The organism is Actinoplanes palleronii, from assembly GCF_016862315.1.
Taxonomy (GTDB): domain Bacteria; phylum Actinomycetota; class Actinomycetes; order Mycobacteriales; family Micromonosporaceae; genus Actinoplanes; species Actinoplanes palleronii.
In genome coordinates this window covers 113576-168669 of the sequence record NZ_BOMS01000057.1, presented here as the reverse complement: position 1 = coordinate 168669, position 55094 = coordinate 113576, and the positions used below count along the sequence as shown (strand labels likewise).

The window sequence follows — 55094 nt, the reverse complement described above, 5'->3', positions numbered from 1 at the left end:
TGGCCTGCTGATCCAGCGGCTCGCCCCGCACCTGGTCCGCCCGGTCTCGTTCCTCTACCCGCTGCAGCACCGGGCCTGGGAACGGCTCTACATCGGCGCCGGCATCGCCCTCTACGACGCCCTCGCGCTCACCGGCAGCTTCGGCGCCGGCCTGCCCCGGCACCGGCACCTGAGCCGCACCGAAGCGCTGCGCGCGTTCCCGTCGCTGCGGCCGGAGTCGCTGGTCGGCGCGATCCGCTACTCCGACGCGCAGGTCGACGACGCGCGGCACACCATGTTCCTGGCCCGCACGGCCGCGGCCTACGGCGCGAAGGTCGCCGCCCGCACCGAGGTGATCGGCTTCCTGCGCGAGGGCCGCCGGGTGGTCGGGGTCCGCGCCCGGGACGCCGAGACCGGCGCCGAGCTGGAGATCCGCGCCCGCACGGTGATCAACGCGACCGGGGTGTGGACCGGCGAGAGCCAGGCGATGCTGACCGGCGAGCCGAACCAGTTCCGGATCACCGCGAGCAAGGGTATCCACATCGTGGTGCCCCGGGAGCGGATCGCCGGCAACACCGGGATGATCCTGCGCACCGAGAAGAGCGTGCTGTTCGTCATCCCCTGGGAACGGCATTGGATCATCGGCACCACCGACACCGAGTGGACCCTGGACAAGGGGCACCCGGCCGCGTCCCGCGCCGACGTCGACTACCTGCTCGACGAGGTCAACCAGACCCTGGCCACCCCGCTGACCCACGACGACGTGCAGGGTGTCTACGCCGGGCTGCGGCCGCTGCTCTCCGCGCAGTCGGACACCACGGCCAAGCTGTCCCGCGAGCACGCGGTCGGCACCCCGGTGCCCGGCATGGTGGTGGTGGCCGGTGGCAAGTACACGACGTACCGGGTGATGGCCAAGGACGCCGTCGACGCGGCGGTCAAGGAGCTGCACAGCCGGGTGCCGGCGTCGTGCACCGAGCAGATCCCGCTGCTCGGCGCGAACGGCTACCGGGCCGCGTGGAACCGGCGGGCGCTGCTGGCCCGTACGTCCGGGCTGCCGGTGGCGCGGATCGAGCACCTGCTGCAGCGTTACGGCACGCTCACCGAGGAGCTGCTCGACCTGGTCTCCGAGGACCCGTCACTGGGTGAGCCGTTGGAGGGTGCCGCGGATTATCTGCGGGCCGAGGCGGTCTATGCGGTGACCCATGAGGGGGCGCGGCACCTCGAGGACGTGCTGACCCGTCGTACCAGGATCTCGATTGAAACAGCGGACCGCGGCGTGGCCGCGGCCCGGACCACCGCGAGGTTGATCTCGGGCCCGCTGGGCTGGGGCGCCGACGACATCGAGCGGGAGATTTCGCTGTACGAGGCGCGCGTCGTCGCCGAGCTCGCCGCGCAGGAACAGCCGGACGACGCGACCGCGGACGCGACCCGCCGCGCCGCCGTCGACGTGGCCCCGCTGGCCGCCGCGGTGTGAGACCGATCCGGCGCGGTTCCGGGGGCGGGGCCGCGCCGGATCACACCCGCTCGACCACCGGACGACGGCCCGGGCGGGTGGACTTGACCGCGTACATCGACTCGTCGGCGCGGCGCAGCAGCGCGTCCACGCTGAGGTCGCCCTCCTCGCGCAGGCCGACGCCGACGCTCGCGCCGATCCGCACGGTGTGCCCGAGGATGCCGAACGGCTGGGTGAGCCGCTCGGTCAGCCGCCGGGCCAGGTCCTCGGCCTCGGACCGGCCGCTCACCCCGGGCATCAGCACCGCGAACTCGTCGCCGCCGAGCCGGGCGACCAGGTCGTCGGCCCGGGTGTGCGCCCGCAGCAGCCGGCCCACCTCGATCAGCAGCGCGTCACCGGCGGCGTGCCCGTGCACGTCGTTGACCGGTTTGAACCCGTCCAGGTCGAGGTAGAGCACCGCCAGGGTCTCGTCGTCGCGGGCCGCCTCGGCGGCCGACACGAACAGGGCGCGGTTCGCCAGCCCGGTCAGCGGGTCGTGGTAGGCCAGGTGATGCAACTCGTTCTCCCGCTCGCGCAGCTCGGCGACCACCCGGTGCAGGTCGCGGCTGAGCGCGGTGTTGTCCCGCAGCGCCACCAGCTGACGGGCCAGCACCAGCAGCAGCACCGTGCCGAGCAGCACGGACAGGAAGGCGCTGAGCCGGTCCCCGCTCGCCAGCAGGTCCACCGCCGCCAGCACCGCGAGCGCCAGCGGCAGGTACGGCAGCCACAGCAGGATCGGCACGCTCTGCTCGGCGTCGTCACCCGGGCGGGCCGCCGGGGCCCGGTGCGCGGCCAGCGCCATCAGCACGAACCCGGCCACCCAGCCGGTGTCGATCGGATCGCCACAGGTGTACGTGCTGTGCTGGTTGAGGTAGGCGAACCCGAGATCACCGACGCTGAGCGCGAGCGCCGCGGCCAGGATCAGCGCCGCCGTCGCCCGGTGCCCGGGTGCGGCCCGGTGCAGCAGGATCAGCGCGACCGCGGCCAGCAGCACGTCGCTGAGCGGATAGGCCAGCGACATCGCCTTGGCGCCGGCCGTCAGGTTGCCCGCCTGGTAGACCGGTTCGAGGATGAACGCCCAGCTCAGGAACAGCAGCGAACCGGCGATGACCAGGCCGTCCAGCATCACCCGCAGCAGGCCGCGCCGGACGCCGAGCACCGCCACCATCCCGGCGACCGCACCCGGCACCATCAGCAGGAAGCCGAAGTCGCCGACGTTCGGGAACGGGGCGTGGCCCTCGCGGAACGTCACGTAGAACGCCCACACCGACTCGCCGAACGCCCAGCCGACCATGCCGAGGGCGAGGACGGCCCAGCCGTACCGGGCCCGGCCGGTGTTGCGCCGGGCCGCGGCGCCGGCGCTGGCCGCGGCGATCAGCGCGGACAGGATCAGCACCCCGACGCTGAGGTTCGTCGCCGCCTGCGAGCCGGGCGGCAGCACCCGCAACGCAGTGAAGTGCCCGACGACCAGTCCGGCGCCGAGAAGGCCGGCTCGCAAGCTCGGAGACATCCGTTCACCTTCGCGGCGACCGGTTGCGGTCCGGGTGCGGCGACGGGTGCCGGCCGGGTGCGGATCCGGCGCGGGTCAGCGCTTCTCGAGGCGGTCCGTCTCGGCGCGGATCGCCTCCTCGGACGGCTCGGATCCGACGAACACGTCCCAGATGTGGAAGGCGACGCCGATACCCCACCCGAACAGCGGGAACATCGGCCAGAAGAATCCGTCCGGGGTGGTCAGCCACCACGTGACCGCGATGGCCGGGCACAGGGCCGGACGTCACCTGCCGCCCGGGCCGACCGGGCAGCGCCGATCGGACACGCCGTCCACGATCCGCACCGCGCTGTGCGCCAGACGGGCCAGTGCGGCGACCATGGCCGCGGACCGGGGATCCGTTCCGGCCGCCACCACGAGCAGGTCCGCCTGGCGGCTCGCGGCAGCCAGCGTGATCACCGCGTCCACACTGCGCCGGACCGTGACGGTCGCGTCGACGGCCGGGTACTTGTCGGCCCACCGGCGGGCCACGTCGCGGACGAACCGGTCGTCGGCCGTGGACGCCGGTCCGGTGGCCACCACGGTCACCGCCGCGCCGTACCGCTCGGCCTCGCCGAACGCATACCGCAGGACGGTCTCGGCCGGGACCGCGCCGATCAGGCCCGCCACGATCCGGCCGCCGGGCTGCGGTGACCGGGACGGGCGAGCGGGCGAAGTCCTCATACCCCCAGGGTGTACCGGCCCCAGGTGCCGGACAGCGGCCGGAAGGCCTGCCGGTGCGGGACTTCCCGCGCTGCCGCCGGCCCGCGCGCCCGCGCGAGGGTGGGAACATGGCCACCATCGAGGTACGCGACCTGGTCCGGGCGTACGGGCCGGTGCGGGCGGTGGACGGGATCAGCTTCTCGGTCGGCGACGGCGAGACGTTCGCACTGCTCGGACCGAACGGAGCCGGCAAGACCACCACTGTGGAGATTCTGGAGGGGTACCGCACCCGGGACGCCGGTACGGTCCGGGTACTGGACTGTGACCCGGCGACCGGCGGCCCGGCCTACCGGTCGAGGATCGGGGTGGTGCTGCAGTCGGCCGGGTTCGAGGAGGAGTTCACCGTCCGGGAGCTGGTCCGGCTGCAGGCCGCACTGTACCCGCGCGGGCACGACCCGGACGAGCTGATCACACTGGTCGGGCTGGCCGGCAAACGCGACACCCGGGTGAAGGGGCTCTCCGGCGGTCAGCGGCGGCGGCTGGACCTGGCGCTGGGTCTGGCCGGGGCACCCGAGATGCTCTTCCTCGACGAGCCGACCACCGGCTTCGACCCGGCCGCCCGGCACCGCGCCTGGGATCTCGTCGGGAACCTGCGGGCGCTCGGCACGACGATCCTGCTGACCACCCACTACCTCGAGGAGGCGCAGCGACTCGCCGATCGGGTCGCGGTGATGCGGGCGGGACGCATCCTGGCGATCGGCTCCCCCGAGGACCTGCGGGCCGCCAGCAAACTGCCGACGGTCATCACGTTCGAGCTGCCCGCGGCGGTCCGGGTCGCCGACCTGCCGGCGCTCAGCGCGCCGCCGGAGGTGGCCGGGGCGACGGTACGGGTCACTTCCCGGGAGCCGGTCGCGGACTCCTGGCGGCTCACCGGATGGGCGGTGCAGCACCAGGTCACGCTGCTGGACTTCGCCGTCAGCCCACCGGCGTTGGAGGACGTCTACCTGGCGCTCACCGCGGAGGATTCCGATGACCGGCCCGGCTGACGTCGCGACCCGGCACCGGTCCGCGCTGCGGCCGCTGACCGGCCACGCGGTGCGGAGTTTCGCGCGTAACCCGATCGGCGCGTTCTTCACCCTCGCGTTCCCGCTCGCCTTCCTGGTCATCGTGGCGTCGATCGTCGGCGGCCAGACCACCCCGGACGGTGTGCCGATCGCCCAGTACCTGGTCTCGCCGTTCGCCGTGTTCGGCGTGGCGCAGGCGTCCTTCGTGCTGGTCGCGGTGGACCTGGCCGGGCTGCGGGAGACCGGGGTGCTGCTGCGGCTGCGCGCCACCCCGGTCCGGGCGCGGACCGTGCTCGCGTCCCGGATCGCCGCCGCGGTGGTCGCCTCCGGGATCGCGGTGCTGCTGCTGACCACGGTGGGTGTGGCCGGGTACGACGTCCAGCTCGTCTGGCGCAAGGTCCCGGCGATGCTGGTGACCCTGCTGCTCGGCATCGCCTGCTGCGCCGCCCTGGGACTGGCGCTGGCCTCGCTGACCCGGACCGTGCTGGTCGCCCAGTCGCTGGCCCAGGGCCTGCTGATCACTCTGGCCTTCGTCTCCGACGTCTTCATCGTCGGCGCGGCCCTGCCCCGCTGGCTCGACGTGCTCGGCTCGGTGCTGCCGCTCAAGCATCTGGCCCGCGCCATGGCCGAGACCTTCGACCCCACCCCCGGGTACGGCTTCTCACCCGGTCATCTCACCGTCATCGTGGCCTGGACCGTGGCCGGCGCGCTGGCCGCCCGGCTGCGGTTCGGGTGGCAACCGCGTGGTTCCACGGCACCGCGGGTGACGACGGAGCCGGACGTCGTCGCCCGGCCGCACCTCTCGCGGCCGAGGGCGCGGCGACGGTCACCACTGGCCGGACAGATCGGTTATGCGCTGCTCGGCCTGCGCCGCAACCTGCTCTCGGTCTTCTTCTCGCTGGTCTTCCCCGCCCTGCTGCTGGCCCTGTTCCCGACCGTCTTCGGCGACGGGCGGGTGCACGGGATGCCCCTGGCCCAGTACCTGTTCGCCGGCATGATCACGTACACCGCCGCCCTCACCGCCTACGTCGACATGCCGGAGTCGGTGGTCGTCGCCCGGTCCGCCGGGGTGCTCAAGCGGCTGCGCGGTACACCGCTGCGGTTCCGCTGGTACTTCACCGGCCGGGCGAGCGCGGCGCTGCTCGTCTCGCTGCTCGCCGCCGTGCTGCTCACCGCGGTCGGCACCGGGCTCCTCGGGGTCCGGCTGGACCCGGTCCGGCTGCCGGCCCTGCTGCTCACCATCGTCGCCGGATCGCTGTGCTTCGCGGCGCTGGGCCTGGCGGTGGCCGCGCTGCTGCCCTCCGCGCGGTCGATCGTCGCCGTCACGCTCGGGACACTGCTGCCGCTCTGCTTCGCGTCGGAGATCTTCGTCGTCGGTGACCGGCCGCTGCCCGGCTGGCTCACCACCGTGGCGGACCTCTTCCCGCTGCGCCACCTGCTGCAGGCGGTCCTCGCGGCGACCCGCCCGGACGCCTCCGGCGCCGGTGTCGCCGCCGGTCACCTGGCCGTACTCGCCGGATGGGCCGCGCTCGGGCTGCTGGTGGCAGGACGCCGCCGGTCCGCGTTGTCCTGACCGAGTCCGGGCCGAACGGCTCTGCCCCGGCCGGCCAGGCCGAGATCAGGCTGGGAAGGGGGTTCATGGAACGTGAGGAGGCATCATGGCATCCACCACGATCGACGTGTTCGACCACGCCGTGCACACCGCACAGAACTGGCTCGCCGGCATCACCAGGCGCTTCGGCGACGGCGACCGGCACGCCGCGCACCGGATCCTGCGGGCCTGGTTGCACACCCTGCGCGACCGGCTGCCGGCCGCCGTGGCCGCGGACTTCGCCGCCCAGCTCCCGGAACTCTTCCGTGGCGCCTTCTACGACGGCTGGCAACCCGGCCGGGCTCCGGTCAAATACGGGCCGGAGCAGTACCGGCGGCGCTTCGCCCTCGAGGCGCAGATCCCGGTCGACGAGGTCGACACCGCGGCCGCGGTGGTGACCGCCGAGCTGCGCGACCGGATGTCGCCGGGTCAGGTCGACCAGGTCCTGGAGGTGCTACCGGATCCGATCCGCCGGATCCTGCGGGGCCCGGCCGAGACCGGTGAGCGGGCAGAACCGCCGGTGCACCGGGAGCCGGACGTCGCCGAGCTGGACCCGGACCAGCTGGCGCGGGCGGCCCGCCGGAACACCGAACTGCTCATTGCCGCGTCGCTGCACGACCCATGGTGACCGCGTCCGCGGACCTTCGGCCCTTACCGGCCGGAACGGCCCGGCCCAAGCTGGAGTCGGGAGGTGGCGAGATGACGAACATCCTCGTGGCCTATGCCACCAAGAACGGCACCACCCGGGAGGTCGCCGAAGCGGTGGCGACCGCCGCCACCGCCGAAGGCGCCCAGGTGCGGGTCGAGCCGGCCCGGACGGTCAGCGGACCACTGACCGGCTGGGACCTGATCGTCGTCGGCGCTCCGCTCTATTCCGGGCGCTGGCACCGGGACGCACACCGCTTCCTCGCCCGGCACCGGGACGACCTGGATGCGGTCCCCGTGGCCGTGTTCGGGATGGGCCCGCGCCGCGACGAGCAGGAGGCCTGGCTGCGCAGCTCGGAGCAACTGGACCGGGCGCTGGACCGGCAGCCCTGGCTGACACCGGTCGCCGTGGGCCTGTTCGGCGGCGCGGACCGGCCGCGGCGCCGCGGTATCCGGGCCGACCTGCGCGACTGGGCCGCCATCGGCGAGTGGACCCGCAAGGTTCTGGCGATCAGCGGCACCGTCTGAAGCACATCGGACCGGCCACCGCGCCCGGCCCGGCATCGAGGAGGCCGCCGTGACGACCAGCCTGGCCGGAACCACCGGTCCCACCGTCGGGGGCCTCTCCGCGGCCGAGGTCGCGGCGCGACTCGCCGCCGACGGCCCGAACGTCGTGGCCGCTCCCCCGCGCCGCGGTGTCGCGCGCCGGGTCGGCCGCCAGCTGGCCGACCCGCTGGTCGCGCTGCTGCTGGCCGCGGGGGCGGTGACCACTGCCCTCGGCGACCTGCCGGACACCGTCATCATCGTGCTGGTGGTGGCCGTGAACACGGTGATCGGCGTGGTCCAGGAGATCCGGGCGGACGCGGCCATCGCCGCACTCGACCGGCTGGCCGCACCGGTCGCCCGGGTGGTCCGCGACGGCCGGGACCAGCTGGTGCCGGCCGCCGGGCTGGTCCGTGGTGACCACGTCCGGCTGGAGGCCGGTGACGTCGTCCCCGCCGACCTGGACCTCACCGAGGCGCAGCGGGCCACCTTCGACGAGTCGGCGCTGACCGGGGAATCGGTACCGGTGCACCGCGACGTGACCGAGGCGGCCGGCGCCGGGACCGTGCTGGCCGGCGGCCGGGCGGCCGGCACCGTGCTGCGCACCGGCGCGGCCAGCGCGCTCGGCCGGATCTCCGCCCTGGTGGCCGGCACCCGGCCGGGGCCGACCCCCTTGCAGCGGCGCCTCGCCGCGCTGGGCCGGATCCTCGGCCTGACCGCGGTCGCGGTGTCGGCGCTGGTTTTCACGCTCGGTCTGCTCGCCGGGGAACCGTTCGTCCGGATGGCGATCACCGCGGTGAGCCTGGTCGTCGCGGCGGTGCCGGAGAGCCTGCCCGCCGTGGTCACCCTGGCGCTGGCGCTCGGTGCCCGGCGGATGGCCCGGACCCGGGCCATCCCGCGCCGGTTGCACGCGGTCGAGACGCTCGGCTCGGTCACCGTGATCGCCTCCGACAAGACCGGGACCCTCACCGAGAACAAGATGACGGTGCAGCGCGCGGTCACCGCGGACGGCGTGCGGCACACGGTCACCGGCGCCGGGTACGACCCCGCCGGGCGGGTGCGGCGCCGCGACGGCGGCACGGTCCCGGACGGCGGCCCGCTCCGGGCGCTCGCCCGGGCCGGGGCGCTGTGCAACGACGCGGGCCTGCTGGCGCCGGACGGCGACCGTACCGGATGGGCGGCCGCCGGCGACCCGATGGAGGCCGCCCTGCTGACCTTCGCCGCCCGGTGCGGCCTGGATCCGGAGGCCGAGCGCGCCGCCGCGCCCCGCGTCGCGGAACTGCCGTTCGAGCAGGCCCGGCGTCGGATGACCACGGTGCACCGCCGGGCCGACGGCTACCTGGTGGTCCGCAAGGGCGCGCCGGAGGCGGTGCTCGACCCCGGGCGCGACGCGGCGTTGCTGGCCGCGGCCGCGGAGCTGGCCGCCGACGGGTTGCGGGTGCTGGCGGTGTCCACCGCGGAGACCACCGGCCGCCCGGACCCGGCTGGGCCGTTACCGCTGCGGGCGGCCGGGCTGGTCGGCATCGGTGACCCGCTGCGAGACACCGCGCGAGACACCGCGCAGGCGTTCGAGCGGGCCGGCGTACGTCTGCTTCTGATCACCGGTGACCACCCGGGAACCGCGGCCGCCATCGGCCGGCAGCTCGGGATCCTGCCCGCCGGCGAGGCGGTCGCCGAGGGTGACCGGGGCCGGCTGACCGGCGACGACGTGGCGAAGACCCGGGTGTACGCCCGGACCCAGCCGGAACAGAAGCTGGACATCATCGCCGCGCTGCAACAGCGCGGCGAGGTGGTGGCGATGACCGGCGACGGGGTGAACGACGCGCCCGCGCTGCGCCGCGCCGACATCGGCGTGGCGATGGGAAGTGGCACCGAAGTGGCCCGGCAGGCGGCCGAGCTGGTCCTGGTCGACGACAACCTGGGCACCGTGACCGATGCGATCGGCGAGGGCCGGCGTATCTACGACAACATCCGCCGCTTCCTGCGCTACGCGCTCTCCGGTGGCCTGGCCGAGCTGCTGGTGATGCTGGCCGGTCCGCTGCTGGGCATGCCGCTGGCGCTGCTGCCGGCCCAGCTGCTCTGGATCAACCTGCTCACCCACGGGGTGCCCGGTGTCGCGCTCGGTGCCGAACCCGCCGAGGCCGACGTACTGCGCCGGCCGCCGCGCTCGCCGCAGGAGTCGGTGCTCGGCGCCGGCCTGCTGCGCGGTGTGCTGATCGGCGGGGGCCTGCTCGCGGCGGTGACCCTGGCCGCCGGTGTCACCGCGCACCGGCTGGAACTGCCGTGGCAGACGGTGATGTACCTGGTCCTCGGCCTGGCCCAGCTCGGTGTCGCGCTGGCGGTCCGGGCCACGGCGGCGCCCGGGACGCCGCGCGGTCTCGCCCTGCCGGCCGCGGTCGCCGGGTGCCTGCTGCTGCAGGTCGCCGGGGTGCTGATCGGACCGTTGCGGACGCTGCTGGGCACCGAACCGCTGACCGCGGCGACGATCCTGGCCTGTGTCGCGGTCGCCGCCGCGCCCGGCACCCTGCTGCGGCTCACCGGGCGGCGGCACTGAGCCACCCGGCCGCCGCGGACGGGCCCTGTTCCTCTTCCGCCGACCGGCCGGGCAGCCGGACGATCGGTACAGGGAAGGTCAGCACGGCCACCCACGCCACGGATCGGAGGCCGGCCATGCAGGCTCGGATCAACGACCACATCGTGGTCGAGGGCACCCACCTCGGCCTGGAACGACGGATCGGCATCATCGTCGGCATCGACCATCCGGACGGCAGCCCGCCGTATCGGGTGCATTGGCTGGACAACGGGCGCACCACGCTCTTCTTCCCCGGCCCGGAGGCGCACATCGCCCCCGCGCACGGCAGCCCGGTCGGCCCGGGGCGGTAACACCGTGCGGCAGACCGTACGCCTCGGGAGCGTCCGCGGTATCCCGGTGCCCACTGATCTGTGCTGACCGCCCTGTTGATGGCGGGCGTGGCGCGGCTCGGGGCACACCCGGCCGGTCGCGCCGCGCGGTGACCGTGGCCCGCGGACCGGATGGCGCAGGTCACCGGGTGAGCGGGACCCGCCAGATGACGGCCGTGCCCGCGCCGCCCTCGCCGGGCCCGATCTCGAAGCTGCCGCCGAGGTCCTCCGCCCGCCCGCGCAGATTCACCAGGCCGCCACGGGCCCGGTCCGGGTCGGCGCCCACCCCGTCGTCCTCCACGCAGACCACGACGTGATCACCGGTGGCGGAGACAACGACCCGGACGCGGGTCGCCTGCGCGTGCCGGGCGACGTTGGACAGCGCCTCGCGCAGCACGGCCAGCAGCTCGGGCACGATGTCGTCGGGGATCGCGCTGTCGACCGGTCCGCTGGTGTCCAGGGTCGGGCGGAAACCGAGGCCCGCGGTGGCCTCCTCGGCCAGCTCGCGGATCTCGCCGCGCAGCGACGGCCCGGTGGGTGCACGCAACTCGAAGATCGAACGCCGGATGTCGCGGATCGTGGCGTCGAGGTCGTCGACAGCGGCGTTGATCCGCTTGGCCACCTCGGGCTTACCGGCCTGGTGCACGGTGCCCTGCAGCTGCATGCCGGTGGCGAACAGCCGCTGGATCACCACGTCGTGCAGGTCGCGGGCGATCCGCTCACGGTCCTCCAGCACTGCCAGCTGCCGGCGTTCCTCCTGGGCCCGGGCCCGTTCCAGGGCGAGCGCGGCCTGCCCGGCGAAGGTGGACAGCAGCACGGCGTCCTGGTCCTCGGCCGGCTGGCCGGGGGCCTGCGTCACGATCAGCACACCTTGCAGGGAGTCCGCGACGGCGAGCGGGGCGGCCAGGGCCGGCACGGCCGGGACCTCGCCCGGCCATTCGGTCACCGTGCGCAGGTTGTCCAGGGGGCGGAATCGTTCCTGCCCGAAGGCCGCTGCGGCGTCCTTGTCCACCGGCACGAGCTGCCCGGCCAGCGCCGCGTACGCCGGGTCGGCGCCGTCGGCCACCTCGATGGTGTACCGGCTGTTCGGTTCGTCGTAGAGCATCACCAGGACCAGCTCGGCGCCGGCCACCTCCCGGGCCCGGCGAGCGATCAGCCGCAGCGCCTCGGTGCGCCGCACGGTGCCGAGCAGCACCCCGGTGATCTCGGCGGTGGCCGCCAGCCAGCGCCCGCGCCGCTGGGCGAGCTCGTAGAGCCGGGCGTTGTCGATCGCGATGCCCGCGGCGGCGGCCAGGGCCACCACGAGCTCCTCGTCGTCGTCGGTGAACTCCGCGGCGCCCCGTTTCTCGGCGAGGTAGAGATTGCCGAAGATCTGGTCCCGGGTGCGCACCGGAACACCGAGGAAGCTGTGCATCGGCGGGTGGTTCGGCGGAAATCCGAACGAATGCGGGTGTTTGCGGATGTCGGGGAGACGGACCGGTTGCGGGTCGGTGATCAGCAGGCCGAGGACGCCCCGGCCGTGCGGGAGGTCACCGATCCGGGCGTGGGTCGCCGGGTCGATGCCGTGGGTGATGAAGTCGGAGAGGCTGCCGTGGTCGGGCGCGAGCACGCCGAGCGCGCCGTACCGGGCGCCGCCCAGCGCGCACGCGGCTTCCACGATGCGTTGCAGCGTGCTGCGCAGGTCAAGGTCGGTGCCGATGCCGACGACCGCGTCGAGCAGGGACCGCAGCCGCTCCCGGCTGGCCACCACGTCGCCGACCCGATCCAGCATCTCCTGCAGCAGCTCGTCCAGACGCACCCGGGACAGCGGGGGGAGCCCCAACGTGGGTAGCTCAGCCATGCGGTCAGCCTAGAGCGCGGGACCGGGCGGCGGAATCGTCCTGACGAATCGACCTACTTCACCGGGACCAAGCGGTGCGCGCCGATCAGTCGCGCCCACCACGGCCGGTGTTCTGCGGAGCGCAGCGGCGGGCACCCGGTGCGTTTGATGCTGACCCAGCCACCCGGGCCCATGGTGACCGCGCCGATCGCCGGGCGGGACCGCGCCGCGGCGCCGGCCGCCACCGCGATCGCCACCGCGCCGGCGGCGGCCAGGGCCGCTCCTGCCAGCCGGGTGACGTCGACGACCGGGCGGTAGACGGCGGTGTCCGGGCCGACGATCCAGGCCCCGACCGGGCGATCGCCGTCGGTCACCGGCAGGACCGTGACCGAGCCCGTGCTGACCGGGCCCGCCGGGGCGGCCGTGGCCGGCCGCCCGTCGAGTGCGATGGTCATCTCTCTGCTCTCCTATCGGCTGTCCGAGCCGGCCGTCCCGGCCACCGCGGCCCGGCCCGCCTCCAGCCGGGCGATCGGCACCCGGAACGGCGAGCAGGACACGTAGTCGAGGCCGGCGTCGTGGAAGAACCGGACCGAGGCGGGGTCGCCGCCGTGCTCGCCGCAGACGCCCACGGTCAGGTCCGGCCGGGCCGCGCGACCGCGGTCGACCGCGATCCGCACCAGCTCGCCGACGCCGGACCGGTCGAGGCTCTCGAACGGCGAGACGGCGAAGACGCCCAGCTCCAGGTAGCGGCCGAAGAACGCGCCCTCCACGTCGTCACGGGAGAAACCCCAGGTCATCTGGGTGAGATCGTTGGTGCCGAAGGAGAAGAACTCGGCGGCACCGGCGATCTCCCCGGCGGTCAGCGCCGCCCGCGGCACCTCGATCATGGTGCCGATCCGGATCGGCGGTGCGCCGGGCACGGCGGCGAGCACCCGCTCGGCCTCCGCCCGTACGATCTCCAGCTCCTGGATCGTGCCGACCAGCGGCACCATGATCTCCGGCCGCGGGTCGCCGCCGGCGGCGGCCCGTGCCGCCGCGGCCTCGGCGACCGCGCGGACCTGCATCTCGAACAGACCGGGAACGACCAGACCCAGGCGTACGCCGCGCAGCCCGAGCATCGGGTTGGACTCGTGCATCCGGCGGACCGCGTTCAGCAGCACCCCGGCGTGCCCGGCGTCCTCGTTCAGTGCCTCGGCGCGCGCGACCCGGGCGGTCAGCTCTTCCAGTGGGGGCAGGAACTCGTGCAGCGGCGGGTCGATCAGCCGCACGGTGACCGGCAGCCCGTCCATCGCGGTCAGCAGTTCCTCGAAGTCGGCGCGCTGCAACGGCAGCAGCGCGGCCAGCGCCGCCTCCCGTTCGGTGGCGTCCTCGGCCAGGATCAGCCGCTCGACGAGCACCCGCCGGTCGCCGAGGAACATGTGCTCGGTGCGGCACAGGCCGACCCCGGTCGCACCGAACCGCCGGGCCCGGGCCGCGTCCGCGCCGGTGTCCGCGTTGGCGTGCACGCCCAGCCGGGCGACCTGCCCGGCATGGTCCATCAGCCGCTCGATCGCAGTGAGCAGCGGGTCGCCGTCCGCGGCCACCTCGCCCTCGAAGTACCGCACCACCCTCGACGGGTGCACCGGGACCGGTCCGGGGTAGACCCGGCCGTTGCCACCGTCGATCGAGATCACGTCCCCGGCGCGCACGGTCCGGCCGCCGACGGTGCACGTGTCGCCCTCGATCCGCAGGTCCTCGGCTCCGCAGACGCAGGTCTTGCCCATGCCGCGGGCGACGACGGCGGCGTGCGAGGTCTTGCCGCCGCGTGCGGTCAGGATGCCCTGCGCGGCGATCATGCCGGGCAGGTCGTCCGGGTTGGTCTCCCGGCGCACCAGGATGACCGGCCCGGTCGCGGCCGCGGCGGCCGCCGAGTCGAACACCACCGCGCCCACCGCGGCGCCGGGTGAGGCCGGCACTCCGGTGGTCAGCGGCGGCGGGGCGGCCGCCTCGTCGAAGCTGGGGAACATCAGGTGGGCCAGCTGCTCGCCGGTGACCCGGCGCAGCGCCTCGTCGAGGGTGATCACCCCTTCCTCGACCAGCTGGGCGGCGATCACGAACGCGGCCGCCGGGGTCCGCTTGCCCACCCGGGTCTGCAGCATCCACAGCTTGCCGCCCTCGATGGTGAACTCGATGTCGCACAGGTCGCGGTAGTGGTCCTCGAGCCGCTGCATGACGGCGAGCAGTTGCTCGTACGAGGCGGCGTCGACGGTGGCCAGCTCGTGCAGGGGGACGGTGTTGCGGATGCCGGCCACCACGTCCTCGCCCTGGGCGTTGCCCAGATAGTCGCCGTAGCTGCCCCGCCGGCCGGTCGCCGGATCGCGGGTGAACGCCACCCCGGTCCCGGAGTCGTCGCCCCGGTTGCCGAAGACCATCGCCATCACGGTGACCGCGGTGCCCAGATCCTGCGGGATGCGCTCCTGCCGGCGGTAGAGCACGGCCCGCTCGGCGTTCCAGGAACGGAACACCGCGCCGATGGCGAGGAACAACTGCTCGTGCGGCGCCTGCGGGAAGGCGCGCCCGGTGTGGGTTTCGAAGACTTTCTGGTACGCCCGGACCAGGTCGCGCAGCTCTCCCGCGTCCAGCTCGGTCGCACCGAAGCCGGCCAGTTCGGCCTCGAACGCCTCGGCGGGCACGTCGAACACGGTCCGGCCGAACATCTGGATCAGCCGCCGGTAGGAGTCCCAGGCGAACCGCTCGTCGGCGCTGACCCGGGCCAGGCCGGTCACGCTGGTGTCGTTCAGGCCGATGTCCAGGATGGTCTCCATCATCCCGGGCATCGAGAACTTCCCGCCGGACCGCACCGACAGCAGCAGCGGGTCGTCCGGGTCGCCGAACGTCTTGCCCAGCGCGGCCTGCACGCCGCGCAGGTGGTCCTCGACCTCGTCGAGCAGCCCGGCCGGCAGCGTGCCGGTACGCAGGTAGGCGCGGCAGGCCTCGGTGGTGATGGTGAACCCGGGCGGGACCGGCAGGCCCATCCGCGTCATCTCGGCAAGGTTGGCCCCCTTGCCGCCGAGCAGGTCCTTGAGGTCCTTGTTGCCGTCGACGAAGTCGTACACGTATCCAGACACCTGAATCCCACCCTCGTTCCCTGACGATTCGTGCTCCTCCTTCGTTGGTAGCCCCGGGCGGGGCCCGCGGAGTAGGGCCGTCGGCCCGGTCCGGCGGGACCTGAAGCCCTGCCGGTCCGCGCCCCGAACGCGTCCGATGAGGGTGGAGGTATCGGAGAGGAGGCCTGCAGCCATGGCCGAGAAGAAGATCGTCGTCGGGTTCGACGGGTCGCCCGCCGCCGGCGTCGCCCTGACCTGGGCGCTCGACGAAGCGGATCGCACCGGGGCGCACGCCGCACTGGTGTACGCGGACGAGTGGCCGTTCTGGGCACCGGCCGCGAGCATGGTGCCGTCCCCCGCTCTGCGTCCGGACGACTACGTGGACGAGGTGATCGGCGGTGTGCTGGACCGGGCCGTCACCACGGCCCGGAAGACCCATCCGCTGGTGCCGGTGTCCGCCACGACCGTGCGCGCGCTCGCCTCGACCGCGCTGGCCCGGCAGTCCGAGCAGGCCGCGATGATCGTGGTCGGCTCCCGCGGGCACCGCGCCCTGGCCGGCCTGCTCGGCTCGGTCGGCGCGGCGGTCGGCGCGCACGCGCACTGCACCGTGGTGGTGGTCCAGGGCCGGTCGGCCGCAGGCGCGCCCGTGGTCGCCGGCGTCGACGGCTCCCCGCTCGCCCCGGTCGTGCTGCGGTTCGCCGCCGAGCAGGCCGCCGGCCGCAAGGTCGCGTTGCGGGTGCTCCGGCTGGGGCCGCCCGACGGCGAGCACCGCGCGGCCGACGGCGATCAGGACGCGTTCGACGCCGTGGTCACCGCGGTCCGTGCCGAGTTCCCGGACCTGGAGATCCACGCCGGAGCCGTCACTGCGGACCCGTCGAACGCGCTGGTGGCCGCCGGTGACACCGCTCAGCTGGTGGTGATCGGCAGCCGCGGGCGCGGTGCGGTGCGTGGCCTGCTGCTCGGCTCGGCCGGCCGGCACCTGCTGCGGTATGCGAGCTGCCCGGTCGCGATCGTGCACGAGCACGAGGAGCAGGAAGAGCACCAGGAGCACGAGGCGGAACGCAGCGGAACCCGGGTCGGGCCGTGAGGGCGAGGGAGGGCGACCTGATCGTGATCGAGCCGGCCGGGCGGAACGGCCGGCGCCGGATCGGCGTGATCACCGCGGTGGGGCGGCCCGGCGGGCTTCCGCCCTACCGGGTGCGCTGGTTCGACAGCGGGCACACCACCTTGCTGTTCCCGGGTCTGGGAAGCCGGATCGAACCGGTCCTGTGACCGGCGAGCCGTCGATCGTGCGGGCGAGTGCCGGACCACCGGCACTCGCCCCTTCGTACCGGTCCGTTCGGCCCTGCTGACCTTCCCGCCCCGGTCCCGACACTGACAGGAGGAGAGGTCACCGGTCATCAGGAGGCGGGGACGATGCGAAGCCAGACGATCGAGATCCGGAGCCCGGCCACCGGACGACTGCTCGGGACCTGTCACGGGCCGGAGCCGGACGGGGCCTGCCCGCTGGTCCGCCCCGACGGCGTCGTGCCGTGCGCGGGGCGGCTCGTCTCCCCGCGCGGCGGCGATCCCCGGTACTGGCCGGTCTGGGTGTCCCCCGGCTGCCGTCAGTGCCGGCTGAACTGGAACGAGCAGGCCGCGGCCTGCCTGCGGGAGGCGGAACGCTGCCGGGCCCGGTGGCGCCGGGGCCTCGAGCGCGAGACCGACCGGGTGCGTATCCAGGCCGCCCATCGGGATCCCCGGTACCGGCGGATGACCGACCGGGAGCTACGGGTCACCGCGCTGTGGCGGTGGCGGCTGTCCTCGCGCGCCCAGGCTCTGCGGCACACCGAGCAGAAACACCGGGACTGGAGCCGTCTGTACCTGTCGCTGGCGGAACAGCAGCGCGCCTCGACCCCGGCCGGCCGGGCTCAGTAGGTGGTTCAGTAGGTGGTTCAGTAGGTGCCGAAGGGCCCGGGCGGGGCCTCCACCTTCCGGTCGTCCAGGGCGTAGGACAGCGCCGAGGACACCTCGATCACCCCGGCCACCTGGTGAGTGAGACGTTCCGCGATATCGGCCGACGACCAGCGGTCGACCCGGCCGGACAGGCCGACCACGCCGCCGGTGACGGTGACGGTGACCCCGTCCGCCTCGTCGGCCAGGAACGGCCGCAGCACCTCCGCGCGCACGTCGGCGAGGATCTCGTCATCGGTACGCAGGTAGGTGCGCAGCAGGTCACCCCGCGACGCGATGCCGACCAGCCGGCCGAGATCGTCGGTGACCGGGAGGCGTTTGACGCCGTTGGCGTCCATCAGCCGGGCCGCGGCGGCGAGTGGCATGCTCGCCAGCGCGACCACCGGCGGCGCGCTCATCAGCCCGGACGCGGTCCGCGCGGTGGCCTTGGCCCGTTCGCCGCGCCGCCGGCGTCGTTCGAAGATCCGGGGCTGCTCGTCACCGCCGTACTCGATCTTGCGGAGCAGGTCGGCCTCGGAGACCACCCCGGTCACCCGGCCGAAGCCGTCGACCACCGGGACCGCGCTGATCCGCCTGCCCACCAGCAGATCCACCAGGTCGTGATAGGAGGCGTCCTCGTTCACCGACACCACGTCCCGGGTCATCACGTCGCCGATCTTCCAGGTCTTCACCGCTCTCCCCCTTCTGTCGTCCTCTCCACGGTGGTCGTCCGGGGGTCCGGCCAGTAGGGACTTCCGGCCCTAACCGGCGGGACCGGCCGGAGGCAGCCGGGACGCCGCTCGGCGCCACGCGTCCACCGCCTGCACGACGCCGACTGCCCGGTTCTGATCATTCATTCGTACCGAAAATCTTGATCTTCGGCGGCCGGCGCCCTCATCGGCCCGGAGGCCGGGAAGGCGCCGGAAGCACCGGTTCAGGACTGCGTGGCCGCCATCTGCCTGGTCAGGTCGACCAGGCGGTTGGTGTAGCCCCACTCGTTGTCATACCAGCCGAACACCTTGGCCGTGGTGCCCTGCGCCTGGGTCAGCCCGGCGTCGAACACACAGGAGGCCGGATCGCCGATCACGTCGGCGGAGACCAGCGGCGCCTCGGTGTAGCGGATGATGCCGTGCATCGGACCGGCCGCCGCGGTGGCCACCACCTCGTTGATCCGGGCCGCCGGCACCTCGGTGGCCAGGGTGAGCGTCAGGTCGCTGATCGAACCGTCCACCACCGGCACCCGCAACGCCACCCCGTCCAACCGGCCGGCCAGCTCGGGCAGGACCAGGCCCACCGCCTTGGCGGCGCCGGTGCTGGTCGGGATGATGTTGACTCCGGCCGCCCGGGCCCGGCGGGGATCCTTGTGCGGCGCGTCCAGCACGTTCTGGTCGTTGGTGTACGCGTGCACGGTGGTCAGATAGCCGTGCTCGATCCCGAACGCCTCGTGCAGGACCTTCACCAGCGGCGCCACGCAGTTGGTGGTGCAGGAGGCCGCCGACACGACCTGGTGCCGGTCCGGGTCGAAGCTGTCCGCGTTCACACCCGGCACCAGCGTGGCGTCGACGTTCTTGCCCGGCGCCGAGATCAGCACCCGGCCGGCGCCGGCCTTCAGGTGCAGCGCGGCGTCGTCCCGGCTGCGCAGCCGGCCGGTCGCCTCGATGACCAGGTCGACGCCGAGCTCACCCCAGGGCAGTGTGTCCGGCGAACGCCCGGCGAACGTCGGGATCCGGTGCCAGCCGACCAGCAACTGGTCGTCGTCGTGGCCGACCTCGGCGTCGATCCGGCCGAACGTCGAGTCGTACTCCAGCAGGTGGGCCAGGGTCGCCGCGTCGTACAGATCGTTGATCGCCACCACCCGCAAGCCGCTGTTGGCCATGTCCGTGGCGGCCAGCCGGCGCAGGTAGTTGCGGCCGATCCGGCCGAAACCGTTGATCGCGATGCGATACGTCATCGTCGTCCTCCCCTTCTCGTCTCTTTCCTCAGCGTCGTCCGGACGTCCGGGCACGGGCAGGGACGAAAGTCCCGGCCGGAGGTGGCGGGCGCCCCGCGCCGGGCGGTCCCGCCCCGGCCTACCGTGACGGTGGGAGGTGTCCCGATGTTCTCGTCCGAGGCGGTCCGGGCGCGGCGCGACGCCGCGGCCCGGGCACTGACCGCCCAGCAGATCTGGACCATGCTGACCCGGCGGACGTTCGCCGTGCTCAGCCACGTCACCCCGGGTGGCGCTCCGCGATCGAGCGGCGTCGTCTACGCCGTCAGCGGCCACCGCATGTTCGCCGTCGTCGCCGTCGACAGCTGGAAGGCCCGGCACATCGCGGCCGACCCGCACGTCGCGGTGACCGTGCCGATCCGGCGCGGTGGTCTGCTGGCGCTGATCGCGCCGATTCCGCCGGCCACGGTCAGCTTCCCGGCGATGGCGACCGTCCATTCCGGCGAAATCCTCACCGAGCTGCCGGACCTGGCCGCGCTGGCCCCACCGGAACGGCGGGCCCGCTGCGCGGTGCTGGAGATCCGGCCGGTCGGCGCCTACGTCACCTACGGGGTGGGCGTACCGCTGCTGCGGATGCGTGACCCCGGCCGATCCCGCGCCCGCGTGCCGGTCGGGCCCGGCTGAACCACGCGTGACACCCCGCGAACGCATCGCACACCCATCACGCCGGCCTGCGAGGTGGCCATGATCTCCAGCAGCACCGACCATCCGTCGTTCCTGGGCGCACTGGACCGGATCGCGGTCCGCCGCCCGCTGCAGCGGGCCGGCGTGCTCGCCGAACCGCTCGGCCCGCTCCCCTCCGACCCGCCGGAGGTCGGCCGGCTGTTGTCCGACGCCGGCTTCGCCGACCAGGTCAGCAGCCTGGCCGGCACCCTCGGCCGGCGCCCGCGGGCGGTACGCGCCGAAGCCGCCGGGTACCTGCGCGAGATGGGCGCCACCCACACCGGCCGGGCGGTGGACGACTGGTCCCGGATGAGCCGGTGGCTGGCGCGCGCGCACGAACTCGTCCTCGATCCGGAACAACTGCGACGCCTGCGGGTGCTCGACCGGACCCAGTCGCTGCTGTTCCCGTTCTCGCACCGGTCGTACCTGGACGGCATCACCGTCCCGGCGGCGGTCTCGCGGTACGGCATCTCGCCGTCGTTCGTGCTGGCCGGCGCGAACCTCGACGTGTTCCCGTTCAACCACCTGCTGCGGCGCTCCGGCTTCGTCTATGTGCGCCGCTCGACTGCCGACCTTCCCGTCTACCGGCTGGCGCTGCGCTGCTACCTCGCCGAACTGATCCGCAGCCGGCGCAACCTGTGCTGGTCGATCGAGGGCGGCCGGACCCGGACCGGCAAGCTGCGCCCGCCGACGTACGGGGTACTGCGCTACGCCGTCGACGCGCTCGAGCAGGATCCCGGGTCGCGCGCCCTGATCGTCCCGGTCTCGATCGTGTACGAGCAGCTGCACGAGGTCGGGCTGATGACCGACGAGGCGCGGGGGTCGCGCAAGCAGCCGGAGGACCTGCGCTGGTTGTGGAGCTTCGGGCGCGCGCAGCGGGAACGGTTCGGTCGGGCCTTCCTGGAGTTCGGCGAGCCCATCCCGCTGCGGGACCGGCTCGCCGAGCTGCGGGCCGACGACCCGTCGGGTGCGCACCTGGTGGAGCGGATCGCGGTGCAGGCGTGCCACGGCATCAACCGCGCCACGCCGGTGACCACCACCGCGGTGGTGTGCCTGGCACTGCTCGCCGCCGACCGCGCGCTGACCCTGGACGAGGTGCTGGCCACCGTCGCCCCGCTGGCCCGGTACCTCACCGCACGCGGGCGCCCGGTGGCCGGCGCGGCGAACCTGACCGACCGGGCCACCATCCGCCGCGCCCTCGACGAGCTGGCCTCCTCCGGCGTGCTGGCCTGCTTCGACGGCGGCACCGACACCGTCTGGCGGGTCGGCCCGGGCCAGCACCTGGTCGCGGCGTTCTACCGGAACACCGCGGTGCACGTCCTGATCGACCGGGCGATCGGTGAACTAGGGCTGGCCGCTGCCGCCGAGGGCGACGGGCCCGGGCTGGGTACCGCGAGCCGGGAGACGCTACGGCTGCGTGACCTGCTCAAATTCGACTTCTTCTTCCCGTCCCGGCGAGTGTTCGCCGAGGAGATGGCCGCCGAACTCGCGCTCGTCGACCCGAGCCAGACCGCCGGGGTGCACGAGTTCACCGCGGCCGACGCCCGGCGCTGGCTGGAACAGCACCGGCCGCTGGTCGCGCCGCTGGTGCTACGGCCGTTCCTGGAGGCGTACCACGTCGTCGCCGACCGGCTGGTCGCGACGGACGCCGACGAGCCGTTCGACGAGGCGCACTTCCTCGACGACTGCCTGCGGGTCGGCCGGCAGTGGGCCTTGCAGAAGCGGCTGGCCAGCGAGGAGTCGGTGTCGCTGGAGCTGTTCAAGCCGGCGCTGCGGCTGGCCCGGCACCGCGATCTCATCGCCTCCGAGGTGCCGGAGCCGGCCAAGCGGCGCGCCGACTTCCTGGCCGAGATCCGCGAGACGCTGCGCCGGGTGAACCTGATCGCCGCGATGGCCGAGCGGAGCCCGTCTTGACATCTCCCCCAGCTGAAGCAGGGGGATTCCGCCCTCGCGGGTTGAGCTTTCTGCTTCACCGATCGCTGCCGACCCGGACTACCGGCGAGGGACGGTGGACCGCCCATCGGTCTTCTGCAATCTCCACAGACGTAACTTCCCGCCAGCCCGGCGGTAGGCCCGACCGGCTTGGTTATCACCGGCCGGGCCGGAAGAAATTAGCACACCTGTTCACTCGCGCACCACGGTTGTCCGACGCCGGATTCGCCCTGGCGGCGAACCGGCTGCCCCTGCCCTGCTTCGCAGGGAATCCGTTTCCTCTCCGGCCTGAAGGCCGGAGTATCCACGGAGGTATCCGATGACCGTCACCGCCGCCGAGACCGTGCGGGCGATCCGTTCCGCGCCCTGCGGGCCGCGGGTCGGCGCGTTCTTCGACCTCGACGGCACCCTGGTGCACGGCCACACCGCCGCCGCCGTCTACCGGGACCGGATCCGCCGGGGCGACATCGGCCCCGGCGAACTGGCGCGCGTCCTGCTCGCCATGCTCGACGGCGGGGTGCTCGGCGGAGATCCGCAGGCGATCGGGCGGGCCGGCTTCGCCGCGCTGCGCGGCCGCACCGTAGCGGAGCTGTCCGGGCTCGCCGAGCGGCTGTTCGCCGAACGGATCGCCGGGACGATCCGGCCCGAGGCCCGTGACCTGGTCCGGGCGCACCTGCGGCAGGGACACACCGTCGCGGTGGCGTCCTCGGCGACCCGCCTGCAGATCGAGCCGGTAGCCCGCGATCTTGGCATCCCCCATCTGGTCTGCACGGAGCTGGAACAGCGCGCCGGCGTGCTCACCGGGCGCAGCACCACCGGCCTGCTGTGGGGTGAGCGCAAGGCCCGCGCGGTGCGCGGATTCGCCCGCGCCACCGGGATCGATCTCCGCACGAGCTTCGGGTACGCCAACGGGCTGGAGGACCTCGCGTTCCTCGGCTCGGTGGGCCACCCGTACCCGTCCAATCCGGATCCGGTGCTGCGGCACGCCGCCGAAGAGCACGCCTGGCCGGTGTTGACGCTGCGAGAGCCGCGGTCACCCGGGTTGTGGGCGGGGCTGGGCACGCTCAGCGCCCTGGCCGGCGTCAACGCGGCGCTGACCGCGGGAGTGGTCTACGGCCGGTTGACCGGTGACCGGCAGGGCGGGATCAACGTCGGGATCGGGCTCTCCGCCGACCTGGGGCTGGCCCTCGCCGGGGTGCGGCTGAACGTGACCGGCGCGGAGAACCTCGACAAGGTCCGCCCGGCCGTGTTCGTCGCCAACCACCAGAGCACGCTGGACGCGGTGGTGCTCGGCGCGCTGCTGCGGCACGACTTCACCGCGGTGGCCAAGCGGGAGGCCCGCTTCGACCCGCGGATGGCGGTGATCAGCGCGTTTCTCGACCCGGCGTGGATCGACCGGTCGGATCCGGTCAGCGCCCGGCACACCCTGGACCGGGCGCTGGACCGGATCCGGGCGGGCACCTCGATCCTGGTGCTGCCCGAGGGCACCCGGATGCCGACGCCGGCTCTGGGCCGGTTCAAGAAGGGCGCGTTCCACCTCGCGCGGCAGGCCGGCGTACCGATCGTGCCGATCGTGCTGCGCAACACCGGCAAGCTGGCCTGGCGTCGCTCGCTGATCGTCCACCCGGGCACGGTCGACGTCGCGGTCCTGGACCCGGTCCCCACCGGCGACTGGACGGAGTGTGACCTCGACGATCGGATCGCGACGCTGCACGACCGGTTCGCCGGCACCTTGGCCAACTGGCCTACGGAGGTGGCCACGTGATGGATGCCGACGGCCACCGGATGACCGGGGCGCAGGCCGCGGCCTGGTACCGCGACCGCGACCCCGGCCGACCGGCGATCGTCGGGGTGCTGATGTTGCTGGACGGGGCACCGGACGCGGACCGGCTGCGCGCCGCACACGACCGGGCCGCCCGGCTGTCGCCACCCGCCCGCGCGTACGTGCGGGAACCGGCCGTGCCGGTCGGGCCGCCGGTCTGGCTCCCGGATCCCGCTTTCGACCTGGACCGCCATCTGCGCCACGTCGAGCTGCCCGGGGCCGGCGGAACGGACCGGCTGATGGCGTTCGCCCAGGACGTCCTGATGACGCCGCTCGACCGTTCCGGGCCGCTGTGGGACGGCACCCTGATCACCGGCGGGGCGGACGGCCGGGCCGCCTACCTGCTCCGCGTTCATCAGAGCCTGACCGACGGAGCCGGCGGGGTCCCGCTGGCGTCGTTGCTGCTGGGCCGGCGACCGGAGCGCCCGGCAGGCACGCCGGCCGGTCACGCCGGGCCGTCCGGGGACGGTCCATCACCCTGGGCCCTGGCCGCGGCGGAGCTCGCCGAGCAGGTCGCCACCCTGCCGCTGGCGGCCGGTCGGCTGGTCGCGGCCGGTACCCGAGCCCTGACCCGGCCGGCGGGCGCCGTCCGCGGTGCGCTGGAGCTCGGGGCGTCGCTGCGCCGCACCGCGGCACTGCGGCCCGCGCGGGGCTCGGAGCTGTTCCACGGGCGCGGCGGCGGGCCGTGGCTGCTCGCGACGCTGGCCTGCCCGCTGGCCGAGCTGCGTGCCGCGGCGCGGGCAGCGAACGGCTCACTGCTCGAGGCGTACCTCGCCGCCCTGTTCGGCGGGCTGCGCCGTTACCACGAACGGCACGGCGCGCGCACCCCGGAACTGCCGGCGGTCCTGTGCTCCGGCGGTCCGCTGCCGCGCGTGATGTTCGGCGCACCGACCGGCCCGGCCGATCCGGAGGAACGGATCGCCGCGATCCGGGGCCTGCTGCTGTCGCTGCGGGCCGAGCCGGCGATGACCGGTGGGGGACTGCTGGTCCCGGTCCTGAAGCGGTGGCCGGCGATGATCGCCGCGGCGGTCCCGGACGTGGTCGTGTCCGAGGTTCCCGGTGTGACCCGCAGGGCGTTGCTGGCCGGGACGAGAGTGGACCGGATCCACCGCTTCGAACCGCCGGCCGGCGCCGCGATCAGCGCGACGCTGCAGATCCACGCCGGGATCTGCGGGACCGGCCTGATCATGGACGGCTCGGTCGTGCCCGACGCCGCGGCGCTCCTCGACTGCCTGGGCCGGAGCTTCGACGAGACGCTGCGGCTGGGCCGCTCCCGAGCCCGCCGGCGAACCGGCGGTTCCCTGCCCACGGACCGGGGCAGCCGGGGGTCGAGGGGCAGGAGCACAATGCAGACGTGACGAGTGTGACGCTGGTCGGCCGGTGCGGCACGGTGATCACCGCGATCCGCGGAGGCGAGCGGGCCGGTGAGGTTCGCCTGCTGGTCGGCGGCCTGGCGCACTACTACCTCGCGTACTCGGCCGTGCCTCTTCCGGTCGGCACCGAGGTGCTCGTGATCAACAGCCGTGGCGCGCGTCAGGTCGACGTCGAGCCATGGCCCACCGTGCCACCGGACGGATCCGCCCGCGGCGTGACAGAAGGGCTGTAACAGTGTTCGGTTATCGGGTGCCCGCCCCCAACGAGGCGTTACTGATCAGTGGTCGCAAGCAGCGGGGCGCCGACGCGTTGCCGTTCAAGATCGTCACGGGGCACGGTGTCTTCGTCACGCCGGTGCTCTCCAAGGCCACCCGGCTCACCCTGGCCATGCAGGAGGCCGAGGTCGCCGAGGACGCCTACACCAAGCAGGGCCTGACCCTCGCGGTCCGCGCGGTGATCGCGTTCAAGGTCGGCGACGACCACGAGTCGATCGCCGCGGCGGCCCGCCGGTTCCAGGGTGACCAGGGCCAGATGCCGACGCTGGTCGGCCGGATCTTCTCGGGCCACCTGCGCAGCATCATCGGCAGCATGACCGTCGAGTCGATCATCCGGGAGCAGCAGACCCTGGCCGACGCGATCGTCGACGCCAGCAAGCCGGAGATGGCCCGGATCGGCCTGGCCGTCGACTCGTTGCAGATCAGCAGCATCGACGACAAGGGTGTCGGCTACATCAAGGCCCTCGCCGCGCCGCACCAGGCCCGGGTCAACCAGGAGGCGAGTGTCGCGCAGGCCGACGCCGACCGGCAGAGCGCGATGGCCCAGCAGGAGAGCATCCGGCACCAGGCCGAGTACGCCCGGCAGACCGCCATCGCCAAGGCCCAGTACCAGGCGGAGATCGACCAGGCGCAGCAGACCGCGGCCCAGGCCGGCCCGCTCGCCGCCGCCCGCGCCGCCCAGGAGGTGATCACCGAACGCGCCCTGGTCGCCCAGCGCAACGCCGAGCTGCGCGAGGCCGAGCTGATCGCCGAGGTGATCCGGCCCGCCGAGGCCGAGGCCGAACGGATCCGCGCGCTGGCCCGCGCCGACGCGGACGCCACCAAGCTCTCCGCCGAGGCCGCGGCGGCCGAGGGCCGGATCGCCCTGGACCAGGCGATCATCGAGAAGCTGCCGGAGATGTTGCGGGCCGCCGCCGAGGGGCTGCGCGGCGCGAACGTCACCGTGCTGGACGGCGCCGAGGGCCTCAACAGCGTGGTCGCCTCGCTGGCCGCCCAGGGCATGACCATGCTCGACGCGATCCGCAACGGCATGCGGGTGGAACCGGCCCAGCCCACGAAACCGGGCACCGAGGTCGCGCCGATCAATCCCGTGGCAGCCGCCTGACCGGTTTTCCGTGCGGACGTGCCGGAGCTGAGAGGCTCCGGCAAGCGGGAGCCGGCTGATCCCGTGCGTCGTCCTGCCGTCGTATCCCCCTCGGCGGGGGCACGTCGGCAGGAGCCACGCGCCCACCGCAGCCGACGCGGCCACCGCGACAGCGGCGGATCAGCGCACGGCGTGACGTCACCGGCGTACCGGCAGCGATCAGGGAATCGGCACCGACCAGGTCAGCGTCGTGCCCCCGGCGGGGGCTCCCTCGACGGTCAGGGTGCCGTGATGACGTTCGGCCCGTTGCCGCAGATTGGTCAGACCGCTGCCACGGTTGTCGCCGGTGAATCCGACGCCGTCGTCGCACACCGTCAACGTCAACCGGCCGTCGGACACGGTGACCGCGACGTCGGCGCAGCGGGCCCGGGAGTGCCGTGCGATGTTGCTGAGCGCCTCGCGCAGCACGGCGATCAGATCCTGGACGACGTCGCCGCGCAGCATGTCGAGCAGGCCGGCGAACCGCAGGCCCGGCTCGAAGCCGAGGGTCTGCCGGGACTGCACCACCACGTCCAGCAGGCGTGCCCGCGGCCCGCCGCCGTCCTCTCGCCGGGTCTCCTGCAGGGCGAAGATGGTGGTACGGATCTGGCCGATGGTGTCGTCGAGATCGTCGATGACGGTCGCGATGCGGTCCTGTGCCAGACCCGGGCCGACGCGGGCCGACACCGTCTGCAACGACAGGCCGGCGGCGAAGAGTTTTTGAATCACGTGGTCGTGCAGGTCGGCCGCGATCCGCTCGCGATCGTCCAGCATCGCGACCCGCTGCTGCTCGGCGCGGGCATCGGCCAGTTCGATGGCAACCGCTGCCTGCGCGGCGAAACTACCGGCCATCTCCAGCTCCTCGGCCGCGAACCCGGCGGCGCCACGGCGACGGAAGGCACCGAGCACCCCGAGTACCCGGGCCGAGCCCCGCAACGGCAGCATCATGCTGGGCCCGATGTCGAGCGCACCGTCGGTCGGCGGGTCGGTCTCGCCCTTCTGCGGCGCGTCGAGGCGCAGCGGCGTACCTTCCCGGTACACCCTGCCACTCAACGAGCCCTCCAACGCCAGGATCTGCCCGGTCAGCGCCGCCCCGCCCGTGCCGACGGCGACCTCGATCCCGAGCGCGTCGCCAGCCGGCAGCGGAAGGACGACCGTGACCAGGTCGGCTCGGGCCAGCTCGCGGCTACGCTCGGCGATCAGCTTCAGCACCGAGTCCTCCTGGTCGTCGGCGGCGAGCAGTTCGGCGGTGATGGCACCGGACGCCTGCAGCCATTCCCCGCGCACCCGGGCGAACTCGTACAGCCGGGCGTTGTCGATGGCGACCGCGGCGGTCGCGGCCAGTGCCCGGGCGAGCTCCTCGTCGTCCTGGCTGAACTCGCCGTTGTCGCTCTCGGCCAGGTACAGGTTGCCGAACACGGTGCCGCGGATCTCGATCGGCACACCGAGAAAACTGTCCATCGGTGGATGCCCAGCGGGAAAGCCCGAGGACCGGGCGTCGTCGGCGATGCGCCCGAGCCGGATCGGCCGGGGATCGTCGATCAGGGCGCCGAGGAGGCCCTTGCCTTGTGGCAGGTGCCCGATCCGGCGGACCATGTCGTCCGGCATGCCGACGTGCACGAACTCGCTGAGACCTCCGCCGGGGGCGATGGTGCCGAGCGCGGCATAGCGAGCGCCGGTCAGCTCCCGGGCCGCCTCGACAACGTGTTGCAGCACCGACGGCAGGTTCAGCTCGCCGATGATCAGCTGGTTGGCCTGGAGCAGCCCCCGGAGCCGGCCCTGTGTGCCGATCACCTCTTGAGCCCGATTGATCAGCTGGCCCAGCAACTGGTCGAGTTCCAGCCGGGGCTGGTCGGGAAACCGCAGCCGAGGCGTCGTGCCGGGCTGCGGATCATCGGCAGACGCGTCGCTGGCAAGCATCGGTGCACCTCCCGGCCGAGTCCGCGCGTTGACCTCAATGAATCGGCCTGATCCTAGGCCAGCAGGACCACCGGCGAGAAACGGGCCATCCTCCAGGCCGGTTCGGCTGGCCGGCGGGCCGCGGCGCTGCCGACGACCGATACGCTTGGGTTTCCGGACCCGGCACGGTAGGACGTAAGGATGATCCGCGTCTTTCTGCTCGACGACCACGAGGTGGTCCGCCGGGGCCTCGTCGACCTGCTGCACGCCACCGGTGACATCGAGGTGATCGGCGAGTCGGGGTCCGCGCAGGAGGCCACCCGTCGCATCCCCGCCCTGAGACCGGACGTGATGGTGCTGGATGGCCGGCTGCCGGATGGCAGCGGCATCGACGTCTGCCGCGACGTCCGCGCCATCGACGCGGAGATCAAGGGGTTGATCCTCACCTCGTACGAGGACGATGAGGCGCTGTTCGCCGCGATCATGGCCGGGGCCTCGGGGTACGTTCTCAAGCAAATCCGTGGCAACGACCTGGTCGACGCCATCCAGCGGGTCGCCGCCGGCCAGTCGCTCCTCGACCCGGCGGTGACTCAGCGAGTGCTGGAACGCATCCGCAACGGTGTGGAACAACCCCGGGAGCTCGAGGGCCTGACCGTCCAGGAGCGCCGGATCCTGGAACACATCGCGGAAGGACGGACCAACCGCGACATCGCGAACCGGATGTTCCTGGCCGAGAAGACCGTGAAGAACTATGTGTCGAGCCTGCTGGCCAAGCTCGGGCTCGATCGCCGCACGCAGGCCGCGGTGCTGGCGACACGACTGCTCGGCGACCATCCGCACAGCTCTCGCTGAAGCACTGACTCCGATCCTCTGGTGGACCTGGCGGGCTGACCCGACATCCGGCGTTTCGGAACGCCGTCCGAGCAGCTCATCGGCGGGCTCGGCGCCACCGTACCCGCAGCTGACGCAGGATCACGTCGAGCCCGTCGGCTTCCACCCGGAGCAGGTCACCGGCACTCCGGCTCACCCGGCAGTTGAGCGCAGTCCCAGCATGGAACCCAGCGGTGCACCTCGCGCCGCACCCCGCCGTTGTTCTGCTCTGAGGGACGTTTTGGCTGTTCGTCACGCGTACGACGGATATCGTCGCGATCAGGCAAGCCGCGAGAAGAGGGGCGGGCCGCGTGACCTATCCGGCATCGGCGGGAGACGAATCATGCAAGGCGCAGCTGTCAGCTCCGGAGCGCCGCGCCATCTGGCTACGGGGGCCACCCAACTGGTTCACGTGGCCCGGCAACCGATCTTCGACGTCGAGGACGTCGTGATCGGCTACGAGCTGCTGTTCCGCGGCCGGATGGATGAGGTGGAGGCCTCCCAACGGAACACCTACGCGACCAGTCAGGTCATCGTCACCACGTTCACCGAGTTCGGCCTGCCCGAGGTGGTCCGCGACCGGCTGTGCTTCATCAACATGACCCGGGAGTTCCTCGTCGGCGACCTCGCTCTGCCGTTCGGGCCGGAGCAGGTGGTCCTGGAGGTCCTGGAGTCGATCACGATCGACGACAAGGTACTCGCCGGAGTAACCGCCCTGGCCGAGGCCGGCTACCGCATCGCGCTGGACGACTTCGTGTGGGGCCTGGGCCACGACAAATTGTTCGGGATCGCGTCCTACGTGAAGCTCGACATGCTCGACGGCGACCTCTCGCAGCTGGAGCACACCGTCGAGGTCTGTCGCCGGTATCCGCAGATCCAGCTTGTCGCCGAGCGGCTCGAGACCGACGAGCAACTCGCTCTGGCCGATCGGTACCGCTGCGAACTGCGCCAGGGGTACGCGTTGAGCCGGCCGCACATCTTGACCACCTCCACTCTGTCGGCCACGAAGCTGCACAGGCTGGAGCTGCTGGCGCTGATGTATGCCGCCGAGGCGGACATGGACCGGGTCTGCGAGCTCATCTGCACCGACCCGGCATTGGCGATGCGCGTGCTGCGTGCCAGCAACAGCGCCGCGGCCGGGCTGCCACACCGGCTGTCGTCGGTGCCGCAGGCCGTGGTGCTGTTGGGGATCGCCCGCATCCGCCAGTGGGCCGCCCTCATGATTGCCACTGAGGTCACCGGCGCATCCGAGGATCAACTGGCCCAGGCCCTGGTCCGTGGCCGGTTCTGCCACCGCCTGGCAGCGGCGTTCGCGGTCGTCCCGGAGACGGCCTTCCTGTTCGGCCTGCTCTCCGGTGTCGCCGACCTGCTCGGCATTCCCCGGTCCGACCTCGCCGAGCAGATGTCGCTGGCCGACGAGGTCGCGGCGGCTCTGCACGGCGACGTCGAGAGCCCGCTCAACCGGCTGTTGCACGCCGTCCAGGCGTACGAGAACGGCGACATCGCGGCCCTCGCGGACGCACCGATCCCGCTGAACGATCTCGGGCCGACCTACCTGCACCTGCTGCGCTGGTCCAACCAACTCCTGTCCGCCGTCCAGGACTGATACACACCGGCCGCCGAGACCGCGGACTATGAATCTTCCGCCAGAAACGCAGTGACAAGATCTCATCAAATGCATCCGCGCCGCTGTCACCGGGTGACGGGCGGCTCTGGGCCGAGCACTGCGCCCTCGGGCTGCTCGGCATCACTGGGCCGGTGCGCTTCGGGCGGCCGCGGCCGACGAGGCGGTGGACATCCCACAGGAGGGATACTAGCCATCGTGGTCGTCGCCATACTGCTCCTGCAATCCACCGGACGCCGTCCCTCGCGGTCCGAAGCCACCGACCGGGCTGTCGCTGGACCTGATGCAGATCGAGTCGCTGCACCGGGCGAAACCGAAGTACCGGCCCGGCTGGCAGCCGCGGTATCTGAGGTATCGTGACCGGTCGCCGGTACGCATTGGCCAGAACGCTCGCCCTCGGCCTCACCGCTCTGTTCGGCTGCACCTCGTGGGGCCCGGTGGTGACGTCGGCGCGGGATCGAGCCGTGCTCGGCCGGCCCGGGGCGGTGAACGTCCTGGCCCTGGGCGACTCGGTACCCGCCGGCACCGCCTGCGGCTGCGTGCCGTTCCCCGGGCTCTACGCCCGACGTCTCGCCGGGAACGCGCACACGATCAACCTGGCCCGGCCGGGCATCGTCTCGGCCGACGTCCTGGCGCAGGCCGGCGACCCGGCCGACCGGCCGGCCATCCGATCCGCCTCGGTCATCGTGATCATGATCGGGGCCAACGACCTCGCCGCGGTGTTCGACGCGGACGGCGACGCCGCCGCGTACCGCCGCGCGGCCGGCACTGTCGAGACGAACGTGGCGGCGGCCCTGGAGCGGATCCGGGCCGTCCGGCGGCCGTCGGTCCCGGTCCTGGTGGTCGGGTACTGGAACGTCGTCGAGGACGGCGACGCCGCGCAGCAGGACTACAGCGCCGACGACACCGCACGGGCCGCCGTCATCACCGGGTACACCAACGACGCCCTGCGCGCGGCGGCGGCCGCCGGAGCGGCGACGTTCGTCCCGACGCTGACCGCGTTCAAGGGCGCGGACGGCACCGCCGATCCGACCCGCCTGCTCGCCGACGACGGCGACCACCCCAACGCCGAGGGGCACGCCACGATCGCGGCCGCTCTCTACGCGGCCCGCACGGCCGTGGCGCCCTGAGCGCCGTCAGGACCGGTCACGCCCGGCCGCGGCGGGCAGGCGGATGGTGAAGACCGCGCCGCGCCCCGGTCGCCCGCTCGCCTCGATCGTGCCGCCGTGCCCGGTGACGACCTCACGGGCCAGCGCCAGGCCGAGGCCGAAGCGGCGGTGATCGCCGTGGCTGCCGCGCGCGAAGCGGGCGAAGAGCCGTTCGGCGTCGGCCGGGTCGAAGCCGGTGCCGTCGTCCCGGACGACGACCGTGACGGCGGTGCCGGACGTGCCGAGTTCGACGCTCACGTGCCCGCCGGCCGGGGTGTGGCTCAGCGCGTTGTCGACGAGGGCGGTGAGCACCCGCCGGAGGGCGGCTCGGTGTCCGACGACCGAGGAGGGCTCCCCGGCGGCGGTGCGCAGGACCAGTTCCACCTCCTGCGCACCGGCCCGGCCGGCCTGGTTCGCGATGACGTCGGCCGCCACGGCCCCGAGGTCGACCGGCTCGCCGGCGTCGTCGCGCCGGCTGAGCTGGCTGGAGAGCAGCAGATCCTCGACGACCTCACCGAGGTGCCGGGTGCCGGTGACCAGGTGGTCGACGTCGCTGGTGACCTCCGCGACGTCCGCTCCGGTGCGCAGATCCCGCTGCAGCAGCTGAGCCCGGGTGTGCAACTGGGTCAGCGGGGTGCGCAGCTCGTGGCTGGCGTCCGCGACGAAACGTCGTTGCCGGGCCAGCGCGTCGGCCAGCGGGGCCGTCGCCCGGCGTGCGAGCAGTGCCGCCGAGCACAGCGCGATCAGCAGGCCGACCAGTTCACCGACGGCGAGGGCGCCGAGCAGCCGCTCCCGCTCGTCGTGCTGTTCATGACGGCTCATCACCACCTGCACCACCCGGGTCCCCCGCCACCTGGTCAGCGCGAGGTAGCCGCCCTCGCGGCCGGCGATCCGGGTGGTCACGCTCGCCCGGCCGGCGCGGACCCGGTCCAGCGCGGCCCGGTCCGGAAGCCCGCGGGGCGCGTCCTCGGTCGCGGTGAGCACGCCGGCCGCACTCTGCAGGAAGACCCACACGTCCGGCGGCGGGTCCCGGACGTCGTCCGCGCTCGCCGCGGTCTGCCGCAACAGGGTCGTGGCGGCGGCGTTCTGGCTGTGTATCACCACGACCAGGACCAGCACCCCGAGCACCAGCAGGCTCACGGTGATCGCACCGGCGGTCTGCAGGGCGATGACCCGCCGCGCCCGGGTCAGCAGCAGCCGATCCGGATCCGGTCCCGCCGGGCTGCGGCGCCTCATCCGGGCCCGAGCCGGTAGCCCACCCCGCGCACGGTGGACACCACCGCGGCACCGAGCTTGCGCCGCAGGTAGTGCACGTACGTGTCGGCCAGGGTCACGCCGGTGGTGTCCGGGAAGACCTGAGCCACGATCTCCTCGCGGGTGAACGCCCGAGCCGGGTTCCGGGCCAGCAGCCGCAGCAGATCGCTCTCCCGGCCGGACAGCGCCACCACCGAGCCGCCCGGCCCGGTCACCGTACGGGAGATCAGATCGAACTCCGCGTCGCCGACGGTCAGCCGCTCCTCCGCACCGGCCCGCCGGCGCAGCAGCACCCGGATCCGGGCGAGCAGCTCGTCGATCTCGAACGGTTTGACGAGGTAGTCGTCGGCGCCGCTGTCCAGGCCGGCCACCCGGTCCGGCACGGTGCCGAGCGCGGTGAGTACCAGCACCGGAGCCGTGATGCCGGATCGCCGCAGCCGGCCGAGCAGGTCGAGACCCTCGATGGCCGGCAGGGCGCGGTCGAGGATCATCGCGTCGTAGCGGCGGGTCAGCGCCAGATGCAGCCCGGCCTGACCGTCCGGGGCGAGATCGGTGGCGTACCCGGCGCCCCGGAACAGGCGCACCAGCAGCGGACCGACCTCGCGGTCGTCCTCGACGACCAGCAGCGTCGCCGCGGGCGGGGAAACATCGGTCATGACGTCACTCTCGCAGGGATGGTCCGGGCCGGATCTGCGGGCCGGATCCAGCGTTTCACCCGAAAATGGGAGAACGTGAAGATTCGGTCTCTAGCCTTTGCCTGCGTCACAGTCGGCTCGTGTCACCACCCGGTGCGGTGCCGGCTCCTCCACCGTTACCGGAAGGAATTCGATGGGCACCCTCAACGGACTGCCGGCACACATCCTGCTCGTCCACGCCATCGTGGTACTGCTCCCCCTCGCCGCCCTCCTGCTCGTGCTGACCGCGGTCTGGCCGTCGGCCCGCCACCGCCTGGCCGGGCCGAACGCGATCCTGTCCGTGCTGGTCGTCGCCCTGGTGCCGGTGACAACGAGCGCCGGTGAGTGGCTGGAACACCGGGTCGGCGAGACCCCGCTGCTGCGCGATCACACCGAACTCGGCGACACCGCCATCTGGGTCGCCCTGCCGGTCGCCGTCCTGGCGCTGGTGATCTGGTGGCGGCAGCGCGAGGCCACCGCGGCGGCGGATGGCCCGGACACCACCGGGCGCCGCGCCTACCTGGCACCGCGATCAGCCATGATCACCAGGGTCGTCGTGGTGCTCGCCGTGCTCATCGCCGGCTCCGCCGTCTACGACACGTACCGGATCGGCGACTCCGGCGCGAAAGCGTCCTGGACCGGCAACTTCAGCTCCACCCCCACCTCGGGCGGGCCCGACGGCGACTGAACGAGCCGGTCGCGGCGGCGTTAGGCTTCGGTCATCATGGACGACCAGCAGGCCCCGGTGAGCCTCGGGGAGATCATCCGGCGGCAGCGGGAACTGGCCGAGCTGTCGATGCGGCAACTGGCGTCGATGGTGGGCATCTCGAACCCGTACCTGTCGCAGATCGAGCGCGGGCTGCGCGCCCCCTCCGAACGGGTGCTGCACGCGATCGCCGGCTCCCTGCGCACCACCGCCGACGCGCTCACCGAGCAGGCCGCGCCGCGGACGCCGGGGCCGGCCGCGGTGCTCGCCGCGATCGCGGCCGATCCGAACCTGACCGCCCGGCAGCGGCAGGCGCTCGGCGAGGTCTACGCGGCGATGACCGCGACGACGATCGCCCGGCGGGGCCGGGAACGACGTACTGGAGACGGCGAACGGCCCGGGGCATGACCCCGGGCCGGTCGCCGGATGGTTCACCGCAGGATCTGGCGGGCCGTCCGGACGTAGGCCGCGCCGACGTCCTCGATGAGCCCGGCGCTCACGGTGAGCGCGTTCTTAGCCCACGGGTAGGGCGTGATCTTCGCAGCGTCCTTCTCGAGCGCGACGATGTCGGCGATCCCCCGCTCGTAGGCGTTCACCGCGAGGACGCCGATCTCACGCCGGAGTTCCCGGCGTTTCGCGGCGGGAACGGCCGGCTCGGTCTGTTTGGCGGGCCGGGTGGTCGTGGTGGTCATCGTTACCTCCCTTCCTCAATTAGCACGTTAGCTGCGCACAGCTAACGCCGGTCAGGGCCGTTGGACCCCACCTCAGGGCCGGACCGCGCCCCGCTCACTGGGTGAGCACGACCTTGAGCGCCCCGGTCGTCGCCGGCTGCGCGAAGACGTCGTACGCCTGCATGATCTCGCCGAGGCCGAAGCGGTGCGTGACCAGCGAGGAGACATCGAGCTGGCCGCCGACCAGCATGTCCAGCAGACGCGGCGTGGAGGACGTGTCCACCAGCCCGGTCGTGATCGTGACGTCGCTGGTCCACAGGTGCTCCAGGTGCAGCGTGGCGGGCTTGCCGTGCACGCCGATGTTGGCGATCCGGCCACCGGGCCGCACCAGCGTCTGGCACATCTCGAAGGTCTCCGGCAGGCCCACCGCCTCCATCACCACATCGGCGCCGAGGCCACCGGTGAGTGCCCGGATCGAGCCGAGCGGCACCTGCTCCGGCGTCAGTGTGACGTCCGCGCCCAGGTTCTTCGCCGCCTGCAGCCGGCTCTCCGCCTTGTCGATCGCCACGATGTGCGCCGGGGAGAACAGCTTGGCGGTGAGGATCGCGGCCAGCCCGATCGGCCCGGCGCCGACCACGACCACGGTGTCGCCCGGGCGGACCCCGCCGTTGAGCACGCCGACCTCGTACGCGGTCGGCAGGATGTCGGCCAGCATCAGCGCCGCCTCGTCGGTCACCGGCCGGGGCAGCCGGTGGGTGGACAGGTCGGCGAACGGGATCCGGGCGAACTCCGCCTGCACCCCGTCGAGGTCGTGGCCGAGCCGCCAGCCGCCGCCACCGCGGCACTGACCGTACCGGCCCTCCCGGCAGAAGCGGCAGGTGCCGCACGCCGAGATGCAGGACGCCAGCACCCGGTCACCGGCGCTCAGCCCGGACACCGCGGCGCCGGTCTCGACGACCGTGCCGACCGCCTCGTGCCCCAGGATCCGGCCCGGCGTCACCTCGGGCACGTGCCCGGCCAGGATGTGCAGGTCCGTCCCGCAGATGGTCACCGCGTCGATCCGGATCACCGCGTCGCGCGGGTCGCGGATCACGACGTCCGGGACCTCGGCCCAGGACCGCTCGCCGCCTCCGCCGTACACCAGCCCTTTCATGATCTTTCTCCCTCGCCGTTGAAGGATGCGCCTGATCCGAGCATGTCCGCCGCCGGCGCCGGCCGACAGGGCCGAACGGCGCGACCGGATTACCTATGGCCCTGCCCGGCCTGCTCGGCGCCGCGCGACGCTTGTCGCAGGCGCCCTCCCGGCCCGACCGGAACACCGCCGCCCGGCATTCGTGAAAGCGTGGCCGCTGAGCCACCAGACCCACCGTCGTCAAGACGGGAACCGGCCGGCGGGGAACGGGAACCGGCCGGAAGGGCGCCCCAAACGCCGCCTTGACCGTCCGGGATGGTGGAGCCATGCGCACGACACCGGTCAGCGCACCCGCCGGCCTGGCGGCGGCGAGCGAGCAGGCCAGGCCGGCCCGGCCGTTCGGCTCGACCGTCGGTGGCCTGATCGGGCGTACCACCTGCCCGCTGATCGTGGTACCGGCTGGCGCCGATCGACCGGCCTCGAGGTGGCCTGCGGCCCTACCCGGCATCGCACGATGAGGGTTCCCTGGACGGTGAGGAGATTCCTCGGTCGGTGACGGCGCCGGAAGGAGGCCCCACCCATGTTGCAGAAGATCATCATTGGGTACGACGGATCGCCGCAGGCCGGTGCCGCACTCGCCTGGACGTTGACCGAGGCGGACCGCACCGGGGCTCCCGTCGAGCTGCTCTACGCGGACGAGTCGCCGGTGTGGACGCCGATCGGCGACGGATCGTCCGGCCCGGCGCGTCCGGAGAGCTACGTCGTCGAGGTCATCGGCGGCATGATGGAGCGCGCCGTGACGGCGGCGAGACGGACCCACCCCATGGTCGAGGTGACCGTGAAGACAGTCCGGGCGTTCCCCGCCCCGGCGCTGATCGACCGGTCCCGGCGAGCCCGGCTCGTGGTGATCGGCGCCCGTGGTCACAGCGCGGTGACCGACCTGCTGGGCTCGGTCAGCTCAGCTGTCACCGCGCACGCGCACTGCCCGGTCGTGGTGGTCCGCGGTGACGCCCCGGCTGCGGCGCCGGTGGTGGCCGGGATCGACGGCTCCGGGCTGGCCTCCCCGGTGCTGGACCTCGCCGCGGTCCAGGCGTCGGCCCGGCGGGTTCCGCTGCGGGTGGTCCGTGCCTGGTCGCCGGCGGCCGGCATCGGAACCGACGGGCGTCAGGAGGCACGGGCCGTCCTGGAGCGTGAGCGGGGACCGTTCGACGCCCTGGTGACGCTGGTCAGCGACACGTTCCCGGAAATCAAGGTCGAAGCCGAGGCGCTCGTCGAGCACCCGGCGGCCGCGCTGACCCGGGAGAGCGACACGGCGCAGCTGCTCGTGGTCGGCAGCCGGGGCCTCGGCCCGGTCCGCGGGCTGCTGCTCGGGTCGGTCAGCCAGCACCTGCTCCGGCACAGCGCCTGCACCGTCGCCGTGGTGCACGACACCCTGATGCGCGCCTGACCTCTCCCCTGGGCCGACGACAGATCGCGCCCGCACCGCGTGGGCCCCGGACACACCGTCCGGGGCCCACGTGGTGCGGTACGGATCAGCGCAGCGGATGGATCCGTGCGTCCCGGGCCGCGACGGCGGCCATCCGGGCCCGGTACTCGGCCCGGCTGATCTGCCCCGACCGCAGCCGGTCGAGCAGTGTCCCGCCCGGCTGGGGGTGCGGTGTGCGGACGGGCGGCGCGGGGAGGGCCAGCAACGGCCCCAGGCACGGGTCGACCCGCCGGCCCGGCGAGCCACCGGGCCGGGGAACACGGTCGCTGAACGCCAGGGCCAGCGCGCCGGCCACCCGGACCAGCAGCAGCACCGCGGCGATCAGGAGCAGAGCGGTCATCGTCCCTCCAGGATGCCACGCCGGACGGCGGAACCCCCGGCGTGCTCAGCTCAGCCGACCAGGAAGACCGGGCAGAGGGCGCGCTGCGGCAGCAGGTGCGCGGCCGGCCCGAGCAGGGTCGGGACGATCACCTCGTGCCGGCTGCGACCGATCACCACGGCGGCAGCCCGGGCGGACTCCGCCAGCAGTGCCGACGCCGGGTCACCGGACATGATCCGGTGGTGCACCCGGACGCCGTCCCGGTCCTCCAGGCGACGGGCCAGGTCCATCCGGTCTCCCACGAGGTGCAGCTGGGTGACGTCGCAGCCACGGACGCGCGCCTCGGCGTATGCGAACTCCGCCGCCGCCCGCGCCGGCGCCGAACCGTCCACCGCGACCACCAGCGGCCTGGCCCCGAACTCGGGACCGGCCGGCCACCCGGGCATCCGGACCACCAGAACCGGCCCGGCGTGGTGGCGGCCCACCCGGTCGGCGACGCTGCGCCCCAGGGCGGTCGAGGTGGCGCCGTGCCGATGGCCGACCACCAGCAGGTCGGCATCGCCGGCCGCGGCCAGCAGCAGCTGGGCGGGGTGGGCGCCGACGGCGAGCCGGCTGCTCACCACGACCGACGGAGCGCTGGCGTGCACCCGGTCGGTCAGCCGTCGCAGCAGGGATTCTCCGGCCTCGTCGGCGCCGGTGCGCCGGACGTTGACCAGCCGCAGGGCCCAGCCGTGCAGCTCGGCCTCGATCGCGGCGTGGTCGACCGCGATGCTGCTGATCGCGCTGTCGTCCACCCCGACCAGGACCGTGCCATCGGTGACGGTCATGGTGACCGGCGCGCCTGCCGTCGTCTTCACCGGCGCGCCTGCCGTCGTCTTCACCGGCACGACAGCGTAGGGGTCCGGGTAGCTCACCGCCCCCAGATACCGGTTGATCATCTCACCGAAGCGGTTCGAGCCGCCCGGGTCCTGGCGTGCCACGGTCTCCGCCCGGAATCGGTCGAGGTTCTTCATGGCGGCACCTCCCGACAATGCCGGGGACGCCGGCAAGGCTACCGGCGCCTCCATCTCCATGTCAGCACCGGAACACCCGCCGCGACAGTGTCTTTCGACCCGTCGGGGCCGGGCCCGTCGAGAAGCCGTATCCCGGCCACGCGGGTGTGGGCCAGCAGCGACACGACCTCGCGCTGCTGCTCGTTCGGGAACCCGCCGGCGACGGTGGCGACGCCGGCCGTCACCCGGGCAGTCCACCGGCCGCGGCGAGCGCGTCGTCGTCGCGGACCACCCCGGCCAGGATGTCGCGGCGGCTGACGATGCCGACGACCGTGCGGCCCTCCACCACCGGCAGGCTGCGCACGTCGTGGTCGAGCACCGGCAGCGCGGTGACCTCCTACGTGGTCATCAGGGCGACCGCGTCCTCGACCGGCGCGTTGTGCCAGACGACCTGGACCGGGCTGGTCATGATGTCGCGGACTCGTATGATGGCGCCTCCTCAGGCCGGATTCCGGTGCCGCGGCGGCGTACCCGCGCGCGGTAGAGCTCGTCGACGCCCCACACCAGCACCGGGAACGGGGTGAGGAACGCCAGTGCAGCGCCGCTGAGCGCGGCCGTGCCGAACACCGCCTGCAGCGGCGGCAGGTAGATCAGGGCGGCGGCGAAGACCAGCTCGAACGCGATGCCGCCGAGCAACAGCCGGTTGCTGAACACGCCGATGGTCCGCAGCGCGGCACGGTCGGTGCGCGAGGCGAACGCGGTGCCGATCTGGCAGGCCACGATGCCGGCGAACGTCATCGTGGTGGCCCGGGCGTAGTCGGCGGCGGGCAGCGTCACCCCGGGCTGCCAGCCGGCCCGCCACAGGCTCCAGAAGAATCCGGCGGTGACCAGGACCGCCGAGGTGAGCCCGAGCAGCCCCCAGGCCCGCCACAGCAGCCGGCGGTCGATCACTCCGGCCTTCGGCGACCGGGGCGGCCGGCTCATCAGGCCCGGTTCGGCGCGTTCCCGCCCCAGCGCGAGCGCCGGCAGCGTCTCGGTGCCCAGGTCGATGGCGAGGATCTGCAGCACGGTCAGCGGCAGCGGAACGGCGCCGCCGGACCACGCGAAGATCAAGAACGGAACGACCTCCGGTACGGCGTGGGCGAAGATGTACAGCACGAACTTGCGGACGTTGTCGAAGACCCGCCGTCCGGCCTCGACCGCGCGGACGATGGTGGCGAAGTTGTCATCGGTGAGCACCATGGTCGCCGCCTCGCGGGCCACATCGGTGCCGGACCGGCCCATCGCCACCCCGATGTCGGCGCGGCGCAGCGCCGGAGCGTCGTTGACGCCGTCTCCGGTCATCGCCACGATGTGCCCGTGCGAGCGCAACGCCTCGCAGACGCGCAGCTTGCCCTCCGGCGAGGACCTGGCGAACACGATCTCCCGCCCCTCCTCGAGCAGGTGATCGAGTTCGGCGTCGCCCATCGCGTCCAGCTCGGCGCCGGTCACCACCCGCTGCTGCCCGTCGCCGATCCCCACCTCGGCGGCGATCGTCGCCGCGGTCGCCCCGTAGTCACCGGTGATCACGTGCACGGTGATCCCGGCCCGGTGCGCGTCGGCGACCGCCGCGGGCACCGCCTCACGCGGCGGGTCGACCATGGCCACCAGCCCGAGCAGGGTCAGCCCGGTCTCGGCGGTCTCCCGGCCGGCCGCCAGCAGATCCGCGCCGGCGACCCGTTCGGCGACGGCGAGCACCCGCAGGCCCGCGTGGGCGTACCGGTCCTCGGCCGCCAGCACCTCGGCGCGCACGGTGTCGGTGAGCCCGACCGGGCGGCCCGAGCCGTCGTGGACCCGGGTGCACAACGGCAGCACGGACTCCGGGGCCCCCTTGGTGTGCAGGCGGCCACCGGTCACCGTGGACATCCGTTTGGTCCGCGGGTCGAAGGCGTACAGGCCGGTGCGGGCGGCGTCGCGGGCGGTCGCGCGGACCGGCACGCCGATCGCGGCGGCCAGGTGGATCAGCGCCAGCTCGGTCGGGTCGCCGCTGTCGGCCGGGGCGCCGTCACCGGACGGATGGGCGGTCGTGCAGGTGGCCGCGGCCAGGGCCAGCGCGCGGGCCGGGCCGTCGTCGCGGACGGTCGTGGCGTCCCGTTCCCCGCCGGTCAGCCAGAGCCGGGTGACCCGCATCCGGTTCTCGGTCAGGGTGCCGGTCTTGTCGGTGCAGATCACCGTGGTCGAGCCGAGCGTCTCCACCGCGGACAGGCGCTTGACCACCGCACCGGCCCGGGCCAGTTCCCGGACACCGGCGGCGAGCGCGAGGGTGATGGTCGGCAGCAGGCCCTCGGGGACGTTCGCGACGATCAGGCCGATGGCGAAGCTGATCGCGGCCGCCCAGCCCAGCCCGGCCAGCACGCCGATCGGCAGGAACGCGGCGCCGGCGGTGACGGCCACGGCCGCGATGATCCAGGTGGCCCGGCGCACCTGCCGTTCCAGCGGGCTCATCTCGGCCCGGCCACGCTGCGACAGGGCGGCGATCCGCCCGATCTCGGTGTGCATGCCGGTGTGGGTCACCACCGCCCGGGCCTGTCCCGCGGTGCAGGACGTTCCGCTGAACACCAGTTCGCGGGCCTCCAGCAGCGGGCCCGGGACGAGAGCGGTGTCGGCGGCGCGGACGGCCGGGACGGACTCGCCGTTGAGCGCGGACAGGTCGACCGCCACGCTCCCGTCGATCAGGCGGGCGTCGGCGCACACCCGGTCACCCTCGGCGATCTCGATCACGTCGCCGGGGACCAGGTCCCGGGCCGGGGCCTCGACCAGCACACCGTCGCGCAGCACTCGCGCGGACAGCGGCAGGAAGGCGGCCAGCGCCTCGACCGCGCGTTCGGCCTGTTGCTCCTGGACGAACGCGAACGCGGCGTTGAGCAGGATGACCGCGACCACCGCCGCGGCCAGCGCCGGGGTGTGCCCGGCCCAGGCGAGCACCGCGGCGATCATCAGCAGGACCGCGAGCGGCTGGGTGAACTGGGCGAGCAGCTGTCTCGGCCAGTGGCGGGTGTGCCGCCGGGACAGTTCGTTGGGGCCGTACACCGTGAGCCGGCGGGCCGCTTCCCGGGATCGTAACCCGGTCGGTCCGGAGCGCAGGTGCCGGAAGAGTTCGGTCGGCGGGCGCCGCTCGTCGACCTCGGCCGGTGCCGTCGTCGTCTGAGCCATGACTTCAGCGTTCGCCGCGCGGCCCGGCCGGGGTCAGGGTCGAACGGCCGGTTCTCCCGGGCCACCGGGCAGACGGGCACCGGCCGGCGCGGTGCGCCGGCCGGTGCTCAGCGCAGCCGGATCACTTCTTGGTGATCGCGATCTGCCGGCCGGCCGGTTGCGGCGCGGTCAACGGCACCACGATCTCCAGGATCCCCTTCTCGTACGCCGCGGTGATGGCGGACTCGTCGGCGTGCGGCGGCAGCCGCAGCGAACGGTGCATCATGCCGTACCGGAACTCCGAGCGGCCCGCGCTCACGTTCTCCTCGCGCCGTTCCGCCTTCACGGTCAGCACGCCGTTGAGCGCGGAGATCTGCACGTCCTTCTCCGGGTCCAGCCCCGGCAGCTCGGCGCGCAGCACGTACTCCGTGTCGGTCATCCGGTCCTCGATCCGGAACGCCGGCAACGGACGCGGGAAGTCCACCTCCAGCCAGTCGGTCATGTCCCCGAACAGCCGGGGCAACAACGATGTCATCTCCCTGACTCCTCTCCTGCTCGTCCACCCCGGTCGCGCGGCACGCGGACGGGGCGCTGTCACCAGGTCCCCCGGACCACCACCACCGGGCAACGGGCGTGCCGCACGCACTGCTGGCTCACCGAGCCGACCAGCGCGCCGGTGAGCGTGCCGTGCCCGCGGCAGCCGACGACCAGCAGAGCGGCCCGCGCGGACGCGTCGATCAGCACCTGGGCCGGGTGTCCCGGCACGATGCTCTCGGCGATCTCGAGGTCCGTCGGCTGCTCGCCGAGGACGTCACGCGCCGACGCGGACAGCACCTTGCCGGCGGCCGCGGCGAGATCCTCGTCGTACGGGATCGCCGGCGCCCACCCGTGCAGGGCCGGGATCTCCCACACGGCGATCAGGTGCAGGCGCGCACCGGTGTGGCGGGCCTGGGCGGCTGCCCAGCTCAGCGCACTCCTGGCCGGTATCGAGCCGTCCACACCGACCACGATGTCGCCGGTGCGGACGTCAGCGGGATCCACTTCCACGAAACCGTGACATCACGCGCCTCCGAGGTTCCTGACGATTCCAGCATCCGTCGTTTCGGGCGCGGGCGGCCAGGGTCGTTCGGCCCTGCCCGGTCCCTGCCACCCGCACGACGATCGAGGGGAAGGACGTGTGAGAGGAGGGAGATCATGCAGACTCCGGCCATCATCGTCGGCGCCGACGGCACGGCGTCCGGAACGGCGGCCGTCACCTGGGCCGCCCGCGAGGCCGCACGCCGGCACTTGCCGCTGCGGATCGTCCACGTGCTGGACTGGGACTGGGCGGCGGCACGGTACGACTTCGGCGGGGAACACTTCGAGTCCGCTCGCCGGGGCGCCCGGTCCCTGATCGGGGAGGCCAACCGGACGGCGGCCGAGGCCGCGCCGGGCGTGACCATCGACGCGCAGATCCCGATCGGCCATCCGGTGGCCAAGCTGCTCAACTCCTCGGTGGGCGCCGCCGCACTCGTGGTCGGCGACCGCGGTCACGGCGGGTTCGCCGGGCTGTTGCTCGGCTCGGTGAGCCTGCGGGTGGCGGCACACGCGCACTGCCCCGTCGTGGTGGTGAGAGGCCGCACCGACGCCGGTCAGGGCCCGGTCGCGGTGGGCGTGGACGACTCGGTGACCGCCGACGCCGTGCTGGACGCCGCGTTCAGCGCGGCCGCCGCACGCGACACGAGCCTGGTCGCCGTCCGCTCCTACCTGCCGTCGCTGCCGGCGCACTTCGGCAACCTCCCGGTGTCCGGCATCGAGACCCCGGACCAGGACACCGCCGAACGGGATCGGCTGACCCAGCAGCTCACCCCCTGGCAGGCGAAGTACCCCCAGGTCACGGTGGAGACGCTGCTCTCGCACGAGAGTCCCGCGGCGATGCTGACCGAGGTGTCGCACGGCACGCAGCTGATCGTCGTCGGCAGCCACGGTCACGGCCTGCTCAGCCGGGCGTTGCTCGGCACCACCGGCACCCAGCTGCTGCACCACGCCGACTGCCCGGTGCTCGTCGTCCGGGTTTGATCAGCGGGCCGGGGAGTTCTCCGGCAGCAGGACGGCCGCACCGTTGACCCGGTCGGCGGCCAGATCCACGAGAGCGTCCACCGCCTGCGCCATCGGGTACGCGGTGACCCGCACGTGCAGGCGGTGCCGGGCGGCGACGGCGAGCAGGTCCCGCCCCGGTCCAGGGCTCGCAGGACGTCCGGCCCGGGCTCGACCACCTGCCAGCCGTACAAAAGTCGTCTCCTAGCTGCTCAGGTGCACCGGCCGATGAGTGATCTGCTCGATGTCGCCGGCTGCCGCGTCCAGCAGCTGGTATGCCAGGTCGGCCAGGGCTCGCGCGGAGGCCAGCTCGTCACCGATCTCGGGCACCTCGCGGTCGCGGGGCGCGCGGCGGGCGGTGCCCTCGCCACGCACCTGCGGACGGGCCTCGTTTCGCAGCACCGCGACGGCACGGGTGCACCGTTCGTCCTCGTGCTCGGCGATGGTGATCTCGACCGTCCAGGTCCGGGTGTGCATCGTCGTCACCTACCTCTCTGCCGTCCTCTCCCATCCCTCCCATGACAGGCCGGGGCAGCCGGGTCCGGACAGTGCCATTGGTCCCCACCCGGACCGGCTCATCCCGTCGACGCCGGCGGGCCCTCGTGGCCGCCGCGGGCGAACATCCCGGCCAGCACCGGTCCACCGGCGATCAGGGTCAGCCAGACGAGGCCGATGGAGATCACTTCGAAGTGGTAGTCCAGCCGTGCCCGGTAGACCGCGGCGAACACGATCAGGACACCCAGGGTGGCCGCCGCGCCGGCGGCGAGGATCCAGCCCGCCGCCCGACCGGCCCGCGACCGCTGCCGGAGCAGGGCGTAGCCCAGGAACGCGAAGGCCACCGCAAACTCGGCGTAACCGGCGTTCTCCAGGCCGATGAAGACGCCGTGCGGGTTGTACTGGGACAACGGCGACAGGCCCGCGGTCTCGCCGGCGAGCAGGCCGGGTTGCAGCACCGTCAGCTGCAATGCGTAGTCGAGCACGAGGGTCCCGGCGCCGATGGCTGCCAGGCACAGTCCGGCGCGGCTCGCCCACCGCCGGTCCGCCGGTGTGGTCACGTCCAGGCACACGGCCAGCAGCACGGCGAACAGCGCGGTGATGACGGCCGGGTACATCCAGAGGTAGTCGCGCGGCACGAACGCCGCGGCGTCGAGGTACGGATACCGCACGCAGCCACCGGTGCAGTTCGGACCGGACCGGACGGGCGTGGTGACACCGGCCGCGAGGGAGATCGCAGCGGCGGCACCGGTCCCCGCCGCGACCGTCGTTCCGACTGCTCGGGGCAGCATGCTCGTCCTCCGTCCTCGGCCGGCTCACGGCAACCAATCACCGGCGCCGCACAGGCCCAGCACGAACCGCACCGGATCACTCACGGCCACCAGCACCACGTCGAACTCCCCCGCCACGGCGTGACGCCGCAGCCGGAGAAGCTCCCCGACACCCGCGGCGCCGCAGAACGTCACGCCCCGCAGGTCGAGCTCCACACCGCGAACCGGTGGCGCGAGCAGCACCGAGAGCCGTTCGCGGAACCGGGCAACGCCGAGTATGTCGAGGTCACCGGTCACCCGCAGCCGCAGGATGCCGTCGTCGCGCTGAGCGCCGACGACCCGCAGACGCCGGTCCACACCATCCTCACGTGTCATGGCGGCCGCCCGGTGACGCCTTCCGGCGTACCCGGTCCGTTCCTTCAGTGCCCGGCGCCGCGGAGCGTGTACAAGCGCTGCTGGTACTCCTCTGCGTCGATCTCGCCACGGGCGAACCGGTCCGCGAGGACCTGCTCGGCGCCGAGACGACCGGGGCGCGGCGGGTTCCAGACGACGAGACCGACGAGGGCGATCGCGAGCACCCCCAGCGATAGCAGGATCATGACCCAGCCCGATCCCATTCCCAGCATGTGCGGCGAGTTGTACATCATGGCCATACCTCCTCAGGCTCTACCGCCAGCGTCGATCGGCTGCCATCGCGGCACCAAGGGCCAGACGTCCCTCGTACACCGGGAAGGAGTCCTTCGGCCCCGAGGTGACGGACCACGGACCGTATCCGCGTACGATGACCGCTCCATAACGTACGGTTATGGAAAAGGCCTTCGCGTCTTCTGATCACCGCACGGTCGTGGTCGGCGTCGACGGCACCCCGGCCTGCCCGGCCACCGTCGAGGTGGCGGTGGCCGAAGCCGTCCGCCGGTCGGCGCGACTGCTCATCGTGCACGCCTGGCCCGGCCATTATCACGGCCCGTTCCGCGTCCAAGGCCCGCATCGCGGGGTGGCGCAGGGCAGCCGGCTGCTGACCTTCGCCGCCGAGCACGCCGCCTCGGTCGATCCGGGACTGGTCGTCGAGACCGAGCTGCGGCCCGGCCTCCCCGGCGAGGCGCTCGCCGACTGCTGCCGGGACGCCGGGCTCCTGGTGGTCGGACACCGGAACGGGCAGATCAACCGCGCCGACTGGGGTTCGACCGCTCGCCTGCTGGCCCGCGCCTGTCCGTGTCCGTTGCTGGTCCACCGCGGCCGCGCCGACCCGCGGGGCCCGGTCGTCGTCGGCGTCTCGGGACGCCCGGCCGAGCCCGCCCTCGGGTACGCCTTCGCCCAAGCCGTCCGGTCCGGAGCCGACCTCGTCGTGATCCACGCGTGGCGGCAGCCGCCGGACCGCGCGGAACGACACCCGTTCCCGGTGGCGCGCGCGGATCCGCAACGCGTGGCGATGGCGGAAGCCCTGGCCGGGGCGCTGGCCGAATGGTCCTGGCAGCTACCTCAGGTGCCGGTCACCTCGATGATCGTTCCCGACCTGGACGTGCCCTACACCCTGCAACGGGCATCACGTCGCAGCCGGCTGCTGGTCGCCGGCACCGGTGGGCGCGGGCGGCTGACCGAACTGATCGGCGAGCAGGGCGGCCGGGTGGCGAGTCATCAGGGGCTCTGCCCGGTGCTGCTCGTCCCGCCGGACTGGCCGGTGGAAACGCCGGCGGCACCGCACACGACGGGTGCCCGGGTCAGCGGGTGAGCCGGCCGGGACAGGACGGGACCTGTGACCCTGCCCGGCGGGGATCGCGGGGATGACGCTGGACGCAGAGGACGGCTGAGCAGAGGAGACAGCCATGAAGAACCATCTGATCGTCGTGGGCGTGGACGGCTCCGACAGTGGCCGCCGCGCGCTGGAGTGGGCGGCCCGGGAAGCTGCCGGGCGCGACACCGCCGTGCAGGCCGTGCTCGCCTGGTCCTGGGACGGTGTCGAGGCCGACGTGCTCACCGCGACCTCGCCCGAGGAGGAGCACCGGCAGGCCACCGCGGTGCTGGAACGCCAGGTCCAGGCCGTGATCGCGGAACACGGATCGCACCTGCCGATCGCGGCCGAGACCGTCGAGGGCCGGCCGGCCGACGTGCTGATCGCCATGGCCCGCAGCGCCGACCTGCTGGTGCTGGGCAGTCACGGGCACAGCCGGCTGCGGCACTCCGTGCTCGGCTCGGTCAGCGAGGCATGCATCCGCAGGGCCACCTGCCCGGTGGTGGTCATCCCGACCCATCTCGGGGAACCGGTGCCGGACCGGGAACCGGCGGTGCGCACCGCCCAGCGGTAGACGGGAACAGGCAGCCGGCGCCCCGCGACGGGCGCCGGCGCCGGGGGAGGCCGGACGGTGAGGGGACGATGACCCGGCATCCGGCGTACACGGTGGAGCCGTGGCAGGTGCGCGAGACGTACCTGGACGACGCGCTGCTGGCCCGATCGGAATCGGTTTTCGCGTTGTCCAACGGGCACGTCGGGCTGCGCGGGAACCTTGACGAGGGCGACCCGCACGCCATGCCGGGGACCTATCTCAACTCGTTCTATGAGTTGCGGCCGCTGCCGTACGCCGAGGGTGGATTCGGCTATCCGGAGTCCGGGCAGACGATCGTGAACGTGACCGACGGCAAGGTGATCCGCCTGCTGGTCGACGACGAGCCGCTCGACGTCCGCGACGGCCGGCTGCTGCGCCACGAGCGCGCACTCGACCTGCGCGACGGCGTGCTGCGCCGCGAGGTGGACTGGGAGTCCGGTGCCGGCCGGCGGGTACGGGTCCGATCGACGCGCCTGGTCTCCTTCACCCAGCGTTCCATCGTCGCGATCGCCTATGAGGTGACCCCGGTGGACACCCCGGTGCGGGTGATCGTCCAGTCCGAGCTGGTGGCGAACCCGGTACGAGACCGAGGCCGAGCCGGATCTGGCCCGGACCACGGTGGCCTGCCGGCTGGTACCGGGACAGCGATTGCGCCTGGTCAAACTGGTGGCATACGGCTGGTCCAGCCGCCGCTCCCGGCCCGCGATCCGGGACCAGGTGGTCGCGGCGCTCGCGGGCGCCCGGATCGAGGGCTGGGACGGCCTGCTCGCCGCGCAGCGCGCCTACCTCGACACGTTCTGGGACGGCGCCGACATCGAACTCGACGGCGACGCCGAGGTGCAGCAGGCGGTCCGGTTCGCCATGTTCCACGTGCTCCAGGCAGGGGCGCGGGCCCAGAAGCGGCCGATCGCGGCCAAGGGGCTGACCGGGGCGGGATACGACGGGCACGTCTTCTGGGACACCGAACGCTACGTCCTGCCGGTGCTGACCTACCTGCAGCCGCGGGCCGCGGCCGAGGCGCTGCGCTGGCGTCACGCCACCCTGGACCTGGCCCGGGAACGGGCCGCCACCCTGGGCTGGGCGGGCGCGGCGTTCCCGTGGCGGACCATCCGCGGGCACGAGTGCTCCGGCTACTGGCCGGCCGGCACCGCGGCCGTGCACCTGGGCGCCGACATAGCCGACGCGGTGGTCCGGTACCTGAACGCGACCGGCGACACCGCGTTCGAGCGGGACGCCGGCGTCGAACTGCTGGTGGAAACCGCCCGGCTGTGGGTCTCGTTCGGCCACTACGACCGGCACGGGGCCTTCCACCTGGGCGGGGTCACCGGACCGGACGAGTACACGGCGGTCGCCGACGACAACGTCTACACCAACCTGATGGCCCGGCGGAACCTGACCGCGGCCGCCGACGCGGCGGCACGTCAGCCGGACCGGGCCGCGGCGCTGGCGGTGACCGGGCAGGAGGTCGCGGCATGGCGGGCCGCCGCCGCGGCGATGAGCATCCCGTACGACGACGAGCTCGGCGTGCATCCGCAAGTGCGCGGGTTCACGGTGATGAAGGAGTGGGACTTCGCCGCCGCCGGGCCTGGCGACTACCCGCTGATGCTGCACCACCCGTACCTCGACCTGTACCGCACGCAGGTGGTCAAGCAGGCGGACCTGGTGCTCGCCCTGCACTGGTGCGGCGACGCCTTCGACCCGGCGGACAAGGCCCGCGACTTCGCCTACTACGAGCGCCGTACCGTGCGGGACTCCTCGCTGTCCGCGTGCACCCAGGCGATCCTGGCCGCCGAGCTCGGGCATCTGGAGCTGGCCCACGACTACATCGGCGAGGCGGTGCTGATGGACCTGCACGACCTGCACCGCAACACCCGCGACGGAGTGCACATCGCGTCGCTGGCCGGCGCCTGGCTGTCCCTGGTCGCCGGGCTGGGCGGGATGCGGGATCACGACGGCGCGCTGTCCTTCGCGCCCCGGCTGCCCTGCCGGATCGACCGGCTCGCCTTCTCCCTGCTCTGGCGGGGACATCGTCTGCACGTGACGGTCCGGCCCGGCGAGGCCGTCTACACGCTGCGAACCGGCCGCGGCGACGCCGAGCTGACCCTGTCGCACCACGGCGAACGCCTGGTCGTCACGACCGCGGCAGCGGTACGCCGCCCGATCCCGCCGATCACCCCGCTGACCGGCACACCGGTGCAGCCGCCCGGACGCGGCCCGGCCCACCGGTCCGATCTCGTCCGGTGATCGGCACAGGCGTCACCACGAGGGCCGTTCGGCCCGCACAGTCAGGGACACCAGCCCGGGTGACCACGGTGCCCGGCGGCGAATAGTCGGTCATAGAAGCGCATCTGTGAGGAGGAGACCATGACCACCACCGGCCGCGACGCGGCCCACACTCTCGAACACGCCCCGGCTCCCGGATCCATGCTCACCACCGCCGCGGCCCGCGGCCTCGCCGTGCTGCGTATCTCCACCGGGTTCGTCTTCCTCTGGGCGTTCCTCGACAAGACCTTCGGCTGGGGCTACGCCACTCCGTCCGCCAAAGCGTGGATCGACGGCGGCTCCCCGACCAAGGGTTTCCTCTCCGGCGTCGACGCCGGCCCGTTCCAGGGCTTCTTCCACGACATCGCCGGACAGGGCTGGGCCGACTGGCTGTTCATGATCGGTCTGCTCGGCATCGGCGTCGCCCTGATCCTCGGCATCGGCATGCGCATCGCCGCCGTCGCGGCCACCGCCATGATGCTGCTCATGTGGTTCGCCGAGTTCCCCCCGGCCAAGACCGGCACCAGTGGCGAGGCCACCCACTCCACCAACCCGATCATCGACTACCACATCATCTACGCTCTCGGCGCGATCGTCACCGCCCTCACCTACGCCGGACACACCTGGGGCCTCGGCCGCCAGTGGGCCAAGCTGCCCCTCGTCCAGCGCTACCGCTGGCTGATCTGACGCCGAGTACACCCCGGCCGGCCGCTCCCGCGGCCGGCCTCTTGTGTTCCCGCCTGCCGCGATTGGCCAACGGCCCGCCCGGACGGGACCTCCCGCCCTGCCGCACCGGGCCGGCATCGATCGACGATGAGGGGAGGACGAGAAGGAGGAGAGATGCGAACCCCCACCATCATGGTCGCCACCGACGGCGCCGCCAGCGGAGAGGCGACAGTACGGTGGGCGGCCGCCGAGGCCGCACGCCGGCACTGCCGGCTCTCCGTGGCGCACGTCCTGGACTGGGACTGGACCATGGCCCGCTACGACATTCACGGTACGCAGGCGGCGACGGTCCGCCGGGCGGCGGAGGACGTCACCGCCGCTGCCACCACCGCCGCCCGGGCCGCCGCGCCGGACGTGCCGGGCGGCCGGGTCACCCTGGTCGGCGACCCGGCCGCCCGGCTACTGGCCGCCGCGGCCGACGACGACGTGGACCTGCTGGTGCTGGGCCACCGGGGCCACGGCGGGTTCGCCGGCCTGCTGCTCGGCTCGGTCGGTCAGCGCGTCGCCACCCACGCGCCCGGTCCGGTGGTGGTGGTCCGGGGCCGCTCCGGCGCCACCGACGGCCCGGTGGCCGCCGGGGTCGACGACTCGGCCGCCGCCGGCCACGTCCTGGCCACCGCGTTCACCGCCGCCGCCGACCGCGGCACCGGGCTCGAGGTGATCCGTTCCTACCTGCCGGTGGTGCCGTTGCAGTACCACTACCGCGACGTGGCACCCCAGAGCGTCCGGACTCCCGAGCAGGACACCGCCGAACGGGACCGGCTGGAAGCGCAGCTCGCGCCGTGGCGGATGAAGTTCCCGGAGGTGCCGGTCGAGACGCTGCTCTCGCACGACGGCGCCGCCGGTCTGCTGACCGGCGTCTCCCGGAGCGCACAGTTGGTGGTGGTCGGCAGCCGCGGGCACGGTGTGGTCGCCGGATCGCTGCTCGGATCGACCGGCCTGCAACTGCTGCAGCACGCCGACTGCCCGGTCTACCTGGATCGGCAACGCCGGGATCACCGATGAGCACCGAGACCGTGGACGCGCTCACCGCGGACGGCGGGATCATCTCGATCCGGCCGCTCACCGCCGCTGACCGCCGCCAGGTCACTGTCCTGTACGCCGAGGCGTCCCCGGAGAACCTGCGCCTGCGCTTCTTCGCCACACCCGGCAGCGCGACCCTGGCCGCCGAGGTGGACCGGTTGTGCCGCCCAGAGTCCGAGCGGCACCTGGTCATGGCCGCTCACCAGGGTGACGAGCTGGTCGGTGTCGCCTCCTGCGAACGCGTCGACGACGAGCCACGCGCGGAGTTCGCCGTCTTCGTCGCGGACCGGCACCACGGCCGTGGCATCGCGACCCTGCTGCTGGAGCACCTGACCGTCCGGGCCCGGCGGCACGGCATCACCGACCTGGAGGGCGAGGTGCTGCCCGGCAACCACGACATGTTGCGGGTCGCCCGCGACCTGACCTCGCAGGCGCGCAGCAGCTTCGACCACGGCGTGGTCGACGTGCGCCTGCGCACCGGCGACGACGAGGCCACCGAGGAAGCGGTGGACGTCCGCGACCGCGTCGCCGAGCGGGCCTCGCTGCGGGCGCTGCTGAGTCCCGGCGCGGTCGCGGTGGTGGGCGCCGGGCGCCGGCCCGGCCGGGCGGGCCACGAGACCCTGCGCGCCCTGCGGGAGTACGGCTTCACCGGAACCCTGTACGCGATCAACCGATCCGGCGAGCCGGTCGCCGGTGTGCCCGCCTTCCGGCGCCTGACCGACCTGCCCACACCGGTGGACCTGCTGGTCGTCGCGGTGCCCGCCGACCAGGTCGCCGCCGTGCTCACCGACGGCGCTCAGGCCGGGGCCCGGGCGGCGGTCGTGCTCAGCGCCGGATTCGCCGAGGCCGGCGCGGAGGGCCGGGTACGGCAGGCCGCGCTGCTGTCCCTGGCCCGGTCGCACGGCATCCGGCTGGTCGGCCCGAACTGCCTCGGCGTGGTCAACACCGATCCCCGGGTCCGTCTCGACGCCAGCTTCGCCCCCGCTCCCCCGCCGCCCGGCGGACTGGCCGTGGCCGCGCAGTCCGGGGCGGTCGCGATCGCCGTCGTGCAGAACGCCATCCGTACCGGCTGCGGCATCTCGACCCTGGTCTCGCTGGGCAACAAGGTGGATGTCAGCGGCAACGACCTGATCGCCTACTGGTACGACGACCCGGCCACCCGGGCGGTCGCGCTGTACCTGGAGTCGTTCGGCAATCCCCGCAAGTTCGCCCGTACCGTGCGGGCGCTCTCCCGGCGCAAGCCGGTCCTGGCCATCAAGAGCGGCCGGTCGGCCGCCGGGCGACGGGCCGGCGCGTCGCACACCGCGGCCGCCGCGGCGCCGGCCGCCACGGTCGACGCGCTGTTCGCCCAGGCGGGCGTGATCCGCACGGACACCCTCGGTGAGTTGCTGGACGCCGCCCGGATGCTCACCGATCAACCCGCGCCGGCCGGGCCGCGCCTGGCCGTGGTGGGCAACGCCGGCGGCCTAAACGTGCTCGCGGCCGACGCCGCGGAGCCGGCCGGGCTGCAGGTCCCGGCACTGCCCGGGCACGTCCGGGCCGAGGTCTCGGCGGTGGCGCCGCACGCCGCCGGACTGGACAACCCGATCGACCTGGGCGCCGGGGCGTCGCCGGAGGCGTTCGCGGCCGTCGCCGACGCGGTGGCCCGCAGCGGCAGCGCCGACCTGCTGCTGTTCGTCGTCATCCGCACCCGGGCCAACCGGCCGGACTCCATCCTCGCGGCCCTGGCGCCGATCGCCGACCGGTACCCGCACCTGCCGATGGCCGTGGTGCTGACCGGCGGTGCCGGCGACACCCCGCCCACGCTCGCCACCCGCCGGGTGCCCGTCTACGAGCTGCCGGAACACGCGGTACGGGCGATGGGGCACGCCTGGTCGCACGCGCAGTGGCAGCGGCAGCCCCTCGGGCGTCGTCCCGAGCTGCCCGGCATCGACGCCGACCGGGCCCGCGCTCTGATCACCAAGGCGATGGCCGAGCAGACCGGCTGGCAGTCGTACGAACGGACGGCGGAGATCCTGGCCACGTACGGCATCCCCATCCTCACCACCGCCACGGTGTCCGACCCGGACACGGCGGTCGCGGCGGCCGACCGGCTCGGCTACCCGGTCGTGCTCAAGTCGGCGGACCCGCAGGTGGTGCACAAGAGCGACACCGGTGGCGTGCGGACCGGGCTAACCGGGCCGGACGCGGTCCGCGCGGCGTGCGCGTCGGTGGCCGCGGCTGGACGCCCCGGTGCCGGCCTGCTGGTGCAACACCAGGTCAGCGCGCCGGTCGAGCTGGTCGCCGGGCTGGTCCACGACCCGTTGTTCGGGTCCCTGGTGCTGCTCGGGCTCGGCGGGGTGCAGACCGACCTGCTCGCCGACCGGGCGCTGCGGCTGGTGCCGATGACCGATCTGGACGCCGGGCGGATGTGGCGCTCGCTGCGCTGCGCGCCGTTGCTCACCGGTTATCGGGGCGCGCCGCCGGTCGACACCGGAGCACTCGAGGAGCTGCTGCTGCGGCTGGCCCGGCTCGCCGAGGACCACCCCGAGGTCGCGGAGCTGGACCTGAACCCGGTGCTGGCCGGGCCGGACCTGGTGACGGCGGTGGACGCCAAGCTTCGGCTGGCGCCGGTCGGCGCCGAACCCGACCCCGTCCTCCGGCGGCTGCGTGCCGCTGATTGATCACCATCGGTCATCGGGGCGGGCCGGAACCGGCGTGTTCCCGGCCCGCCCCGATGAGCTCAGTGCAGGACCTTCTTGAGCACCTTGCCGGCGCCGCTGAGCGGCAGGCTGTCCCGGAACTCGACGATGCGCGGGTACTTGTAGGCGGCCAGCCGCTCGCGGCAGTGCGCGACGACCGCGTCCGCGTCCTGCAGCCGGCCCGGGCGGGTCACCACGAACGCCTTGACCTCCTGACCGAGACGCTCGTCGGGGATCCCGATCACCGCCGCGGTCAGCACGTCCGGATGCTGGTGCAGCACCTCTTCCACCTCGCGCGGGTAGACGTTGTACCCGCCCCGGATGATGATCTCCTTCTTCCGGTCCACGATGAACAGGTAGCCGTCGGTGTCGGCG

Annotated in this window: 52 protein-coding genes and 2 pseudogenes (2 of these 54 running past the window's edge); 30 read left to right on the top strand and 24 right to left on the bottom strand. The window is 73.3% G+C overall.

All coding sequences use genetic code 11. The features are described 5' to 3' along the window. On the top strand, positions 1–1453 hold the 3' portion of the coding sequence (locus Apa02nite_RS21665) for a glycerol-3-phosphate dehydrogenase/oxidase (RefSeq protein WP_203826596.1). 272 nt of this gene lie to the left of the window's left edge; the window shows 1453 of its 1725 coding nt (coding positions 273–1725); its start codon lies beyond the left edge, outside the window; the stop codon is at positions 1451–1453. Between the two features lie 40 nt (positions 1454–1493). Here Apa02nite_RS21665 and Apa02nite_RS21660 read toward each other — a convergent pair whose 3' ends face one another. The 3 genes from Apa02nite_RS21660 to Apa02nite_RS21650 all read right to left on the bottom strand — a co-directional run bounded on the left by Apa02nite_RS21660 (position 1494) and on the right by Apa02nite_RS21650 (position 3683). After that, on the bottom strand, positions 1494–2981 hold the full coding sequence (locus Apa02nite_RS21660; protein ID WP_203826595.1) for a GGDEF domain-containing protein: 1488 nt from the start codon (positions 2979–2981) through the stop codon (positions 1494–1496). Positions 2982–3056: 75 nt separating this feature from the next. Next, positions 3057–3224: a 2TM domain-containing protein gene (locus tag Apa02nite_RS21655; RefSeq protein ID WP_344573200.1), complete on the bottom strand. Its 168-nt coding sequence runs from the start codon at positions 3222–3224 to the stop codon at positions 3057–3059. A gap of 21 nt (positions 3225–3245) precedes the next feature. Continuing rightward, complete coding sequence (locus Apa02nite_RS21650) at positions 3246–3683, bottom strand: putative universal stress family protein (RefSeq protein WP_203826593.1); 438 nt, start codon at positions 3681–3683, stop codon at positions 3246–3248. A gap of 107 nt (positions 3684–3790) precedes the next feature. Here Apa02nite_RS21650 and Apa02nite_RS21645 point away from each other — a divergent pair, with 107 nt between their 5' ends. From Apa02nite_RS21645 to Apa02nite_RS21620, 6 genes are all read left to right on the top strand, one after another. Next, positions 3791–4708 carry an ABC transporter ATP-binding protein gene (locus Apa02nite_RS21645; RefSeq protein ID WP_203826592.1) on the top strand — a complete coding sequence of 306 codons (918 nt, stop codon included), beginning with the start codon at positions 3791–3793 and terminating at the stop codon, positions 4706–4708. Then, a complete protein-coding gene (locus tag Apa02nite_RS21640; RefSeq protein ID WP_203826591.1) occupies positions 4692–6299 on the top strand; it encodes an ABC transporter permease in 1608 nt (535 codons plus the stop codon). Before Apa02nite_RS21645 ends, Apa02nite_RS21640 begins: the two co-directional genes overlap by 17 nt. 85 nt (positions 6300–6384) lie before the next feature. After that, on the top strand, positions 6385–6945 hold the full coding sequence (locus Apa02nite_RS21635) for a DUF2267 domain-containing protein (protein WP_203826590.1): 561 nt from the start codon (positions 6385–6387) through the stop codon (positions 6943–6945). A 71-nt stretch (positions 6946–7016) separates the two neighbouring features. Then, positions 7017–7490, top strand: a complete 474-nt coding sequence (locus tag Apa02nite_RS21630; RefSeq protein ID WP_203826589.1) for a flavodoxin domain-containing protein — start codon at positions 7017–7019, stop codon at positions 7488–7490. A 49-nt stretch (positions 7491–7539) separates the two neighbouring features. Then, positions 7540–10059 carry a cation-translocating P-type ATPase gene (locus tag Apa02nite_RS21625; RefSeq protein ID WP_239164459.1) on the top strand — a complete coding sequence of 840 codons (2520 nt, stop codon included), beginning with the start codon at positions 7540–7542 and terminating at the stop codon, positions 10057–10059. Positions 10060–10175: 116 nt separating this feature from the next. After that, positions 10176–10388 carry a DUF1918 domain-containing protein gene (locus tag Apa02nite_RS21620; protein ID WP_067706045.1) on the top strand — a complete coding sequence of 71 codons (213 nt, stop codon included), beginning with the start codon at positions 10176–10178 and terminating at the stop codon, positions 10386–10388. Positions 10389–10548: 160 nt separating this feature from the next. Here the strand turns inward: Apa02nite_RS21620 and Apa02nite_RS21615 are convergent, their stop codons facing one another. The 3 genes from Apa02nite_RS21615 to ppdK are packed head-to-tail and all read right to left on the bottom strand — an operon-like array spanning position 10549 to position 15332. Continuing rightward, the gene (locus tag Apa02nite_RS21615) at positions 10549–12246 is read right to left on the bottom strand and encodes a GAF domain-containing sensor histidine kinase (RefSeq protein ID WP_239164458.1); all 1698 of its coding nucleotides are present in this window, start codon (positions 12244–12246) and stop codon (positions 10549–10551) included. A 53-nt stretch (positions 12247–12299) separates the two neighbouring features. Further along, complete coding sequence (locus Apa02nite_RS21610) at positions 12300–12680, bottom strand: hypothetical protein (RefSeq protein WP_203826588.1); 381 nt, start codon at positions 12678–12680, stop codon at positions 12300–12302. A 12-nt stretch (positions 12681–12692) separates the two neighbouring features. Then, the gene (gene ppdK, locus Apa02nite_RS21605; protein ID WP_203826587.1) at positions 12693–15332 is read right to left on the bottom strand and encodes a pyruvate, phosphate dikinase; all 2640 of its coding nucleotides are present in this window, start codon (positions 15330–15332) and stop codon (positions 12693–12695) included. A 172-nt stretch (positions 15333–15504) separates the two neighbouring features. Between ppdK and Apa02nite_RS21600 the strand changes: the two genes are divergently transcribed. The 3 genes from Apa02nite_RS21600 to Apa02nite_RS21590 all read left to right on the top strand — a co-directional run bounded on the left by Apa02nite_RS21600 (position 15505) and on the right by Apa02nite_RS21590 (position 17228). Then, entirely contained in the window at positions 15505–16398 is an 894-nt protein-coding gene (locus Apa02nite_RS21600) for a universal stress protein (RefSeq protein ID WP_203826586.1), read from the top strand. Beyond that, a complete protein-coding gene (locus Apa02nite_RS21595) occupies positions 16395–16583 on the top strand; it encodes a DUF1918 domain-containing protein (protein ID WP_203826585.1) in 189 nt (62 codons plus the stop codon). The genes Apa02nite_RS21600 and Apa02nite_RS21595 overlap by 4 nt, the downstream gene beginning before the upstream one ends. 144 nt (positions 16584–16727) lie before the next feature. Then, positions 16728–17228 carry a hypothetical protein gene (locus Apa02nite_RS21590; protein WP_203826584.1) on the top strand — a complete coding sequence of 167 codons (501 nt, stop codon included), beginning with the start codon at positions 16728–16730 and terminating at the stop codon, positions 17226–17228. Positions 17229–17245: 17 nt separating this feature from the next. Here Apa02nite_RS21590 and Apa02nite_RS21585 read toward each other — a convergent pair whose 3' ends face one another. Next, on the bottom strand, positions 17246–17935 hold the full coding sequence (locus Apa02nite_RS21585; RefSeq protein WP_203826583.1) for a CBS domain-containing protein: 690 nt from the start codon (positions 17933–17935) through the stop codon (positions 17246–17248). Between the two features lie 242 nt (positions 17936–18177). Then, positions 18178–19194, bottom strand: a complete 1017-nt coding sequence (gene gap / locus Apa02nite_RS21580) for a type I glyceraldehyde-3-phosphate dehydrogenase (protein WP_203826582.1) — start codon at positions 19192–19194, stop codon at positions 18178–18180. Between the two features lie 144 nt (positions 19195–19338). Here gap and Apa02nite_RS21575 point away from each other — a divergent pair, with 144 nt between their 5' ends. The 6 genes from Apa02nite_RS21575 (at position 19339) to Apa02nite_RS21550 (ending at position 26401) form a co-directional block, all read left to right on the top strand. Next, positions 19339–19854: a pyridoxamine 5'-phosphate oxidase family protein gene (locus tag Apa02nite_RS21575; protein WP_203826581.1), complete on the top strand. Its 516-nt coding sequence runs from the start codon at positions 19339–19341 to the stop codon at positions 19852–19854. A gap of 60 nt (positions 19855–19914) precedes the next feature. Then, positions 19915–21807 carry a lysophospholipid acyltransferase gene (locus tag Apa02nite_RS21570; RefSeq protein WP_203826580.1) on the top strand — a complete coding sequence of 631 codons (1893 nt, stop codon included), beginning with the start codon at positions 19915–19917 and terminating at the stop codon, positions 21805–21807. A gap of 337 nt (positions 21808–22144) precedes the next feature. Then, positions 22145–23590 (top strand): HAD-IB family hydrolase, encoded by a 1446-nt coding sequence (locus tag Apa02nite_RS21565; protein ID WP_203826579.1) that lies wholly within the window; start codon positions 22145–22147, stop codon positions 23588–23590. Next, positions 23590–25005 (top strand): wax ester/triacylglycerol synthase domain-containing protein, encoded by a 1416-nt coding sequence (locus Apa02nite_RS21560; RefSeq protein WP_239164464.1) that lies wholly within the window; start codon positions 23590–23592, stop codon positions 25003–25005. Before Apa02nite_RS21565 ends, Apa02nite_RS21560 begins: the two co-directional genes overlap by 1 nt. After that, positions 25002–25253, top strand: a complete 252-nt coding sequence (locus Apa02nite_RS21555; protein WP_203826577.1) for an NfeD C-terminal domain-containing protein — start codon at positions 25002–25004, stop codon at positions 25251–25253. The genes Apa02nite_RS21560 and Apa02nite_RS21555 overlap by 4 nt, the downstream gene beginning before the upstream one ends. A 17-nt stretch (positions 25254–25270) precedes the next feature. Continuing rightward, positions 25271–26401, top strand: coding sequence for an SPFH domain-containing protein (locus tag Apa02nite_RS21550; RefSeq protein WP_239164457.1), 1131 nt, complete (start codon positions 25271–25273; stop codon positions 26399–26401). A 198-nt stretch (positions 26402–26599) separates the two neighbouring features. Here the strand turns inward: Apa02nite_RS21550 and Apa02nite_RS21545 are convergent, their stop codons facing one another. After that, a complete protein-coding gene (locus Apa02nite_RS21545) occupies positions 26600–28339 on the bottom strand; it encodes a sensor histidine kinase (protein WP_203826575.1) in 1740 nt (579 codons plus the stop codon). Positions 28340–28519: 180 nt separating this feature from the next. Here Apa02nite_RS21545 and Apa02nite_RS21540 point away from each other — a divergent pair, with 180 nt between their 5' ends. The 3 genes from Apa02nite_RS21540 to Apa02nite_RS21530 all read left to right on the top strand — a co-directional run bounded on the left by Apa02nite_RS21540 (position 28520) and on the right by Apa02nite_RS21530 (position 31942). Beyond that, positions 28520–29170: a response regulator gene (locus Apa02nite_RS21540; protein WP_203826574.1), complete on the top strand. Its 651-nt coding sequence runs from the start codon at positions 28520–28522 to the stop codon at positions 29168–29170. Between the two features lie 430 nt (positions 29171–29600). Beyond that, positions 29601–30794 carry an EAL and HDOD domain-containing protein gene (locus Apa02nite_RS21535; RefSeq protein ID WP_239164456.1) on the top strand — a complete coding sequence of 398 codons (1194 nt, stop codon included), beginning with the start codon at positions 29601–29603 and terminating at the stop codon, positions 30792–30794. Between the two features lie 374 nt (positions 30795–31168). Continuing rightward, positions 31169–31942: an SGNH/GDSL hydrolase family protein gene (locus Apa02nite_RS21530; RefSeq protein ID WP_239164455.1), complete on the top strand. Its 774-nt coding sequence runs from the start codon at positions 31169–31171 to the stop codon at positions 31940–31942. Positions 31943–31948: 6 nt separating this feature from the next. On the opposite strand, the gene Apa02nite_RS21525 is transcribed toward Apa02nite_RS21530, so the two are convergent. Then, positions 31949–33196, bottom strand: a complete 1248-nt coding sequence (locus Apa02nite_RS21525) for a sensor histidine kinase (protein WP_203826572.1) — start codon at positions 33194–33196, stop codon at positions 31949–31951. Continuing rightward, positions 33193–33870 (bottom strand): response regulator transcription factor, encoded by a 678-nt coding sequence (locus tag Apa02nite_RS21520; RefSeq protein ID WP_203826571.1) that lies wholly within the window; start codon positions 33868–33870, stop codon positions 33193–33195. Before Apa02nite_RS21520 ends, Apa02nite_RS21525 begins: the two co-directional genes overlap by 4 nt. Positions 33871–34042: 172 nt before the next feature. Between Apa02nite_RS21520 and Apa02nite_RS21515 the strand changes: the two genes are divergently transcribed. Together Apa02nite_RS21515 and Apa02nite_RS21510 are read left to right on the top strand one after the other, a co-directional pair. Next, positions 34043–34576: a DUF2231 domain-containing protein gene (locus Apa02nite_RS21515; protein ID WP_203826570.1), complete on the top strand. Its 534-nt coding sequence runs from the start codon at positions 34043–34045 to the stop codon at positions 34574–34576. Between the two features lie 36 nt (positions 34577–34612). Continuing rightward, positions 34613–35002, top strand: a complete 390-nt coding sequence (locus Apa02nite_RS21510) for a helix-turn-helix domain-containing protein (protein ID WP_203826569.1) — start codon at positions 34613–34615, stop codon at positions 35000–35002. A gap of 23 nt (positions 35003–35025) precedes the next feature. On the opposite strand, the gene Apa02nite_RS21505 is transcribed toward Apa02nite_RS21510, so the two are convergent. Together Apa02nite_RS21505 and Apa02nite_RS21500 are read right to left on the bottom strand one after the other, a co-directional pair. After that, positions 35026–35286, bottom strand: coding sequence for a hypothetical protein (locus Apa02nite_RS21505; protein ID WP_203826568.1), 261 nt, complete (start codon positions 35284–35286; stop codon positions 35026–35028). Positions 35287–35380: 94 nt separating this feature from the next. Beyond that, positions 35381–36418, bottom strand: coding sequence for an alcohol dehydrogenase catalytic domain-containing protein (locus tag Apa02nite_RS21500; RefSeq protein WP_203826567.1), 1038 nt, complete (start codon positions 36416–36418; stop codon positions 35381–35383). 305 nt (positions 36419–36723) lie between these two features. On the opposite strand from Apa02nite_RS21500, the gene Apa02nite_RS21495 reads away from it, so the two are divergent. Both Apa02nite_RS21495 and Apa02nite_RS21490 read left to right on the top strand, forming a co-directional pair. Then, positions 36724–36915: a hypothetical protein gene (locus Apa02nite_RS21495; protein WP_203826566.1), complete on the top strand. Its 192-nt coding sequence runs from the start codon at positions 36724–36726 to the stop codon at positions 36913–36915. Positions 36916–36977: 62 nt separating this feature from the next. Further along, complete coding sequence (locus Apa02nite_RS21490) at positions 36978–37844, top strand: universal stress protein (RefSeq protein WP_067706104.1); 867 nt, start codon at positions 36978–36980, stop codon at positions 37842–37844. Positions 37845–37929: 85 nt separating this feature from the next. On the opposite strand, the gene Apa02nite_RS21485 is transcribed toward Apa02nite_RS21490, so the two are convergent. The 6 genes and pseudogenes from Apa02nite_RS21485 to Apa02nite_RS21460 all read right to left on the bottom strand — a co-directional run bounded on the left by Apa02nite_RS21485 (position 37930) and on the right by Apa02nite_RS21460 (position 43406). Next, a complete protein-coding gene (locus Apa02nite_RS21485) occupies positions 37930–38223 on the bottom strand; it encodes a hypothetical protein (protein ID WP_203826565.1) in 294 nt (97 codons plus the stop codon). A gap of 50 nt (positions 38224–38273) precedes the next feature. After that, entirely contained in the window at positions 38274–39215 is a 942-nt protein-coding gene (locus Apa02nite_RS21480; RefSeq protein WP_203826564.1) for a universal stress protein, read from the bottom strand. 220 nt (positions 39216–39435) lie between these two features. Then, positions 39436–39582, bottom strand: a pseudogene (locus tag Apa02nite_RS51120) (CBS domain-containing protein); the annotation flags it as partial. Between the two features lie 77 nt (positions 39583–39659). Continuing rightward, entirely contained in the window at positions 39660–42386 is a 2727-nt protein-coding gene (locus tag Apa02nite_RS21470; RefSeq protein WP_203826563.1) for a cation-translocating P-type ATPase, read from the bottom strand. Between the two features lie 121 nt (positions 42387–42507). Continuing rightward, positions 42508–42900, bottom strand: a complete 393-nt coding sequence (locus Apa02nite_RS21465) for an Hsp20/alpha crystallin family protein (RefSeq protein ID WP_067706115.1) — start codon at positions 42898–42900, stop codon at positions 42508–42510. A 59-nt stretch (positions 42901–42959) separates the two neighbouring features. Beyond that, positions 42960–43406 (bottom strand): universal stress protein, encoded by a 447-nt coding sequence (locus tag Apa02nite_RS21460; protein WP_239164453.1) that lies wholly within the window; start codon positions 43404–43406, stop codon positions 42960–42962. 153 nt (positions 43407–43559) lie between these two features. Here Apa02nite_RS21460 and Apa02nite_RS21455 point away from each other — a divergent pair, with 153 nt between their 5' ends. Then, a complete protein-coding gene (locus Apa02nite_RS21455) occupies positions 43560–44423 on the top strand; it encodes a universal stress protein (protein ID WP_203826561.1) in 864 nt (287 codons plus the stop codon). A 222-nt stretch (positions 44424–44645) separates the two neighbouring features. Here Apa02nite_RS21455 and Apa02nite_RS21450 read toward each other — a convergent pair whose 3' ends face one another. From Apa02nite_RS21450 to Apa02nite_RS21435, 4 genes are all read right to left on the bottom strand, one after another. Then, positions 44646–44918 carry a DUF1876 domain-containing protein gene (locus tag Apa02nite_RS21450; protein ID WP_203826560.1) on the bottom strand — a complete coding sequence of 91 codons (273 nt, stop codon included), beginning with the start codon at positions 44916–44918 and terminating at the stop codon, positions 44646–44648. Positions 44919–45016: 98 nt separating this feature from the next. After that, the gene (locus tag Apa02nite_RS21445; protein ID WP_203826559.1) at positions 45017–45727 is read right to left on the bottom strand and encodes a hypothetical protein; all 711 of its coding nucleotides are present in this window, start codon (positions 45725–45727) and stop codon (positions 45017–45019) included. A 24-nt stretch (positions 45728–45751) separates the two neighbouring features. Next, positions 45752–46081, bottom strand: a complete 330-nt coding sequence (locus Apa02nite_RS21440; RefSeq protein ID WP_203826558.1) for an STAS domain-containing protein — start codon at positions 46079–46081, stop codon at positions 45752–45754. A gap of 44 nt (positions 46082–46125) precedes the next feature. Then, the gene (locus Apa02nite_RS21435; protein WP_203826557.1) at positions 46126–46353 is read right to left on the bottom strand and encodes an SHOCT domain-containing protein; all 228 of its coding nucleotides are present in this window, start codon (positions 46351–46353) and stop codon (positions 46126–46128) included. Between the two features lie 158 nt (positions 46354–46511). On the opposite strand from Apa02nite_RS21435, the gene Apa02nite_RS21430 reads away from it, so the two are divergent. The 6 genes and pseudogenes from Apa02nite_RS21430 (at position 46512) to Apa02nite_RS21405 (ending at position 54701) form a co-directional block, all read left to right on the top strand. Continuing rightward, positions 46512–47435: a universal stress protein gene (locus Apa02nite_RS21430; protein ID WP_203826556.1), complete on the top strand. Its 924-nt coding sequence runs from the start codon at positions 46512–46514 to the stop codon at positions 47433–47435. 94 nt (positions 47436–47529) lie between these two features. Continuing rightward, positions 47530–48009, top strand: a complete 480-nt coding sequence (locus Apa02nite_RS21425) for a universal stress protein (protein WP_203826555.1) — start codon at positions 47530–47532, stop codon at positions 48007–48009. A gap of 68 nt (positions 48010–48077) precedes the next feature. Then, positions 48078–50271, top strand: a pseudogene (locus tag Apa02nite_RS21420) (glycoside hydrolase family 65 protein). A 120-nt stretch (positions 50272–50391) separates the two neighbouring features. Next, positions 50392–50976: a DoxX family membrane protein gene (locus tag Apa02nite_RS21415; protein ID WP_203826554.1), complete on the top strand. Its 585-nt coding sequence runs from the start codon at positions 50392–50394 to the stop codon at positions 50974–50976. A gap of 153 nt (positions 50977–51129) precedes the next feature. Then, the gene (locus Apa02nite_RS21410) at positions 51130–52020 is read left to right on the top strand and encodes a universal stress protein (RefSeq protein WP_203826553.1); all 891 of its coding nucleotides are present in this window, start codon (positions 51130–51132) and stop codon (positions 52018–52020) included. Then, complete coding sequence (locus Apa02nite_RS21405; protein ID WP_203826552.1) at positions 52017–54701, top strand: bifunctional acetate--CoA ligase family protein/GNAT family N-acetyltransferase; 2685 nt, start codon at positions 52017–52019, stop codon at positions 54699–54701. The genes Apa02nite_RS21410 and Apa02nite_RS21405 overlap by 4 nt, the downstream gene beginning before the upstream one ends. A 59-nt stretch (positions 54702–54760) precedes the next feature. Here the strand turns inward: Apa02nite_RS21405 and Apa02nite_RS21400 are convergent, their stop codons facing one another. Continuing rightward, a protein-coding gene (locus Apa02nite_RS21400) for a long-chain-fatty-acid--CoA ligase (protein ID WP_203826551.1) crosses the window boundary here: on the bottom strand, positions 54761–55094 show its end. The gene runs 1172 nt beyond the window's last position; the window shows 334 of its 1506 coding nt (coding positions 1173–1506); its start codon lies beyond the right edge, outside the window — the gene reads right to left on this strand; its stop codon occupies positions 54761–54763.

What these genes read in the sequence shown, in the direction of transcription:
- Apa02nite_RS21575 (WP_203826581.1), top strand. Translation starts at nt 19,339, where the DNA reads ATGTTCTCGTCCGAGGCGGTCCGGGCGCGGCGCGACGCCGCGGCCCGG.
- Apa02nite_RS21610 (WP_203826588.1), bottom strand. Translation starts at nt 12,680, where the DNA reads ATGACCATCGCACTCGACGGGCGGCCGGCCACGGCCGCCCCGGCGGGC.
- Apa02nite_RS21600 (WP_203826586.1), top strand. Translation starts at nt 15,505, where the DNA reads ATGGCCGAGAAGAAGATCGTCGTCGGGTTCGACGGGTCGCCCGCCGCC.
- Apa02nite_RS21500 (WP_203826567.1), bottom strand. Translation starts at nt 36,418, where the DNA reads ATGAAAGGGCTGGTGTACGGCGGAGGCGGCGAGCGGTCCTGGGCCGAG.
- Apa02nite_RS21425 (WP_203826555.1), top strand. Translation starts at nt 47,530, where the DNA reads ATGAAGAACCATCTGATCGTCGTGGGCGTGGACGGCTCCGACAGTGGC.
- Apa02nite_RS21490 (WP_067706104.1), top strand. Translation starts at nt 36,978, where the DNA reads ATGTTGCAGAAGATCATCATTGGGTACGACGGATCGCCGCAGGCCGGT.
- Apa02nite_RS21495 (WP_203826566.1), top strand. Translation starts at nt 36,724, where the DNA reads ATGCGCACGACACCGGTCAGCGCACCCGCCGGCCTGGCGGCGGCGAGC.
- Apa02nite_RS21450 (WP_203826560.1), bottom strand. Translation starts at nt 44,918, where the DNA reads ATGCACACCCGGACCTGGACGGTCGAGATCACCATCGCCGAGCACGAG.
- Apa02nite_RS21620 (WP_067706045.1), top strand. Translation starts at nt 10,176, where the DNA reads ATGCAGGCTCGGATCAACGACCACATCGTGGTCGAGGGCACCCACCTC.
- Apa02nite_RS21640 (WP_203826591.1), top strand. Translation starts at nt 4,692, where the DNA reads ATGACCGGCCCGGCTGACGTCGCGACCCGGCACCGGTCCGCGCTGCGG.
- Apa02nite_RS21540 (WP_203826574.1), top strand. Translation starts at nt 28,520, where the DNA reads ATGATCCGCGTCTTTCTGCTCGACGACCACGAGGTGGTCCGCCGGGGC.
- Apa02nite_RS21560 (WP_239164464.1), top strand. Translation starts at nt 23,590, where the DNA reads ATGGATGCCGACGGCCACCGGATGACCGGGGCGCAGGCCGCGGCCTGG.
- Apa02nite_RS21570 (WP_203826580.1), top strand. Translation starts at nt 19,915, where the DNA reads ATGATCTCCAGCAGCACCGACCATCCGTCGTTCCTGGGCGCACTGGAC.
- Apa02nite_RS21525 (WP_203826572.1), bottom strand. Translation starts at nt 33,196, where the DNA reads ATGAGGCGCCGCAGCCCGGCGGGACCGGATCCGGATCGGCTGCTGCTG.
- Apa02nite_RS21545 (WP_203826575.1), bottom strand. Translation starts at nt 28,339, where the DNA reads ATGCTTGCCAGCGACGCGTCTGCCGATGATCCGCAGCCCGGCACGACG.
- Apa02nite_RS21410 (WP_203826553.1), top strand. Translation starts at nt 51,130, where the DNA reads ATGCGAACCCCCACCATCATGGTCGCCACCGACGGCGCCGCCAGCGGA.
- Apa02nite_RS21505 (WP_203826568.1), bottom strand. Translation starts at nt 35,286, where the DNA reads ATGACCACCACGACCACCCGGCCCGCCAAACAGACCGAGCCGGCCGTT.
- Apa02nite_RS21435 (WP_203826557.1), bottom strand. Translation starts at nt 46,353, where the DNA reads ATGATGTACAACTCGCCGCACATGCTGGGAATGGGATCGGGCTGGGTC.
- Apa02nite_RS21520 (WP_203826571.1), bottom strand. Translation starts at nt 33,870, where the DNA reads ATGACCGATGTTTCCCCGCCCGCGGCGACGCTGCTGGTCGTCGAGGAC.
- Apa02nite_RS21565 (WP_203826579.1), top strand. Translation starts at nt 22,145, where the DNA reads ATGACCGTCACCGCCGCCGAGACCGTGCGGGCGATCCGTTCCGCGCCC.
- Apa02nite_RS21510 (WP_203826569.1), top strand. Translation starts at nt 34,613, where the DNA reads ATGGACGACCAGCAGGCCCCGGTGAGCCTCGGGGAGATCATCCGGCGG.
- Apa02nite_RS21445 (WP_203826559.1), bottom strand. Translation starts at nt 45,727, where the DNA reads ATGCTGCCCCGAGCAGTCGGAACGACGGTCGCGGCGGGGACCGGTGCC.
- Apa02nite_RS21470 (WP_203826563.1), bottom strand. Translation starts at nt 42,386, where the DNA reads ATGGCTCAGACGACGACGGCACCGGCCGAGGTCGACGAGCGGCGCCCG.
- Apa02nite_RS21415 (WP_203826554.1), top strand. Translation starts at nt 50,392, where the DNA reads ATGACCACCACCGGCCGCGACGCGGCCCACACTCTCGAACACGCCCCG.
- Apa02nite_RS21485 (WP_203826565.1), bottom strand. Translation starts at nt 38,223, where the DNA reads ATGACCGCTCTGCTCCTGATCGCCGCGGTGCTGCTGCTGGTCCGGGTG.
- gap (WP_203826582.1), bottom strand. Translation starts at nt 19,194, where the DNA reads ATGACGTATCGCATCGCGATCAACGGTTTCGGCCGGATCGGCCGCAAC.
- Apa02nite_RS21515 (WP_203826570.1), top strand. Translation starts at nt 34,043, where the DNA reads ATGGGCACCCTCAACGGACTGCCGGCACACATCCTGCTCGTCCACGCC.
- Apa02nite_RS21430 (WP_203826556.1), top strand. Translation starts at nt 46,512, where the DNA reads ATGGAAAAGGCCTTCGCGTCTTCTGATCACCGCACGGTCGTGGTCGGC.
- Apa02nite_RS21635 (WP_203826590.1), top strand. Translation starts at nt 6,385, where the DNA reads ATGGCATCCACCACGATCGACGTGTTCGACCACGCCGTGCACACCGCA.
- Apa02nite_RS21465 (WP_067706115.1), bottom strand. Translation starts at nt 42,900, where the DNA reads ATGACATCGTTGTTGCCCCGGCTGTTCGGGGACATGACCGACTGGCTG.
- Apa02nite_RS21650 (WP_203826593.1), bottom strand. Translation starts at nt 3,683, where the DNA reads ATGAGGACTTCGCCCGCTCGCCCGTCCCGGTCACCGCAGCCCGGCGGC.
- Apa02nite_RS21615 (WP_239164458.1), bottom strand. Translation starts at nt 12,246, where the DNA reads ATGGCTGAGCTACCCACGTTGGGGCTCCCCCCGCTGTCCCGGGTGCGT.
- Apa02nite_RS21455 (WP_203826561.1), top strand. Translation starts at nt 43,560, where the DNA reads ATGCAGACTCCGGCCATCATCGTCGGCGCCGACGGCACGGCGTCCGGA.
- Apa02nite_RS21660 (WP_203826595.1), bottom strand. Translation starts at nt 2,981, where the DNA reads ATGTCTCCGAGCTTGCGAGCCGGCCTTCTCGGCGCCGGACTGGTCGTC.
- Apa02nite_RS21630 (WP_203826589.1), top strand. Translation starts at nt 7,017, where the DNA reads ATGACGAACATCCTCGTGGCCTATGCCACCAAGAACGGCACCACCCGG.
- Apa02nite_RS21590 (WP_203826584.1), top strand. Translation starts at nt 16,728, where the DNA reads ATGCGAAGCCAGACGATCGAGATCCGGAGCCCGGCCACCGGACGACTG.
- Apa02nite_RS21440 (WP_203826558.1), bottom strand. Translation starts at nt 46,081, where the DNA reads ATGACACGTGAGGATGGTGTGGACCGGCGTCTGCGGGTCGTCGGCGCT.
- Apa02nite_RS21645 (WP_203826592.1), top strand. Translation starts at nt 3,791, where the DNA reads ATGGCCACCATCGAGGTACGCGACCTGGTCCGGGCGTACGGGCCGGTG.
- Apa02nite_RS21480 (WP_203826564.1), bottom strand. Translation starts at nt 39,215, where the DNA reads ATGAAGAACCTCGACCGATTCCGGGCGGAGACCGTGGCACGCCAGGAC.
- Apa02nite_RS21405 (WP_203826552.1), top strand. Translation starts at nt 52,017, where the DNA reads ATGAGCACCGAGACCGTGGACGCGCTCACCGCGGACGGCGGGATCATC.